Annotated in this window: 47 protein-coding genes and 1 pseudogene (1 of these 48 running past the window's edge); 17 read left to right on the forward strand and 31 right to left on the reverse strand. The window is 73.9% G+C overall.

Annotated elements, in window-relative coordinates:
• Positions 1-134: 134 nt before the first annotated feature.
• The 3 genes from AB0A94_RS15130 to AB0A94_RS15140 form a co-directional block, all read right to left on the reverse strand.
• Complete coding sequence (locus AB0A94_RS15130) at positions 135-758, reverse strand: hypothetical protein (RefSeq protein WP_361744286.1); 624 nt, start codon at positions 756-758, stop codon at positions 135-137.
• 313 nt (positions 759-1,071) lie between these two features.
• Positions 1,072-1,842: a hypothetical protein gene (locus AB0A94_RS15135; RefSeq protein ID WP_361744289.1), complete on the reverse strand. Its 771-nt coding sequence runs from the start codon at positions 1,840-1,842 to the stop codon at positions 1,072-1,074.
• On the reverse strand, positions 1,839-2,453 hold the full coding sequence (locus AB0A94_RS15140; protein ID WP_361744632.1) for an ABC transporter ATP-binding protein: 615 nt from the start codon (positions 2,451-2,453) through the stop codon (positions 1,839-1,841). The genes AB0A94_RS15135 and AB0A94_RS15140 overlap by 4 nt, the downstream gene beginning before the upstream one ends.
• Before the next feature lie 501 nt (positions 2,454-2,954).
• On the opposite strand from AB0A94_RS15140, the gene AB0A94_RS15145 reads away from it, so the two are divergent.
• Positions 2,955-4,148: a PP2C family protein-serine/threonine phosphatase gene (locus tag AB0A94_RS15145; RefSeq protein ID WP_361744291.1), complete on the forward strand. Its 1,194-nt coding sequence runs from the start codon at positions 2,955-2,957 to the stop codon at positions 4,146-4,148.
• Between the two features lie 165 nt (positions 4,149-4,313).
• Here the strand turns inward: AB0A94_RS15145 and AB0A94_RS15150 are convergent, their stop codons facing one another.
• Positions 4,314-5,258 (reverse strand): endonuclease/exonuclease/phosphatase family protein, encoded by a 945-nt coding sequence (locus AB0A94_RS15150; protein ID WP_361744294.1) that lies wholly within the window; start codon positions 5,256-5,258, stop codon positions 4,314-4,316.
• A 235-nt stretch (positions 5,259-5,493) separates the two neighbouring features.
• Complete coding sequence (locus AB0A94_RS15155; protein WP_361744297.1) at positions 5,494-7,386, reverse strand: LamG-like jellyroll fold domain-containing protein; 1,893 nt, start codon at positions 7,384-7,386, stop codon at positions 5,494-5,496.
• 229 nt (positions 7,387-7,615) lie between these two features.
• On the opposite strand from AB0A94_RS15155, the gene AB0A94_RS15160 reads away from it, so the two are divergent.
• Positions 7,616-8,293, forward strand: a complete 678-nt coding sequence (locus AB0A94_RS15160; RefSeq protein WP_361744300.1) for a metalloregulator ArsR/SmtB family transcription factor — start codon at positions 7,616-7,618, stop codon at positions 8,291-8,293.
• Positions 8,294-8,492: 199 nt separating this feature from the next.
• Positions 8,493-9,782 carry an MFS transporter gene (locus tag AB0A94_RS15165; protein WP_361744303.1) on the forward strand — a complete coding sequence of 430 codons (1,290 nt, stop codon included), beginning with the start codon at positions 8,493-8,495 and terminating at the stop codon, positions 9,780-9,782.
• A gap of 718 nt (positions 9,783-10,500) precedes the next feature.
• Here the strand turns inward: AB0A94_RS15165 and AB0A94_RS15170 are convergent.
• The 4 genes and pseudogenes from AB0A94_RS15170 to AB0A94_RS15185 form a co-directional block, all read right to left on the reverse strand.
• The gene (locus AB0A94_RS15170; RefSeq protein WP_361744306.1) at positions 10,501-12,936 is read right to left on the reverse strand and encodes a SpoIIE family protein phosphatase; all 2,436 of its coding nucleotides are present in this window, start codon (positions 12,934-12,936) and stop codon (positions 10,501-10,503) included.
• 206 nt (positions 12,937-13,142) lie between these two features.
• A pseudogene (locus tag AB0A94_RS15175) lies at positions 13,143-13,628 on the reverse strand (HAMP domain-containing protein); the annotation flags it as partial.
• A gap of 274 nt (positions 13,629-13,902) precedes the next feature.
• Positions 13,903-14,727 (reverse strand): hypothetical protein, encoded by an 825-nt coding sequence (locus AB0A94_RS15180; protein WP_361744309.1) that lies wholly within the window; start codon positions 14,725-14,727, stop codon positions 13,903-13,905.
• 99 nt (positions 14,728-14,826) lie between these two features.
• Positions 14,827-16,347 (reverse strand): alpha/beta hydrolase, encoded by a 1,521-nt coding sequence (locus tag AB0A94_RS15185; RefSeq protein ID WP_361744311.1) that lies wholly within the window; start codon positions 16,345-16,347, stop codon positions 14,827-14,829.
• Positions 16,348-16,470: 123 nt separating this feature from the next.
• On the opposite strand from AB0A94_RS15185, the gene AB0A94_RS15190 reads away from it, so the two are divergent.
• Both AB0A94_RS15190 and nadE read left to right on the forward strand, forming a co-directional pair.
• A complete protein-coding gene (locus AB0A94_RS15190; protein WP_361744634.1) occupies positions 16,471-17,415 on the forward strand; it encodes a MerR family transcriptional regulator in 945 nt (314 codons plus the stop codon).
• A 283-nt stretch (positions 17,416-17,698) separates the two neighbouring features.
• On the forward strand, positions 17,699-18,529 hold the full coding sequence (gene nadE, locus AB0A94_RS15195) for an ammonia-dependent NAD(+) synthetase (protein ID WP_361744314.1): 831 nt from the start codon (positions 17,699-17,701) through the stop codon (positions 18,527-18,529).
• 78 nt (positions 18,530-18,607) lie between these two features.
• On the opposite strand, the gene AB0A94_RS15200 is transcribed toward nadE, so the two are convergent.
• The gene (locus tag AB0A94_RS15200; RefSeq protein WP_361744317.1) at positions 18,608-19,480 is read right to left on the reverse strand and encodes an SGNH/GDSL hydrolase family protein; all 873 of its coding nucleotides are present in this window, start codon (positions 19,478-19,480) and stop codon (positions 18,608-18,610) included.
• A 250-nt stretch (positions 19,481-19,730) separates the two neighbouring features.
• Between AB0A94_RS15200 and AB0A94_RS15205 the strand changes: the two genes are divergently transcribed.
• Entirely contained in the window at positions 19,731-20,288 is a 558-nt protein-coding gene (locus AB0A94_RS15205; RefSeq protein WP_361744320.1) for a TetR family transcriptional regulator, read from the forward strand.
• A gap of 272 nt (positions 20,289-20,560) precedes the next feature.
• Positions 20,561-21,139 (forward strand): dihydrofolate reductase family protein, encoded by a 579-nt coding sequence (locus AB0A94_RS15210; protein ID WP_361744323.1) that lies wholly within the window; start codon positions 20,561-20,563, stop codon positions 21,137-21,139.
• On the opposite strand, the gene AB0A94_RS15215 is transcribed toward AB0A94_RS15210, so the two are convergent.
• Positions 21,121-21,831, reverse strand: coding sequence for a helix-turn-helix domain-containing protein (locus AB0A94_RS15215; protein WP_361744326.1), 711 nt, complete (start codon positions 21,829-21,831; stop codon positions 21,121-21,123). The two genes, AB0A94_RS15210 and AB0A94_RS15215, sit on opposite strands and share 19 nt — an antisense overlap.
• A 216-nt stretch (positions 21,832-22,047) precedes the next feature.
• Between AB0A94_RS15215 and AB0A94_RS15220 the strand changes: the two genes are divergently transcribed.
• Positions 22,048-23,238, forward strand: a complete 1,191-nt coding sequence (locus AB0A94_RS15220; RefSeq protein WP_361744329.1) for an FAD-dependent oxidoreductase — start codon at positions 22,048-22,050, stop codon at positions 23,236-23,238.
• A gap of 10 nt (positions 23,239-23,248) precedes the next feature.
• Positions 23,249-24,187: a sigma-70 family RNA polymerase sigma factor gene (locus AB0A94_RS15225; protein ID WP_361744332.1), complete on the forward strand. Its 939-nt coding sequence runs from the start codon at positions 23,249-23,251 to the stop codon at positions 24,185-24,187.
• A gap of 235 nt (positions 24,188-24,422) precedes the next feature.
• Here AB0A94_RS15225 and AB0A94_RS15230 read toward each other — a convergent pair whose 3' ends face one another.
• The 12 genes from AB0A94_RS15230 to AB0A94_RS15285 all read right to left on the reverse strand — a co-directional run bounded on the left by AB0A94_RS15230 (position 24,423) and on the right by AB0A94_RS15285 (position 38,240).
• Complete coding sequence (locus tag AB0A94_RS15230; protein WP_361744335.1) at positions 24,423-25,130, reverse strand: hypothetical protein; 708 nt, start codon at positions 25,128-25,130, stop codon at positions 24,423-24,425.
• Positions 25,130-25,654 carry a SigE family RNA polymerase sigma factor gene (locus AB0A94_RS15235; RefSeq protein WP_361744338.1) on the reverse strand — a complete coding sequence of 175 codons (525 nt, stop codon included), beginning with the start codon at positions 25,652-25,654 and terminating at the stop codon, positions 25,130-25,132. The genes AB0A94_RS15230 and AB0A94_RS15235 overlap by 1 nt, the downstream gene beginning before the upstream one ends.
• A gap of 139 nt (positions 25,655-25,793) precedes the next feature.
• Positions 25,794-26,366, reverse strand: a complete 573-nt coding sequence (locus tag AB0A94_RS15240; protein ID WP_361744341.1) for a hypothetical protein — start codon at positions 26,364-26,366, stop codon at positions 25,794-25,796.
• A gap of 123 nt (positions 26,367-26,489) precedes the next feature.
• Positions 26,490-27,104: an NUDIX hydrolase gene (locus AB0A94_RS15245; RefSeq protein ID WP_361744344.1), complete on the reverse strand. Its 615-nt coding sequence runs from the start codon at positions 27,102-27,104 to the stop codon at positions 26,490-26,492.
• A 204-nt stretch (positions 27,105-27,308) separates the two neighbouring features.
• Positions 27,309-27,854 carry a hypothetical protein gene (locus AB0A94_RS15250; RefSeq protein ID WP_361744347.1) on the reverse strand — a complete coding sequence of 182 codons (546 nt, stop codon included), beginning with the start codon at positions 27,852-27,854 and terminating at the stop codon, positions 27,309-27,311.
• A gap of 189 nt (positions 27,855-28,043) precedes the next feature.
• Positions 28,044-29,543 carry a HEAT repeat domain-containing protein gene (locus AB0A94_RS15255; protein ID WP_361744350.1) on the reverse strand — a complete coding sequence of 500 codons (1,500 nt, stop codon included), beginning with the start codon at positions 29,541-29,543 and terminating at the stop codon, positions 28,044-28,046.
• A gap of 253 nt (positions 29,544-29,796) precedes the next feature.
• Complete coding sequence (locus AB0A94_RS15260) at positions 29,797-33,081, reverse strand: GH92 family glycosyl hydrolase (protein WP_361744353.1); 3,285 nt, start codon at positions 33,079-33,081, stop codon at positions 29,797-29,799.
• Between the two features lie 316 nt (positions 33,082-33,397).
• Complete coding sequence (locus tag AB0A94_RS15265; RefSeq protein ID WP_361744356.1) at positions 33,398-34,666, reverse strand: ABC transporter permease; 1,269 nt, start codon at positions 34,664-34,666, stop codon at positions 33,398-33,400.
• Positions 34,663-35,370 (reverse strand): ABC transporter ATP-binding protein, encoded by a 708-nt coding sequence (locus AB0A94_RS15270; RefSeq protein WP_361744359.1) that lies wholly within the window; start codon positions 35,368-35,370, stop codon positions 34,663-34,665. Before AB0A94_RS15270 ends, AB0A94_RS15265 begins: the two co-directional genes overlap by 4 nt.
• Entirely contained in the window at positions 35,367-36,704 is a 1,338-nt protein-coding gene (locus tag AB0A94_RS15275) for a peptidoglycan-binding protein (RefSeq protein WP_361744361.1), read from the reverse strand. The genes AB0A94_RS15270 and AB0A94_RS15275 overlap by 4 nt, the downstream gene beginning before the upstream one ends.
• A 22-nt stretch (positions 36,705-36,726) precedes the next feature.
• Complete coding sequence (locus tag AB0A94_RS15280; protein WP_361744364.1) at positions 36,727-37,692, reverse strand: hypothetical protein; 966 nt, start codon at positions 37,690-37,692, stop codon at positions 36,727-36,729.
• 92 nt (positions 37,693-37,784) lie between these two features.
• Positions 37,785-38,240, reverse strand: coding sequence for a hypothetical protein (locus tag AB0A94_RS15285; RefSeq protein WP_361744367.1), 456 nt, complete (start codon positions 38,238-38,240; stop codon positions 37,785-37,787).
• Between the two features lie 271 nt (positions 38,241-38,511).
• Here AB0A94_RS15285 and AB0A94_RS15290 point away from each other — a divergent pair, with 271 nt between their 5' ends.
• Together AB0A94_RS15290 and AB0A94_RS15295 are read left to right on the forward strand one after the other, a co-directional pair.
• A complete protein-coding gene (locus AB0A94_RS15290) occupies positions 38,512-39,306 on the forward strand; it encodes a serine/threonine protein kinase (protein ID WP_361744370.1) in 795 nt (264 codons plus the stop codon).
• Positions 39,303-40,865 carry a serine/threonine-protein kinase gene (locus tag AB0A94_RS15295; protein WP_361744371.1) on the forward strand — a complete coding sequence of 521 codons (1,563 nt, stop codon included), beginning with the start codon at positions 39,303-39,305 and terminating at the stop codon, positions 40,863-40,865. The genes AB0A94_RS15290 and AB0A94_RS15295 overlap by 4 nt, the downstream gene beginning before the upstream one ends.
• Positions 40,866-40,910: 45 nt before the next feature.
• Here AB0A94_RS15295 and AB0A94_RS15300 read toward each other — a convergent pair whose 3' ends face one another.
• The gene (locus AB0A94_RS15300) at positions 40,911-42,095 is read right to left on the reverse strand and encodes a hypothetical protein (RefSeq protein WP_361744373.1); all 1,185 of its coding nucleotides are present in this window, start codon (positions 42,093-42,095) and stop codon (positions 40,911-40,913) included.
• A gap of 266 nt (positions 42,096-42,361) precedes the next feature.
• Between AB0A94_RS15300 and AB0A94_RS15305 the strand changes: the two genes are divergently transcribed.
• Together AB0A94_RS15305 and AB0A94_RS15310 are read left to right on the forward strand one after the other, a co-directional pair.
• Complete coding sequence (locus AB0A94_RS15305) at positions 42,362-42,796, forward strand: hypothetical protein (RefSeq protein WP_361744376.1); 435 nt, start codon at positions 42,362-42,364, stop codon at positions 42,794-42,796.
• The gene (locus AB0A94_RS15310) at positions 42,793-45,210 is read left to right on the forward strand and encodes a tetratricopeptide repeat protein (RefSeq protein ID WP_361744379.1); all 2,418 of its coding nucleotides are present in this window, start codon (positions 42,793-42,795) and stop codon (positions 45,208-45,210) included. The genes AB0A94_RS15305 and AB0A94_RS15310 overlap by 4 nt, the downstream gene beginning before the upstream one ends.
• Positions 45,211-45,439: 229 nt before the next feature.
• Here AB0A94_RS15310 and AB0A94_RS15315 read toward each other — a convergent pair whose 3' ends face one another.
• Entirely contained in the window at positions 45,440-46,792 is a 1,353-nt protein-coding gene (locus tag AB0A94_RS15315; protein WP_361744382.1) for a phosphatase PAP2 family protein, read from the reverse strand.
• Between the two features lie 1,028 nt (positions 46,793-47,820).
• Between AB0A94_RS15315 and AB0A94_RS15320 the strand changes: the two genes are divergently transcribed.
• The 3 genes from AB0A94_RS15320 to AB0A94_RS15330 all read left to right on the forward strand — a co-directional run bounded on the left by AB0A94_RS15320 (position 47,821) and on the right by AB0A94_RS15330 (position 50,439).
• A complete protein-coding gene (locus AB0A94_RS15320) occupies positions 47,821-48,159 on the forward strand; it encodes a hypothetical protein (RefSeq protein ID WP_361744385.1) in 339 nt (112 codons plus the stop codon).
• Positions 48,156-49,748 (forward strand): transporter, encoded by a 1,593-nt coding sequence (locus tag AB0A94_RS15325; RefSeq protein WP_361744388.1) that lies wholly within the window; start codon positions 48,156-48,158, stop codon positions 49,746-49,748. The genes AB0A94_RS15320 and AB0A94_RS15325 overlap by 4 nt, the downstream gene beginning before the upstream one ends.
• Positions 49,749-49,830: 82 nt before the next feature.
• Complete coding sequence (locus AB0A94_RS15330) at positions 49,831-50,439, forward strand: dihydrofolate reductase family protein (RefSeq protein ID WP_361744391.1); 609 nt, start codon at positions 49,831-49,833, stop codon at positions 50,437-50,439.
• Between the two features lie 12 nt (positions 50,440-50,451).
• Here AB0A94_RS15330 and AB0A94_RS15335 read toward each other — a convergent pair whose 3' ends face one another.
• Positions 50,452-51,699: a hypothetical protein gene (locus tag AB0A94_RS15335; protein ID WP_361744394.1), complete on the reverse strand. Its 1,248-nt coding sequence runs from the start codon at positions 51,697-51,699 to the stop codon at positions 50,452-50,454.
• Positions 51,700-52,324: 625 nt separating this feature from the next.
• Between AB0A94_RS15335 and AB0A94_RS15340 the strand changes: the two genes are divergently transcribed.
• Positions 52,325-53,005 (forward strand): phosphatase PAP2 family protein, encoded by a 681-nt coding sequence (locus AB0A94_RS15340; protein WP_361744397.1) that lies wholly within the window; start codon positions 52,325-52,327, stop codon positions 53,003-53,005.
• Positions 53,006-53,007: 2 nt separating this feature from the next.
• Here the strand turns inward: AB0A94_RS15340 and AB0A94_RS15345 are convergent, their stop codons facing one another.
• The 5 genes in view from AB0A94_RS15345 to AB0A94_RS15365 are tightly spaced (at most 7 nt apart) and all read right to left on the reverse strand, a layout consistent with a single transcriptional unit that may run on beyond the window.
• Positions 53,008-54,333: a glutamate-1-semialdehyde 2,1-aminomutase gene (locus AB0A94_RS15345; RefSeq protein WP_361744400.1), complete on the reverse strand. Its 1,326-nt coding sequence runs from the start codon at positions 54,331-54,333 to the stop codon at positions 53,008-53,010.
• A 7-nt stretch (positions 54,334-54,340) separates the two neighbouring features.
• Positions 54,341-54,892, reverse strand: a complete 552-nt coding sequence (gene rfbC / locus AB0A94_RS15350) for a dTDP-4-dehydrorhamnose 3,5-epimerase (protein ID WP_361744403.1) — start codon at positions 54,890-54,892, stop codon at positions 54,341-54,343.
• The gene (locus AB0A94_RS15355) at positions 54,889-56,097 is read right to left on the reverse strand and encodes a polysaccharide pyruvyl transferase family protein (RefSeq protein WP_361744406.1); all 1,209 of its coding nucleotides are present in this window, start codon (positions 56,095-56,097) and stop codon (positions 54,889-54,891) included. Before AB0A94_RS15355 ends, rfbC begins: the two co-directional genes overlap by 4 nt.
• The gene (locus tag AB0A94_RS15360) at positions 56,094-57,041 is read right to left on the reverse strand and encodes a glycosyltransferase family 2 protein (RefSeq protein ID WP_361744409.1); all 948 of its coding nucleotides are present in this window, start codon (positions 57,039-57,041) and stop codon (positions 56,094-56,096) included. Before AB0A94_RS15360 ends, AB0A94_RS15355 begins: the two co-directional genes overlap by 4 nt.
• Positions 57,038-57,326 carry the end of a hypothetical protein gene (locus tag AB0A94_RS15365; RefSeq protein ID WP_361744636.1) on the reverse strand. Its footprint extends 1,001 nt past the window's final position, so the window shows 289 of its 1,290 coding nt (coding positions 1,002-1,290); its start codon lies beyond the right edge, outside the window; the stop codon is at positions 57,038-57,040. Before AB0A94_RS15365 ends, AB0A94_RS15360 begins: the two co-directional genes overlap by 4 nt.

Below are 57,326 nucleotides of genomic sequence, written 5' to 3' on the forward strand. Positions count from 1 at the left end.
GGACTGCCCTTCATCCCACCGGGAGCGCCCGCATGAGCACTGTGTTGTTGTTGTCGACCGGCCCGGCACCGCACTCGCGGTGCCGGGCCGTCCGGCGTACCGGCGGGGCCCGGCCGTGGCGGCGGCCCGGCCGGTCAGCGCTCCAGGTCCCCGCGCATCTCGACGAAGAGCCTTCCCGCATCGGCGAGCGTGCTGTCCTCGAAGAGCGCGACGGCCGCCGTGCCCTCGTCGGCCCAGCCGCAGATGACGTTGCCGTCCTCGCTCAGCGAGGCGAGCAGGCACTCCACCGAGCCGCCGAGCGGTCCCGGCTCCACCGGCCGGGCTTCGGGTTGCCCCAGCTCCGGGTCCCACTGGACGTACTCGAGCATGCCGCGGAACAAGTGCTCACGACGCTCGTTGGTGTCCTCGGGCACCTGGTCGACGCCTTCGAACAGCACCGGTGCGCCCTGCCCGCCCGGGTCCCCGTAGTTGCCGGTGACCAGCGTCATGCCGTCCCGCATCTCGCCCGGGTCGACAGGGACGTCCGTCAGGGCTCCGTCCCCCGTCAGCTTGTCCAGGCCGCCCGCCGCGGGAGCGTCCACCAAGGTGCGCGGACCACTCCGTTCCGCCGGGGGCGTCGGCGACGCGGCCCCGGAGACCCGCTCGCTCGGGGAGGCGGAGGGAAGTCCCGCGTCCTCCCCCCGGCAGCCGCTGACCGTCAGCATCGCCAGCACCGCCACGGCCGTCAGGCCCGCTCTCGCCGCAGACGCACACTTCATGGAGTCCCCCCGTTGTCGCTTCGCCTCTGGTGTGTCCCGCCGTTCAGGGCGGCGGCAATGATCAGTGACGAAGCGTTCCGGCCGGATGGTTCCCGCCCCGGGCACGAGGATCCGCCGCACGGTGTGATGCCCGGCGAACCAGCCCGGCCTCCGTTCCTCCCGGCCTCCGTTCCTCCCGGCCGCGTCGACGCCGTGAACCCGTCCTCCGCCGCATCCGGCCCCACGGCACCGTCCCGCGCGCCCTCCGCCAGGGCGCCGGGCGCGCCCTCCCCTGGCTCCGTGCCTTTCGCCGCCTGCGCCTCCGCGGGAGTTCTCACCCGTCACGGTGGGGCGCGGGCGGCTGGTGGGTGCGGGTGCGGAGGGCGAAGGCGGCGAGCACAGTGGTGGTCATGACGGACAGCCAGACCGCGCTGTGGAGCAGAGGACTCAAGGTGACGTTCCGGGTGAAGCCCGCGGCGAGGCTCGTCTGGAGGGAGCCGTAGCTCGGCAGCAGCTCGACCAGGGCTTTGTCGGCGGTGGTGCTGGCGACGGGATTCTGCGGCGCGAGGTCGATGATGCTGGTCATGATGATCGTGACCAGTCCCTCGACCTCACCGTGCAGGAAGAGGGCCAGGCACATGCCCATGGCCCCGTAGACCAGGCAGGTCGCCAGGACCGCGATGCCGAGGAGGAAGGGCTGGAGGGGAGACCAGAACACCAGTATCCAGGCGGTGGCGTAGGTGCTGACCAGCACTGATGCGACCAGGAGCGTGGTGAGCTTGGCGCCGATGAGGGCGGTCCGGGGGTAGCCGGCCGCGGTGAGGCGACGGTCGAAGGACCTGGTGCGGCGGGCGGCGCTGAACATCAGGAACCCCACGAGGAGGGACACGGCGTTCAGGGAGCCGCTGATCATCGTGATCTCGTCCCCGCCGGCGCGCAGCCAGGTTCCGGTGGCGCGCAGCCGGAAGGGAAACGTCTTCGGCGTGGTGAGGGTCTTCGCCACGGTGATCCACATTGGGATGAAGGCGATCAGGAGCACGGCGGCCAGCCGGTTCTTCGCCATGGCCAGCAGGGCGTAGCGGCAGGCGACCAGGTAGGCGCTCACGCGGCGCCCGCCGTGGGTGAGGGCCCGAGGAGGCCGTCGTGCAGATGGTGCAGGACGTCCAGGCGTCCGGTGTCGTGGGCGAGGTGGGAGACGATGATCACCGTGCGTCCGCGGTCCTTCAGCTCTTGGGCGAGGTCCCAGAACCGCAGGTAGGTCTCCCAGTCGAAGCCTTGGTACGGCTCGTCGAGCAGTACGACGTCCGGGTCGTGCATCAGGGCCAGGACCAGGTTCAGCTTCTGCAGGGTGCCACCGCTGAGGACTTTCACCGGCGCGTCCAGATAGCCGGCCGCGGAGAGGTCGTCGATCAGCCGGAGCGCGCGGCCGGGACTCGGGAGGCGGTAGGCGACCTGGAAGAGACGCAAGTGCTGGCGCACGGTCAGTTCCTCGTCCAGGACCGGGTGCTGCGGGCAGTAGCCCCGTGTGCCCACCAGGTCCACGCGTCCGTCGTCGGGGCGCAGGTCGCCGCTGAGGATGCGCAGCAGGGTGGTCTTCCCGGCGCCGTTCTCCCCGACGATGCCCACCAGCTGCCCTGCCCGCGCCTCGAAGCCGACCCCGCGCAGGACCTGCCGGGACCCGAAGTTCTTGCGGACCGCCACGACGCGCAGCACCACCGCCGCCTGCCGCCTCACGTCCGGCCCCGGAGGGCCGGTCCCGCGCACCGTGGGCCCCGGCGGCAGCCGGGTCTCCGGTGCGGGGGCGGGGAGCCGGCGGGGAAACCGGGTCCGTCGGCCCACTGCGGCAAGGCCTCGTCGAGGCCGGTGGCTCGGGCGTACGCGCGTTCGGCGAACGGACACCGGAGGGGCGGCGTGCCCTCGTCCCGGTCGGCGGACAGCGGGCTCGGACTGGCCACGGGGGCTCCTCGGGAGCGGTGGAGTGCATGGGTTCCGACCAGCCAACGACGTACGAGCTGCCGGGACACGTCACGCACGCTCCGGCACCCCCTTCCGGAGCCGGCCGCCCCTTCCGGAGCCGGCTGTCCGCGGACGCCGCCCGACGGAACGGGGTCCTGCTCGCAGCGGCCCGGCACGCCGTCCTGACCAGGCAGGACGGGCGGTTTGAGTGAGATCGCGGAAACCCGGGGAAAAAGATGCGGCAGCCGATGGGAGGTTGCCGTGAAGGGTGGAGATGTGGAACTGGGCGAGTTGCTGGCCGCCGCGGAGGCGGCGCCGCCCGGGGAGTCCGTCGACGTGGTGGCGCACGACCTGCAGAAGCGGTTCGGTGCGGAGCGCGTGTCCTTCCTGTTCGTCGACCTCGTCGGCCAGCGGCTGGTACGGCTCACCGCGGCCGACGGCGAGGCCACGGACTCCGACGGGCCGATCGACCTGCAGGGCAGCGTCTACGACCGCGTACTGCAGAGCCAGCGCCAGCACGTGGAACCGGACGGCCAGGGCGGACGGCGCGTCATCACGCCGGTCACCAACCGCGGCGACTGCATCGGCGTGCTGGAGGTGACCCTGCAGTCCGCCGACGACACCGTGCTCCGGCAGGTCCGCGACGCGGCCCACGCGCTGGCCTACATCGTCGTCACGGACCGCCGCTTCACCGACCTCTACCACCTGGGCCGGCGCACCACCGAGACCAGTCTGGCCGCGGAGATCCAGCACCAGCTGCTCCCTTCGGCCTCCTGCTGCGAGGCGGCCCAGTTCACCCTCGCCGCCGGGCTGGTCCCGGCCGACGACATCGGCGGCGACACCTACGACTACACCCTCGACCGCGACACCCTGCACCTGTCCGTCACCGACGCCATGGGCCACGACACGAACTCGGCCCTGCTGGCCACCTTGCTGGTCGGCGCGCTGCGCCGGGCGCGCCGCAGCGGCTGTGACGCCCTCATGCAGGCCGACCACGCCCACCGGGCCCTGCTGAGCCACAGCCGCGGCCTGGCCACCGGACAGCTGCTGTGCGTCGACCTCGAAACAGGCCTCTGCGAACTGGTCAACGCAGGCCATCCCCGGCCGCTGCGGCTGCGCGACGGCACCGTCGAGGAGGTCGCACTCGCCGTCAACCTGCCGTTCGGTGTGGCGGCACCGACCCCCTACCGTCTGCAGGAACTGCAACTGCGGCCCGGTGACCGCCTGATCCTGCTCACCGACGGAATGCAGGAGCGCGGTGCCGCAGCCGTCGACCTGGCCGCGCTCGCCCAGGACACCCGCCCGCTGCACCCGAGGGAAGCCGTCCGAAGCCTGACCACCGCGGTGCTCGAGGCCTGCCACGGCAACCTCAGGGACGACGCCACGGTCCTGATACTGGACTGGCACGGCAAACGCCACAGACCGTCCGGAAACGGGCCGGGTCCACGAAGATGAGCCGCAGACCGTCCGAAACCGGGCCGGGTCCACGGCGGTGAGCAGCAGCGGCCGTTCGGAACCCGCCCCGGTGCCGACACCGACTCCGATGCCGTCCGGGGCCGGGACCGTCTCAGGCAGGCGGCCCGCGCCCGGTAGCGGGGCCCTCATGACGTCCCGCCGCGTTCAGCCGACGGTGAGCTCCATGACGACGGGACAGTGATCGGACGCCTTGGGCTTGTCCCTGCCGACGCCCGGGAAGCGCGGTCCGGTGTAACGGGCCGCTCGCAGCGGCATGCCCTTGCGGAGGATCTCGGGCTTCGCCCCCGCGGAGTTCTCGGCGAGAGACGCCGAGGGGAGCAGGTAGTCGAGTTGCCGGTACTCGTCGCCACCCTGGAAGAAGTGGGTCCACCGGTCCGCCTCGGGGAGGCGCGTCACCACGTTCTCCACCTGGTCCCATGCGACGAGGCCGTCGATGCCGGAGCCGCCGTCCGGCCCGAGGTAGTCGTTCAGGTCGCCGAGGACGACGAACGGATGGTCCCCGGGAGCGGCGGATCCGAAGCGTTCGGTGACGAGTTCCTTCACCTTCGTGGCCTGGCGAAGCCTCTTCCCCCGGGTTCCGGGACGCCCGCCCCTCATGGACTTGAAGTGGTTGACGAAGAGCGTCACGGTCGTGCTCTTCGTCTCGCCCTCCCCCACCTCGACGTCGACCTCGAGACAGTCCCGCGAGAACAGCGGAGCGACCGGACTCCCGGGATCCATCAGGTGCTGGTGCGAGCGGATGCGGGTGATGGGCAACCTGGACAGCACGGCGACGTCGATGAGGCGCGGATCGTTGCCGTCCACTCCCGCGACATAGGGGTACTCGACGCGTCCGCCGAGGGCCTGCGCCCGGAAGTGCTTCAGGGCGTCGACGTTCTCGACCTCCTGGAGAGCGAGCACATCCGCGCGGATCTCACGCACCGCCGCTCCCGTGATGGCCTTGTCGTCGACGCCCAGCTCCTCGAACCGGGTCTGCTCGACGACCCAGCCCCGGGTGTTCGCGGCAGCGGGGTCGACGCCTTCTTTGAACCGCCATCGGGCGAAGAGGTTCTCGACGTTGAAGGTCGCCAATCGCAATCTCGTGGACATGGGCCCTCCCACGACCGGAGCGCGGCCCCGGCACCGCCGGAACCAGTGTGGAGGGGCGTGCCCGTGCGGGGACGGAGTCGTCCGAGGCCTTGTGCCGCCCGCCGGTCCCGGTCCACGGGCAGGCCCGCGGGTCGTACGATCAGTGTCCGCCCCGTACGGGGGCGCGGCAACACGGGAACGTCCCGTCGGCTCAGGACGTCTCCGGCCCCCGCGGCCCCTCGTCACCGCCGCGCTCTCAGTCCAAGGGGGCGAGGAATTCCTCCACCGGCAGCGGCCGGCCGACGATCCGGGTGTCGCCCATCCAGCCGTGGAAGCCCTGTCCGAAGGCTCCGTCGAACTGGGTGGCGCCCAGCACGAAGGGCTTGCCGAGGGTGGCGATGCCGGTCGATGCCTGCGACGGGTTGCGGGCGATCTTCGAACCGTCCACATACATCACCGTGCGGCGGCCGTCGTTGACGACGGCGATGTGCATCCAGCGCCCGGTGGGCACGGCGTGGCTCCACGACGTGGGGTCGGCGTCCTGCTTGTGCGGGTAGACGACGAACTGCAGGAACCGCTCGGGCGACAGGTTGAGGCTGCAGGTCGGTTCCAGCGGCGACCAGCCCGTCGTCTTGCCCGCCTCCGAGTTGCGTCCCTCCCAGCTGAGGACGCCCATCCAGCTGTGGTCGCCCCGGAACGGCTCGGGCAGCCGGACGAAGGTCTCGATGGTGTAGCCGCGGAGGAACTTCTCGCTGTTCAGGGCCGCACGGGCCGCGGTGGTGAGGACGGCGCCGCGGTCGGGGTTCTTTCCGCCGTCGAAACGGAGGCTGGCGTGCGCGGGCTGTCCCTCGTGGTGGTCCGCCGACCAGGTGAGCGCGTCGGCGCCGCTGGAGTGCAGCCGTCGCACCGTCAGGTCGTTGCCGTTGCCGGTCATGTCCTTGACGACGACGCCGTCTGCGACGGTGGCGCCGGGTGTTCCGGCCGCGTCGGTCCCGGAGGAGTCGAAGCGCCAGTAGGCGAGGGTGCCGCGGGGCATCACGGCGCGGGCGGGCCGGGGTTCGGCGGGCGTGACGGGGGCGAAGCCGGCGAACCGTCTCTCGAAGTCGACGGTGAGGCAGAACCGGTCGGCGGGACCGGTCAGTTCGATCGTCTCGGCGGCCAGGGGGGAACGTTTCGCGGGGGCCCGGTCCAGGAACCAGGGCGAGAACGTCTCGACGTCGATGACTCCGCGCACCAGGTCGAAGCCGTAGGTGCGGATCATTCCCGCGCCGCCGTAGTACCGGTCCTGGTAGTTGGTGATGTGGACGTGGACGTCGTTGCCGGCGTCGTTGACCAGAACCGTGCGGCCGGGCGGCCAGTAGTGACCGCCCAACGCCAGGAAGATCTGGTCGTTGCCCTTGATCAGGCGTTCCCACAGGCGCTGTCCGTTGCCGGACAGCTGGGCCCCGCCCTCGTCGTCGGACCAGGCGATGTCGTGCGTGGTGAGCACGGCGGGCAGGGTGGGGTGGGCGTCGAGCACCCCCTGGGCCCAGGCCAGTCCCTTGTCGGAGACCCGCCAGTCCAGGGCGAGGACGAGCCACCGCCGGCCGCCCGCCCGCAGGACGTGGTAGCTGTTGTAGCCGTCGGGCGAGGCACCGCCGAACGTCGGCATGGACCGGTAGCGGTCGGGCCCGAACGCGGCGAGGTACGCGGAGTCGCCGCGCTGGTCGTCGGTGGACGACCTGATGTCGTGATTGCCCGCCAGGACGCTGTAGGGGACCCTGCCGTGCAGGACGCGGAAGGTGTCGGCGGCGAGGCCGATCTCGTCCTCGGTGCCGTGCTCGGTGACGTCGCCGAGGTGCGTCATGAACGCGATGTTGGCCGCCGACCGCTCGGCGGCGAGGTACCGGAACGTCGCCCGCAGCGGGGCGGGGTCGGCGCTGTCGGCGTCGAAGAGGTACTGGGTGTCGGGCAGCACCGCCAGCGCGAAACGCGGACTCCCGGCGTCGAACCGGCCACCGGACGCCCCGGCGTCGTCCTCGGAGGCCTCGGCCCGGGCGGTGTCCGGACCGGCGGCCACGGCACCGGCGGCCGGTACGACCACCGCGGCGCGCAGCAACGCGCGTCTGTGCAAGGGCCGGTGGTGACTCGTCTGTTCCTCGGTGCTCATCGGGGCTCCCCGGGCCGGTGGTGTGGGATCAGCCCGAATGCTGCTCACCCGCGCTGACCGCCCGATGGCGCGGAGCTGAACACCTGCTGCATGGACACCGCGGCGACGGCACCCTCGGCGGGCCACCGGCGACGGCGGCGCGGAGCGGGGTGACCAGGGGCCGCGCCGCGCGAGGTCAGGTCACCCCTCCTCCTGATCTACGATATTCCATGGATTTATGGAGGAAGTGATGACGGGAAACACCACGGCCGGTACGAAGGCACAGCTGTACGACGCGTTCGCGGCCAGCGGCAAGGCGCTGGCCAGCGGAAAGCGCCTGGAACTGCTCGACCTGCTCGCCCAGGGCGAGCGCACCGTCGACGCCCTGGCGAAGGCGGCAGGGCTCAACCTGACGACCGCGTCGGCACACCTGCAGACGCTGAAACAGGCCGGGTTCGTCGCCACCCGGCGTGAGGGCGTGCGCATCCACTACCGCCTCGCCGGCGACGACGTCGCCGAACTGTTCGCGCTGCTGCGCAAGGTCGCCGAGAGGCACCAGGCGGCCGTGCCCGCGGCCAGGGACGCCTACCTCGGTGAGGACGACGGAACGGAAGTCACCCGCGAGGCACTGAGGTCCCGTATCGAGGCGGGAGACGTCGTCGTGCTCGACGTGCGGCCGGCGGAGGAGTACCTCGCCGGCCACATCCCCGGCGCCGTCTCCATCCCGGTCGACGAACTGGCCGGCCGGATCGGCGAGTTGCCCGAGCACACCGAGATCGTCGTGTACTGCCGCGGGGAGTACTGCGTTCTGGCGCACGACGCGGTCCGGCTGCTGAACGACCGCGGCCGGCGCGCGATCCGGCTGAACGACGGCATGCTCGAGTGGCGTCTGTCGCGGATGCCCGTCGACGCCGAGGAGCCGGCGTGACCGGCCCGGCCGGTGCCCCCGCCGCACCCCGGACCGGCCGTCGACGCCCCGGTCCGCCCGGCCGTCGACGCCACCACCCCCGTCCGTCCGCGCCCACCCGCCGGGCCCGCACCTCCGACGCGCCGTTCCACCGACGCGCCGTTCCACCCCTGACACAGCCCACCCGGCCATCCGGCCGCCCCGAGCGAAAGAGCACACCGTGACGAGCACCGCCCCGGCCGAGACCGCCGACGGATCGCCCCGGCCCGAGGCCCAGCGCCGCACCCTGCGCGTTCTGGTCACCTCCCAGGTCCTCAGCGGCGCCGGGCTCGCCGCCGGCATCACCGTCGGGGCGCTGCTCGCGCAGGACATGCTCGGCTCGGCCGACCTCGCGGGCCTGCCCAGCGCCCTGTTCACCGCGGGATCCGCGCTCGCCGCGGTCGCCGTGGGCCAGCTGTCCCAGGCCCGCGGCCGCCGCCCCGGCCTCGCCGCCGGATACCTCACCGGTGCCGTCGGCAGTGCCGGCGTCATCGCCGCCGCCGTCGCCGACAGCCCCGTACTGCTCTTCATCGCCCTGTTCGTCTACGGCGCGGGCACCGCGACCAACCTCCAGGCCCGCTACGCCGGTGCCGACCTCGCCGCCCCCGCCCACCGCGCCCGCGCCGTCTCCACCGTCCTGGTCGCCACCACCCTCGGCGGCGTCGTCGGCCCCAATCTCGCCGCCCCCACGGGCACCTTCGCGGAGAGTGTCGGCGTCCCCGCCCTGGCCGGGCCGTTCCTTCTCTCCGGCGTCGCCTACGCGCTCGCCGCGGTCGTCCTGGCGATCTGGCTGCGCCCCGACCCACTGCTGCTCGCGCGCGGTCTCGACGTCCAGCAGCAGGTCCGACAGGAGGCGGCGGCAGACGCTGCGAACACCGCGGGGACCGCGGGCGACGTGCCCCCGGCCCCGGACCGGAAGCGCGGTCCCGGGCTGATACCGGGCACCCTCACCATGATCCTCACACAGCTCGTCATGGTCGCCGTCATGACGATGACGCCGGTCCACATGCACGACCACGGCCACGGCACCGCCGCCTCCGGACTCGTCATCGCCGTCCACGTCGGCGCCATGTACCTGCCCTCACCCCTGACGGGCTGGCTCGTCGACCGCCACGGTCGTACCGTCATCGCCGCCGCCTCCGGCCTCACCCTCCTGGCCGCCGGGATCCTCGCCGCCGTCGCGCCGGTCGACTCCGTCGGCCTGCTCGCCCTCGCCCTCGCCCTGCTCGGCCTGGGCTGGAACTTCGGCCTCGTGTCCGGCACCGCGATGATCACCGACGCCGTACCGCCGGCCCGCCGGGCCAGGACCCAGGGCATGGTCGACGTCTCCATCGCCATCGCGGGTGCCACCGGTGGCTTGGCCTCCGGCGTCGTGGTCGCCGCCGCCGGCTACCCCCTGCTGGCCCTGACGGGCGGCATCCTCTCCCTGGCCGTCCTCCCCGCCGTCGCCGCCACCGCGAGCACACGGTGAACCGCGGCCGCCCCGGCCGTCCGGCCCGGCCCCGGAACGACGGGAGGACGACGGGAGAACAACGGGAACCCCATGACCAGGAGGGACCACCTCGTCACCGACGTGAGCGACCTCCTCGTCAGGAGGGAATCCGATCTCGCCGACCACGCCTGCCGTCCGCACAGGCATAGGGCGGGCTCCGCAGTCACGGACACGGGAGGCCTCCTGACCGCAGCCGGCCTGGAAGCAGCCGAGAGCGGGACGGCCATGTGGGCGCGTCCCGGCGGACTGCCACCGCGCCCCTCCCCGGAGGGACGGGAGATACGGCAGGCCGTCACCCGCGGACAGTTCGTGGACCATGCGACGGTCCTGGCCGCCGACGGGGATCCGCCGGCCGCCACTGTCCGCCGCTCCTTCGAGCGCGGTGTCGGCGGACCGGACGGTGATGAACCCCGCCGGACGCTCAGGCCAGGTGGATCTCGACACCGGATTCACGCAGGGCCTGCAAGGTGGACGGTCCGTCGGGACGGGTCTGCGGGTCGTCGGCGACGAAACGATCCACGGCACCCAGGGGGGCGACCTGGCAGACTCCTCGCCGCCGGGCCGCTCCCGCCCCTGCCGTGCGGGGAGGGATCCGGCCTGCAGGGCAACGCCGGGATCGCCGAGCGGCCGGTGACCGGCGTGGACACGAAGAAGGAACTGGTCGGCGTCTTCGAGCACCGTGGCCTGCCGCGTCCGCTCAGACCGCCAGAGGTATCTCGGCCCAGATCGTCTTGCCCTGCGCGGCGTGGCGGGTGCCCCAGTGCCAGGCGAACTGGGCGACGAGGAGCAGTCCGCGTCCGCCCTCGTCGAAGGAGCGGGCGCGGCGCAGGTGCGGGGAGGTGCTGCTGGCGTCGGAGACCTCGCAGATGAGGCTGCCGTCATGGATCAGCCGCAGCTGGATGGGAGGCCGGCCGTAGCGGATGGCGTTGGTGACCAGCTCGCTGACCACCAGCTCGGTGACGAAGGCGGACTCGTCCAGTCCCCAGGCCGTCAGCTGGTCGGTGACATGTTTGCGTGCCTGGGCGACGACGACGGGTTCAGGGGGCAGACTCCAGGTGGCGACCTGGCCGGCGCCCAGGGCGTGGGTGCGGGCGACGAGCAGGGCGATGTCGTCATCGGGAAAGGCGGGCAGCAGCGTTGCGAGCACGTCGTCGCAGAGCGTGTCCAACGCCTGCGCGGGCCGGGTGAGGGTCCTGCGCAGCGTACGGAGCCTCTCGTCGATCTCATGGCCGCGGTCTTCGATGAGGCCGTCGGTGTACAGGGCGAGAAGGCTGCCCTCGGGCAGTTCGACCTCGCACGCCTCGAAGGGCAGGCCTCCCAGGCCGAGCGGTGGGCTCGCGGGGAGGTCCAGGAAGGTCGCCTCGCCGTCCGGGGTCACCACGACGGGCGGCGGGTGGCCGGCACGGGCCAGGGAGCAGCGGCGGGAGACGGGGTCGTAGACCGCGTAGAGACAGGTGGCGCCGATGTCTCCGGCGGTGTCGGCGTCGGCCGCGGCCTCGGAGGACAGCCGGATGACGACGTCGTCGAGGTGGGTGAGCAGCTCGTCGGGCGGCAGGTCGATGTCGGCCAGGGTCCGGACGGCCGTGCGCAGCCGCCCCATGGTGGCGGAGGCCTGGATCCCGTGGCCGACGACATCGCCGACCACCAAGGCGACCCGGGCGCCGGAGAGCGGGATGACGTCGAACCAGTCACCGCCCACGCCGGCCCGGCCTCCGGCGGGCAGGTAGCGGGAGGCGGCCTCGACCGCCGGCTGACGGGGCAGGGCCACGGGCAGCAGACTGCGCTGCAGGGTCATGGCCGTGACGCGCTCACGGGTGTAGCGACGGGCGTTGTCGATGCACACCGCGGCCCTGGCCGTGATCTCCTCGGCCAGCAGGACGTCGTCCTGTGCGAACGTCTCCGGATGCCGGGTGCGGCCCAGGAAGACCGAGCCGAGGGTGACACCACGAGCGCGCATCGGCACCACCATCACCGAGTGCGCCCCGGTCCGGAGGAGCCGGGTGGCCCGCTCGGGGTCCTGGGCCGTCCACCGGGCCATGGAGGAGTCGTCCACCTCGTACACCGCGGAACGGCCGGTGGCCAGACACTCGGCCGTGGGCGCGGACACCGGGTACTCCACCTTGCTCCCCAGCCGGAGCATGATGCCGAGGAGAGCATCGGTGTCTGCCTGCCGTGCGGTCCGGCGCATGGTGACCGGACCGCTCGGCGGGCCGTCGGGCGGCTCCTCGCCGCGGTGGATGAACTCCAGCAGATCGACGGATGCGTAGTCCGCGAGCCGGGGGACGACCACGTCGACCAGTTCCTGCGCGGTACGGGTGACGTCCAGAGTGCTGCCGATGCGGTTGCCGGCCTCGTCGACCAGCTGCAGCCGCTGGCGGGCCAGGTACTGCTCGGTGATGTCGAGAAGCGCGATGGACGATCCCTGCACCTGGCCGAGGTGGTTCTTCAGCGGGGAGAGGAACACGGACCAGACACGCCCCCGTGACTCGCTGGGTGCCCGGAGGTGCCGGACCACGTGCACGGGTTCCCCGGTGCGCACCACCTGGTCCTGGAGCTCCGTGAACTCGTCGTACGCCGGACTGGGCAGGAAGTCCCTGAGGCGGCGCCCGCGTATCTGCCCCTCGGGCAGGCCCACTATCCGGGCTATCACGTCGTTGGCTCCCACCGCCCGGTTGTCCCGGTCGTAGAACGCCACGGCGACCGGGAGCTGGGACAGGGTGAGTTCCCTCAGCAGGGCGCCCCCGTCCCCGGGCAGGCTCGAGCCGTCCGTGCCCGAGGCCGTGAGGACCCATTGGGTCCGCCCGTCCCGGTCCGGGCACGGACAGGCCCGGACCGCCACGTCCACCGTCCGGCCGTTTCGGTGCCGAGCCGGGAGGACGCCGCACCACGGCGCCTGTTCCGCCAGACGGCGCAGGGCCGACGGGGGAAGGTGCGAGACGAGCAGATCGGCCGCGGGGCGTGAGACGACCTCCCCGGGTAGGTAACCGAGCAGGTTCCGGGCTTCCTCGCTCCACCCCGTGATCACACCCCGCTCGTCGGCGATGGCGATGGCGATGGCGGTGGCCGAGGCCGTGGTGTACGGCTCGGGCGTGCCGTCGGGTCGGCTCCCAGCACCGTTGTCCTGTAGTGCCATTTTCACCTACTTCATCCCATTATGGGGATATTTTACCGTCCGGGCTCTCCGGTCGGCGGCGGCCCCGTGGTGACCCGCACCGGCTCCGTTCCCCCACCGTGGATCCCGGCCGTGGCCCCCGCGCCGGCCCGCCCGGTCCCGGCGGGACGCGTGCCGCCCGGATTCGCGGCGCAGCCGACCCCCTCCCGTGCCGGACGGGGTGCCCTGCGCGGCAGGAGGGCCTCGGTGAGGCCGATCGCACGCGTGTTGACGGCCTGCAGGCGTTCGAGGAGTTCGTCCCGGTCCCGCGTGGAGTCCCTGCGGGCGACGTCGAGCAGCGTCCGCGAGACGGCCGGCGGGGTGCGCAGTTCGTGGGAGGCGTTCGCGGCGAACCTCCGCTGCTCGGCGACGCGTGACTCGAGTGGTTCGAGCAGGGTGTCGAAGGTGTCGGCGAGTTCGCGGAACTCGTCCTGGCGGCCTTCCCCGCGGATCCGGTGGGACAGCGATCCGGTCCCGGCCGTCCGCGCCGCGGCCGTGATCCGGTCGAGCGGTGCGAGCATCCGGCCGGCGAGGACTCACCCCCCCCCGGCGAGGCCGAACACGAGCAGGAACACCCACACCACGCCCGGCAGGAGAGCACCGGCGGCGCTGAGGAACCCGGCATGGCCGAGGGTGGGTTTCAGCCGGGCGCTGGGCCCGGGGCGTCCACACACGCGTACTGCCGGGGCGGGCGGTCCGGGAGCCGGTGCCGATGCGGTGGCCGACGCCCGGCACCGTGGCGGTGATCCGTGGTTCGCCGAGCTGTTTGCGCGGTGCGGGACGGTGCCGCCGGGGACGCGTTGTGGTTCATGCCCCCATTGGCGGCGGAGGGCCGTTGCGATGGCGTATGCGATTTCCGGTACGCCCGAGATACGCGGGATCCCCGGCACCGAGGAGCCGGCGCGAACCGGCGGCCCGCACGGTCCTTGCCCGTCGGCGCCCCGTCCTTCAGCGGCGGACCGGCCGAAGGCGGTCGATGCGGTCGAGGTCGCCGGCGAGCAGGTCGCGGTGGCTGATGGCGAAGTCTCCGTTGGGCAGGGCCCGTTCTCCACCGTAGCGCCGGCCCATGACGGCGGTGGGGAGGAAGGCGCGCAGGCGATGACGCATGTCCCCGGGGTGGTCGACGGGGGTGCCCCAGCCGGCGGGGGCCTGATCGGTCGAGAACAGGACCCAGTGGTCCACGGGCACGGCGGCGTCGAGGTCCGGCGCCTTGCCGGTGTGGCTGTCCAGGGACGGCAGGACCAGCCGGTCGGGGTCGAGGGGCGAGTACCACACCAGCAGGGGCTTGGCGCGTTGCGCGTCGGCGTTGTCGAAGCAGCACACGGCGATGGTGTGGTCGGGGAAGTGGTCGGCGTAGAAGCGGAGGAGGTCCGCGTCCAGATCGGGGCGCCGGTGCGGCGGCACCTGCCGCAGCGCGGCGGGCACCGCGGTGGGGTCGGAGGCCAGGAGCACGGTGTAGACGTCGTGGTCGAAGACCTGGACGGGCTGCGGTGCCGCGCTCATCCACGCGATGCCGTCGGTCGCGGCGGTGGCGGATTCGACGGCGGCGACCATGCGGTGCAGGACGTCGCCGGTGCGACCGGCGGAGAGGAAGTGCCGGGGAGTGAGCCGCCCGGTGGGCAGGTGCAGCAGCATGGCGTTCGGGCCGTCCGCCAGGTTGACGGCGGTGTTCTGGTAGCCCAGGACGTGGATGAGGCCGTGTACGGGGTGGTGCTGTCGTCCGCAGTACACGATCGTGCCGGAGAACGCGGCCGCGCCGGTCGAGATGCACATGGCGGCACCGTACCGCCCCGGCCGGTGGGAAACGTCCGGGGCGGTACGGTCGGGGATCACCACGGCCGGCGGGGCGGGGCACGGTGCGCAGCCCGGGTGTCAGCCGGTCAGGTGGGTCACCACCGAGCGCATCGCGTGGAGCAGGGCCGGGCGGGTCTCCTCGGGCGGATCGAGGGTCTCGAAGCCGTGGTGGCCGTTCGGGACGTCGACCAGTTCCAGGTGCGCCGCACAGCCCTCGGCCGCGTTCACGAAGGCCTCCACGGTGGCGGCGATCCCGGGTGTCTCCAGCCCCACACGGAGGAGGACGAGGGGCAGGGCACCCGCGTGCGCGACCGCCCGGGCCGGATGGAACCGGCTGCCGGTCAGCCCCCAGCCGGGCAGCGGCGCCAGGATCGGATAGGAGGCGGCCAGGCAGCGCAGCCAGGCCGGGGGCCCGGTCAGCCAGTCCGCGGCGAGCAGACCGCCACCGGAGAAGAACCACAGGGCGATCCGGTCGGCGTCCACCCGGGGATCGGACCGCACCAGTTCCACCGCGGCGGTGACGTCGTCGGCGGCGCGCTCGTAGTCGGCGACGTCGTGCAGCCGGTGGTCGATGGTCACGCCGATCACGCCCTGGGCGGCCGCCAGGCGGGCGTGTCCCACCAGGGTCGGCCAGTCGCGCGGGGCCGGCCGGGCTCCGGCGGGCACCGGGCCGCCGTGCACGAGGACCACGGCCGGTAGCGGGCCCTCGGCGGAGGGAACGTACAGGTCGACCCGTCCCCTGCGGTCCCGGGACAGTTCGGGCACGTCCAGCGGGAACGGGCGCAGATGGGCGGGCGACGCGCCCGCGCCGGCCGGCCGCAGGTGGTGCCCCCCACCGGCCGCGGCCCGCAGCAGGACGTCCGCCAGGTCGGCCGGGCAGGACAGCATCGGCCAGTGCCCGGTGGGCAGTTCGAAGAAGGTGACCTGAGGGCCGGTCAGGGCGGCCAGTGCGGGGTCGCCGAAGTCGACGAGCCGTTGCACCAGGTCGATGCCGGCGCCGTTACGGGTGCACAGCACCCCGGTGGTGGGCACCGCGGCCACCGCTCCGGTCAGCCGCAGCGGCTGGAACAGGGTGCCGAGCGGCTGCGGCGCGGCGAGAGCGGTGAGCCGGTCCAGCGCCGCGGCGGAGAGCCCGGCGACGCTGCCCCAGCGCTGCCACTCGGCACGGGCCGGTGGCGCCAACTCGCCCGCTCGCTCACCGTGCTGTCCTCGCTCGGTCAGCCGCGCACGCAGGGTCAGGTCCGGTACGGCGGCCAGGGCCGGGACGCCGTTCTGCGGCATCCCGCCGTCCAGGGACACGACGCGGGCGACGCGCGACGGCCGCCGGTCGGCCGCGCCGAGCACCGGGTGGATGCCGTAGCCGTGACCGACGAGCACGATCTCCCGGCCGGACGCCGCGTCCACCGCGTCGATCGCCGCGATCACGTCCGCGATGTGTGTCTCCAGATCGACGGAGGCCGGTCCGGCGGGGCGGCCCGCATCGAGGCCGGTGAGGGGGACCGCGTGCACCGCGCTGCCCGCCGCGGCCAGCCGTTCGGCCGTCTCCTGCCACACATGGGCACCGGTGAACACGCCCGCCACCATGATGAACACGGTCACGATCCCTCCTCGGGTCCGTCGCATGACGTCGCGCCGATCGCGTACGCCGTGGTCCGCGGACCGGGGCGTACACCCGGCCCGCGTGCGCCGGTACCGTAGGAACTCCCCCGGAGGGAGGTTCAACTGTCCACGTCCCACGAGGCCTTCTGGAGCATCGGCGAGCTCGCCGAGCGCGCGGGCACCACCGTGAAGACGGTCCGTTTCTACTCCGACCTGGGCCTGTTGCCCGAGGCCTCCCGCAGCGGCGGCGGGCACCGCCGGTACGGTCCAGGCGCGCTGGAGCGGCTGCGTCTGATCCGCTCCCTGCGTACCCTCGACCTCCCGCTGCCCGAGGTGCGCCGGGTCCTCGAGGACGAGGACCCGGCGGGCCGTGCACTGGAGGACGCTGTCGCGGGCCGCCTGCGCGAGCTGGGTGATGAGCTGAGGACGTTGCGCTGGCGGGAGGCGGCGCTGCGGCTCGTGCGGGAGTGCCCGCCCGGGGAGCAGGCCGACCTGCTGAGGCTGATCGGCGTGATGGGCACCCCGCCGAGCGCGGCACCGCTGGTCCGGTTCTGGCGTGCCTGGCTGCCGCCGCGCATGCCGGCCCGGGCGACGGCGGCGTTTCTGGAGGTGGCTGTTCCACAGCCGCCCGACGAGCCGGCCCCGGCGCAGGTGCTCGCCTTCGCCCGGCTGCACGTGATGACGACGGCCCCCTGCCCGGGCGGCCGGCAGCCCCAGCCCGAGGTGCACCGGGTGGCCGGGGCCCGCGGGGCGGCCGTGCTGTACGCGGGCCTCGCCGAGGCGTACGAGCTTGCGGGCGCGCAGCTGCGCCGGGTACGGGATCCGTACCCGGGTGAGGCGCTGGACGCCTACGTGGCCGCGTACGCGGGCGCGTACGGCAGCCGGGACACCCGGGAGTTCCGCCGCCTGCTGGCCGCGCGACTGGCGGCCGGGCCACGTCTGGACCGGTACTGGGAGCTGACGGCCGTGGTGCTCACGCCGCCGGGCAGCCGACCGGAGCCGACCCCGGGCTCCGCGGACGACTGGCTGCGCGCGGCGCTGGAACGGGACAACGCCGCAGCGGCGTAGACCACGGGGAGGAGGGCGAAGGCCGCGACCGTCGTCTTCCACGGCGAGGACCGGTGCGGGTGCCCGCCGGACGAGCCGCCCGCATCGTCATCGACGGGCCGGAACCGGCAGGCCGTACGTCCTGGCGGACGACGACGTCAGGAGTGTGGACCTGCTCGTCCGGCTGTTCCCCCCTGCCTCCACCCCGAGTGTGGAGCACGTTCCCTCCCGTCCGGAATCCCCGGAGAGCTCCTGGGTAGCAGGGGAGGCGACAGCACATCGTGAGCCGGAACGAGGAGCAGACGTGAGCGAGTCGGTGTCCGTCGCCCTGCAGCGGGAGATCGCCCGGGAGTTGGGCGTCGCCGGGGCCTTCGAAGTCGAGCGGGAGATCGAGCGCCGGGTGGCCTTCCTCGCCGAGCGGCTGACTTCCACCGGTCGGCGTTCCCTCGTGCTAGGCATCAGCGGTGGCGTCGACTCCACCGCCGCGGGCCGGCTGTGCCAGCTCGCCGTCGAACGGGCGCGGGCCGGCGGACACGAAGCGCGGTTCCACGCGATGCGCCTGCCCTACGGGGTCCAGGCCGACGAGCACGACGCCCGGCTCGCGCTCTCCTTCATCCGGGCCGACCATGTGCTGACCGTGGACATCAAGCCAGCCGCCGATGCCGCGCTCGAGGCCGCGCTGGCCGCCGGGGTGGATTTCCGCGACGCCCACCACCAGGACTTCGTGCACGGCAACATCAAGGCGCGCCAGCGCATGATCGCCCAGTACGCGGTGGCCGGCGCCTGTGACGGCCTGGTCGTCGGCACGGACCACGCCGCCGAGGCGGTCTCCGGGTTCTTCACCAAGTTCGGCGACGGCGCCGCCGACCTGGTCCCGCTGGCCGGCCTGACCAAGCGCCGGGTGCGCGCCGTCGCGGAGGCCCTGGGCGCGCCGGCCGAGCTGGTGCGGAAGACTCCCACGGCCGATCTGGAGAGCCTCGACGAGGGCAAGGCCGACGAGGACGTGCTCGGGGTGACCTACGACGTCATCGACGACTTCCTGGAGGGCGGGCCGGTGGACGAGGCGGCCTTCGAAACGATCGTCCGCCGCTACCGCCTCACCGACCACAAGCGCCGACTGCCCGCCGCCCCCTGACGGGCGGTCGGAGCGGAGGACGGCGCTCCCGGACGGAGGCGTCGCGTTCGACCGCGTCGAGGGTGGAGCGCGTCGCCCTCAGCCCAGGCCGAGGACGCTCATGGTGTGCTCGGCCATGCGCCGCTCTCCGAGGGCGTTGGGGTGGACGGGCACGAGGCTGCCGCCGAAGAGGAGGGGCTCGATCCAGCGGGTGCCGCCGGGCTTGCACGCGTCGTGGCCCTCGGAGACGCGGGAGAAGTCCACATAGGTGGCGCCGGTCTCCGTGCTGGCGCGTTCGACGGCCGCGTTGAGGTGGGTCTGTATGCCCCGTACGTAGGGCACGTCACCGGAGGCGACCGGCAGCTTCACGAAGCAGGACGGGTCGGCCTCGGCCGGAGTGATCCACGGGTAACCCAGGACGGCCACGCGGGCGTTGGGGGCCTTGGCGCGTACGGTCCGCAGGGCGGTCTTCAGCGCGGGGTAGGTGTTCGCGTCGATCTGGTCGGTGAAGGAGGTGCCGTACGTGTCCTTGCAGGGGCTGCCCTTGCCGCCGCTGAGGACACCCGCGGTGCCGCAGGCCGTCAGGGCGTTGATGAAGGTGCCGTTGTCGTTGCCGCCGATCGTCAGCGTCACCAGGTCGGTGTCCGCGCTGAGCGCGTTCACCTGGGGTGCGACCCCGGGGTACTGCGGTTCGGTGAAGTCCTTCGTCTGGGCGGCGCCGCAGGTCACGTCCTTCAGGCGGGCGCCCGTCCGGGCGGCGATCACGTGGGGGTAGTTCGCGGTGGAGCGCAGGCACAGCAGGTTGGTGAGGTCCACGGGCAGCACGCCGGAGCCGGCGCTGTAGCTGTCGCCGAGGGCGACGTAGTCCAGCGGGGCGGAGGCGTGTGCGGCGCCGCCCGTGAGGCCGAGGGCGAGCGCGCTGACGAGCGCTGATGATGTGGCCATGACATTTCGCAGGACGTGTTTCGGCATGCGGTCCCTCTTCTCGGAGCGGGGTGGTCGGTGGGGCGTGCCGGTGGTGGGGGCGGAGCGGTGCGAGCGTGGGGGAGTGCCGGGCCGCGCGATTACCGAACGGTTCTACCGACAGGTAATGTGCAGGCCTCCCGACGGGGAGTCAACATTGTTGACCGGACTTCTCGGAATGCTCACGAAAGACCCCGGCCCGCCCCCGTGGACGCGCGAACCCGCAGTTGCGAAGCGTCGGGCCCCTATCCTGTCCCGCATGCTGCAGACCGGCTCCAGTGCCACGACCCGCGAGGCCATCCACTCGGCCGCTGCCCGGCTCTTCCGGAGCCAGGGCTTCTCCAGGACCACCGTCCGCCAGATCGCGGCGGCGGCCGACACGGATCCCGCACTGGTGATCCGTCATTTCAAGAGCAAAGAACTCCTGTTCCTGGAGACGATGCACCTGACGATCGACGACGAGCCGCTGCTCGACGTGCCACTGGAGCGGCTGGGGGACCGGCTCGCCGAACTCCTCGTCGAACTCGACGGTTCCGCGCGGGGCGTCTTCCTGGCCCTGGTGCACGGCAGCAACGGACCGCAGATCCGCGAACGTCTGCGCGACACGCACGAGTACCTCTTCGTCGCACCCCTGCGCCGTCGCCTGTCCGGCCCCGACGCCGACGTCCGCGCGCGCACGGCGGCCGCCTTGGCGGGGGGACTGCTGTACGCGCTGTGGGTGGTCGGGGACGAGGGGCTGCTCCGGATGGACCGCACGGAACTGGTGTCACGGTACGGCGCACTGCTTCAAGGGGTGCTGACTCCCCGGAACCACTGACGCCGGCGCGGTACCGGATCCCGCGGAGGCCGTGCCGGAGGACGCGCGTCGGACGGCCGGGGACGGTGGAGGCGGTGCCGGCCCGGCTGCCGCGCCGCAGCGGTGACCGGACGCTCTCAACGGGGTCGAGGTCCGGTGCGCAGCCCGGCCCCGGCCCGCGCGGCCCTCGGCCTCGCCCTCCTCGCACGGCTGTCGTTTCTGTCCAAGACGGCTGCCGCCGCTGTGTCCTAGCGTGAACCCGGCAGCTTGCCCGATCATGAGGAGACAGCACCATGCGTGATGTGGTCTACACCGGTTTCATGTCGCTCGACGGCGTCGTGGACTCGCCCGGCGGTGGACCGGGGGAGGGGCACCGCAGCGGCGGCTGGGTGGTCAAGGACCTCGAATTCGTCCCGGAGGCGTGGTCGTTGAAGGAGGAGGAACTCACCGACACGACGGCGCTGATGTTCGGCCGCCGCAGCTACGAGGCGTTCGCGCGGGTCTGGCCCGGCTCACCGGACCACGCCGCCTACAAGGAGTTGCCCAAGTACGTGGTGTCGACCACGCTGACCGACGACGCCCTCGTCGACGGGTGGGGGCCGACGACGATCCTGCGCTCGAGTGAGGACGTCGCCGCGCTCAAGGCGGGCGAGGGCGGCGCGATCTTCATCCACGGGAGCGCGGAGCTGGCCCGGCGGCTGTCGGACGCGGGCCTGATCGACCGGTACAACCTGCTCGTCTTCCCCGTCCTGCTCGGTGCCGGCAAGAGCCTGTTCGACCGGGCCGACCGGGACAAGCGGATGCTGACACTGCGGGAGTCGGAGAGCTACTCGAACGGGATCCTGAAGCTGGTCTACGACGTCAGGCGCTGATCCACCTCGAGGGCGATCGCGCCGCCGGCGCCCTCGCGCAGCTGCCCGGCGGTGCGTCCGACGTAGCAGCGCAGCGCCCTGGCCAGGTGCGGCTCGTCGAAGTAGTCGAGCCCGGCGACGACGTCGGCGGCCCGGCCGCCGGCCGACAGCAGCCGCGCCGCCGTGCGGGCCCGCTCGATCTGCCTGACGGCGCCCCGCGTCAGCCCGGTCGCGGCGCGGAACCGGCGTTCGACGGTGCGACCCGAGAGCGCCGGGCGGTGACCTCGCAGCACCTCGGCGACGAGCGGGTCGCGGACCACGATCCCGGCCCGGACGAGACGCCCGACCAGGGCCTCGACGTCGTCGGGGCCGGGCGTCTCGAAGCGTGAGCCGTCCAGCCGGAACGTCCGCCGCGTGGTGTCGGGGAGCCCGATGCCGCCGTCGACCAGCGCCGGCGTGGCCACGGCCCGCAACGAGGTGCCCACGGCGAACTCGACGCCCGTGAAGGCCGCGCCCTCCGGCACCGGCGCCGTGCCGGTGCGGGTCTCGGGACCGGTGATGCCCGCGTGCGCCCGGCCGTCCTGCCTCCAGAACACCAGGCCCAGCCGCACTCCTGCGACGGACGTCATCGCCGTGACCTGCTCGCTTGTGCATGTCCACACGGTGTCGACCCACGGCGAGTCGGACCGGCGCGTCTCGAACCGCAGTCCCACGCGCGCAGGATACGCCGCGCCGGACGGCCGCGCCGTGGCGGCCGGGCAGCGGGGTCCGCGGCCCGCCCCGGCGGCGGACCGGGAACACCGGCCGGCGACATGAGGCGCATCCGTCCGGCCGTCCTGAGCCCGGTGACCTGAATCACAGCCGGTTCCTGTCAGGGATCGGAGCGCGGTCTCGTTCAAGGGGCACGCGAACGAGACAGGAGCAACGCCATGAAGCACCGCATCGTCGTACTCGGCGCCGGATACGCCGGAGCCTTCGCCGCCGGGAACCTGGCCCGTCGGCTCTCGCCCGCCGACACCGAGATCACCGTCGTCAACGCCGAGCCCGACTTCGTCGAGCGGATGCGGCTCCACCAGCTCGCGAGCGGCCAGGACCTCACGTTCCGCAAGCTCGCCGACGTGTTCGCGGGCACCGGGGTGCGGCTGCGCCTGGCGCGCGTCACCGGCGTCGACCCCGAGCGCAGGACCGTCGCCGTGACCGGTGAGGGGAACGACGGCGAACTCGCGTACGACACCCTTCTCTACGCGCTCGGCAGCTCCGTCGCCCACCACGACGTCCCCGGCGTGGCCGAGTACGCCTTCGACGTGACCGGCCGGTCCTCGGCGCTGCGTCTGCGCGAGCGCCTGGCCGGCCTGGGCGAGGGCGGCACCGTGCTGGTCGTCGGTGAGGGGCTGACCGGCATCGAGACGGCCACTGAGATCGCCGAGTCCCGGCCCGACCTCTCGGTCGCACTCGCCGCCCGCGGCGAACCGGGCGCCTGGCTCTCCCCGAAGGCCCGCCGCCACCTGAGCCGGGCCTTCGACCGGCTCGGCGTCACCGTCCACGCGCACACCGGCATCGAAGCCGTCGAGCCGACCCGGGCGATCACCGCCGACGGTACGTCCGTCCCGGCCGACGTGACCGTGTGGTCGGCCGGGTTCGCCGTGCACCCCCTCGCGGCCTCCAGCGGCCTGGAGGTCGCCGGGACCGGCCAGATCGTCGTCGACCGCACCATGCGTTCGGTCTCGCACCCGGACGTCTACGCCGCCGGCGACTGCGCCTACGCGATCGGCGAGAACGGCCTGCCGCTGCCGATGTCCTGCGCCTCGGCCGGCATCACCAACATGCAGGCGACGGCCGCGATCATCGCACGCCTGACGGGCCGTGAGGTCCCGGTCGGCGGGCTGAAGTACTACGGCAACCACATCAGCCTCGGACGGCGGGACGCGATCTTCCAGATGGTGGACGGGGACGTCCGGTCGAAGTCCTGGTACCTGGGCGGCCGGACCGCCGCACGCATCAAGTCGGGCATACTCAGGACGGCCGGGTGGGGCATCGCCCACCCGACCTTCGGCGTGCCGAAGCGCCGGCACCGCCTGGCCACCGCGCCCGGCCGGGCCGGTGTGAGGGCCGTCGCATAGGGTGACGCGCATGGACAGCGCAGCCGTCGAACGGTTCGAGGCCGGCCGGGGCCGGCTGGCCGCGCTCGCGTACCGCCTGCTCGGCTCGGCCGCCGACGCCGAGGACGTCGTGCAGGACACCTTCCTGCGCTGGCAGGCCGCGGACCGCGAACGGATCGAGGTGCCGGAAGCGTGGCTGACCAAGGTCGCCACCCGTCTCTGCCTCGACCGGCTCCGCTCGGCGCAGGCGCGCCACGAGCGGGCTGCCGGCGCCTGGCTGCCCGAGCCGCTCCTCGAAGGCGACCCGATGCTCGGCCCGGCCGACACCTTCGAGCAGCGCGAATCGGTGTCCTTGGCCGTACTGACCCTCATGGAGCGCCTCTCACCGGTCGAGCGGGCCGTCTACGTCCTGCGTGAGGCCTTCTCGTACAGTCACGCCGAGATCGCCGGGATCCTCGACATCACCGAGTCCGCGAGCCAGCAGCACGTCCACCGCGCCCGGGTCCGGGTCGCCGCCGAGCGCCGCCGCGGCGGCGAGGCCGATCCCGCGTCCGCGCGCCGCGTCGTCGAGGAATTCCTCATAGCCGCCACGTCGGGGCGCACCGAACGGCTGGTGGCACTGCTCACCGACGACGTGACGGCGGTCTCGGACGGCGCCGGACTGAGCAGGCGGCTGCTGCGGTACACGACGCGTGAGCGGGTCGCCTCCTACGTGCGGGCCGGCTTCAAACCCACGCCGGCGAAGCGGCGGCTGGCCGGCGGTTCACCCGCGTTGCACCTGGCGTGGGTCAACGGCTCCCCGGCCGTCGTCGCCGTGATCGACGGCCGGGTCGTGGGCGCCGTGGCGTTCGAGGTCCGTGACGGCAAGGTCGCCTCCCTGCGCGGCATCGCCGCGGCGGGCCGGCTCTCGCGCCTCGACGAGGCCTGGCGGCGGCACGAACCCGACGCGCCGGTCATCAGCGCATGGTGACCGGCGCCACGGGAAGCCCGTGACCCGAGCCGGAGCGAGGACGGCACTCCGTCGGCACGTCGCCGCTGAGCGGGTGGAGGGGATCGCCGGCACGGCAGCGCGATCTGTCCGGGTGAGCACAGGGGCTCTCGGTGCGACGCACGCTTGGCAGTTGGCCCAGGCCACGCGCAGGGCGAGAGCGATGCGCCGTGGTCCCGGAGCGTCAACAAGATCGTCCTCGAGACGGTTCCCGGGGTCAGGGCCGGGAGGGGGCCATGGAGGCGATGTCCTTCCCGCGCGTGCTGTAGAGGGTGACGCCGTTGACGGTGAGGTCCTCGTGGAGGGGGACGTCGGCGTACCAGACGCCCCAGTCGGGCGTACCGGGCAGTCGTACCACCGATGCGGTGACCTTGCCGTCGCCGGTGTCGACGACGACGCGGCCGACGTCGACGGTGCCCGTGTACAACCCGGACAGGAAACAGCGGTCGCCCACGGTCTCCGTCATCAGGCCCACGGTGAGGCGGCGGTGGCCGACGTCGCGGTCGGCCACGCTCCGGAACTGGTGGTCCATCTCCGGTGTCGACCAGTGCTCGCCCTCCTCCGTCAGCCACAGCTCGACACCCGCACCGGCCTGGACGCGCTCACCCGGTGCCACCACCCGCACCGACCCGGCCACGTCCGGCGTGTCCGGCGGCGTCGGATGCGCCGCGACCTCGTTCCGCTGCAAAGGGCTGTGTTCCTGGAGGACGGCGCGGACCGTGACGGCGGCCAGCGGAGCCAGCAGCAGGCCGCAGCCGATCACCATCCCGGCGGTGCGTCGACGCCGTCGGGCACGGCCCGCCCGTTCGATGGCGGCCAGCGGAACGGGGGAGGGCATGAGGCCGTCGGCCACCTCACCGAACGCGTCACGCAGCCGTTCGCTTTCCTGCTGAGGCCGCGGGGAGGGCCGGGAAGTCGGGGACATCAGGGCTTCGCCTCCTGGTCGACAAGGTGGAAGGTGAGGAGGGGATGGGCGCGCAGCGCCTCCAGGCCGCGCCGGGCATGCGTCTTGACCGTGCCGACGGAGCAGTTCAGCGCCGCGGCGATCTCCTGTTCGCTCATGTCCTCCCAGTAACGCAGCACCATGACGGCACGCTGGCGGGCGGACAGGACCGAAAGGGCCTCGACGAGGACGGCGCTCTGCTCGACGGCCTCGGCGTGCCCGCCGTGCGTCCGGTGCACCGACTCGGGCAGAAACGGCATGAGCAAGTGGGCTATGCGTTTCTTGCGCACCCGGCTGATGTTGTTGTTGACCAGGGCCCGGCGTATGTAGACGTCGACCTCGTGGCGCGGGATCCTCCGCCATCGCGCGTACATCTTCGCCAGCGTGGTCTGGACGAGGTCCTCGGCCTCGTGGAAGTCGCCGGTGAGCATGTGAGCCGTACGCACCAGGCGGGGCCAGGCCACGGTGGCGAACTCGGCGAAGTCGGCGTGGCTCTCGTGCGTCACGACAACGGATTCCTTGGGGTCGGAAGTGGGGGGAGAGACGACAAGTACGGGGCCGGCGGGCGGACATGGGCGTGGGCCGGGCAAGACCGGCCCACGCCCATGGGTCACCTCCTGAGAGCCGCCAGGGCTGTCAGGGCGGCTACGGGCGGGCGGGGGTCAGGGAGGCGATTTCCTTCCCGTGCCTGTCGTAGAGGGTGACGCTGTCGATGGTGAGGTCCTCGTGGAGGGGGACGTCGGCGTACCAGACGCCCCAGCCGGGCGTACCGGCGAGCCGTACCACGGAAGCGGTGACCTCGCCGTCGCTCGTGTCGACGACGACCCGGACCGAGCTGTGCCCGGCCACGTAGACGCCGGAAAGGAAGTAGCGGTCTCCCACGGGTTCCGTCATCAGGCCGATGCTGCGGCCGCTCAGGTCGATGTTGCCGTCGACCACGCTCCGGAACTGGTGGTCCGTCTCCGGCGTCGACCAGTGCTTGCCCTCCTCCGTCAGCCACAGCTCGACACCCGCACCGGCCTGGACGCGCTCACCCGGTGCCACCACCCGCACCGGCCCGGCCGCGGCCGGAGCCGGCTCGCCGCTCTGGCGGTGGGCCTGCGCCGCGGCCGGCACCTGCGCCGGCGTGACGGCTTGCGCCACGCCCTGCACTCCTGCCAGCGCGACCGCGACCGCAACGGCGGTCACGCACTTGTTCATTACCGTCATCCGTGTCATGGATGCAGGACTCCTTGCGGATCGTTCCGATCGGACAGGGTGGAGGGCGCCTCTCCACCCCTTGTAACGCCGTCCGTTCCGCGTTCCGATGACACGGTCCGCCGCCCGATCCAGGACGGCGTCTCAGCCCGTACCGGAATCCTCGGCTGTGCCGTCGCGGGTGAGCTCCGCGAGGTGGGCGTCCAGCGGCTGAAGCCGCCCCGGCAGGGACTGGCGAAGGTCCCACCACCGGATGGCCGCGATCTCGTCGTCGGGCTGGAAGAGCCGTGCGGCGCCGGAGGACCGGCCGGTGAACAGGGCGCCGTATTCGGCACGTCGGTCGGGCGCCAGGGTGAAGCCCGCGAAGCCGACGAAACGAAGCCGTCCCCCGGGGACGTGGCCGGTCTCCTCCAGCAACTCGCGGGCGGCCGCGCGGCGAGGGGTCTCACCGGGGTCGATCCGTCCGCCCGGCAGTTCCCAGGCCCGCCGGGACCGGTCGAAGACCATCAGGACGCGGTCGCCCTGCCACAGGGCCACCAGCGCCAGGGGCAGGGGCGCGTCACCGGGCGGCTTGTCCTCCGCCGCCCGGACGAAGGAGACCAAGGCGTTGCCGCGGTCGTCGACGGCGAGCGGCAGGGAGCGAGAGGCGGCCATGGAGACATGGTGCCCGCGCTGCTCCGGTGACAGCACGACGCGTGCCCTCTCGTCCTCGAACGGTGTCCCGAGCGCGTTCGCCCGAGTGGCAGCCGGCTGCTCCATACGGCGGAATCCGCCCCTCCGGCGGTGCCGTCCGGCGAGGCCGCGCTGCCGCGGCGGGGCCACCGTCGAGATCGGCCGACGGGGATCCCGGGACCGCTTCGAGGAAGCCGCCGAGGCCCCCCGCGGGCGCCGTGCCTCCGGAGAGGCGGTCCCGCAGGTCACGCGGCGAGCGGCAGGCGCCGAGGAAGACGCGGCCACGAACGATCACTGTCCCCCGGCCCCGCGGTCAATGTCCGTGCGTCTTCCGGCGCGCCGCAGGATCGCGTGTACGTCCTCCTCGAACCGCAGGCGCCGGACGGGCGAGCGCCGGTACCCGACCGGGAACGAGAACGTGGACCGGGTCCCCGTGCGGTGTCCGACGTCGACCATCACCGCCGTGTCCAGCCCGGGCAGCCGTCCGGCCAGGAGCGGGAGGACCCAGCCCCACGTGCGCGAGTCGATCGCGTCCCCGTAGACCAGGGCGGCGCACCGGTTCGTCGCCAGTTCCTCCCGCAGGGCGCCGGCGAAGGAGCGGGCGGACCGCGGACCGTCCCAGTCGACGTGCTCGCCCAGTTCGCCGGAGTCCGTCCGCACCACGACGTCGTCGTCGCCGTCACGGAGTGTGATCCACTGCGGCCGGACGCCCCTGCGGCGGGTCCATGCCCTGGGGGCGATCCGCACGACGGTCTCGAGGACGCGGATGTAGTCCGCGCGCACGTGAGCCGGAAGGGAACCGAGTTCGGCCAGGATCGCCTCGCCCCGTACTGTCATGAACGCCCCGGACATGGTGTGGTCCCGACCGGCCGTGGGCCGATGCGGCCCGGCTCCGGCGGCGCACCGTGAGGAACGCGCCGGGCGTTGCGCGCGCGGTCGCGCGAAGCCGGGGAGCCGTAGGCCCGGTGGACATCATTCCACGCCGCTGCCCGGGGACCGGTCCCGCGGACCGTTCGGCCGGGACGGTCAGGGACGCGGGCGGCGGCCGGACGCGGAGCCCCGGGCGGGCCCGAGGGCGTCCAGCGCGTCGGCCGCGGCCTGCCGCAGCCGGGGTGACGCGTCCGAGGTCAGGGCGGTCAGCCGGGCGCTCACCCGGGCGCTGTCGGGCAGGGGTCCGGTACCGGTCCCCGCCCACCGGGTGAGGCCGAGGGCGGCGTGGTAGCGGACGGCTTCGTACGGGTCGTCCAGGCCTCGCACGAGGCGCCGCAGGTCGCCGGCCGTCCCGTCGGGGTCCAGCAGGGACAGTGCGGCGGCCCGGACTTCCCCGTGGGACGCCCGGTCGGCAAGGCGGCGCGCGGCGGGCAGGGCCTGGGCGAGCCCGGCGAGCGCGTTGCGCGTGCGCCATACGTCGTGTCCGTCCGCCAGGTGCGCGGCCAGGGCCCAGGCCACCGCATGCCGCTCCCACGGCCGCAGCCCGTCGTCGACGAGCGCGCCCAGGCCGTCGAGCGCACCGCCGCGCAGGCCGGCGTCCGCGTCGTCGAGGAGCGGGAGCAGCCGCCACACGGCGTCCCACGCTCCCGACTCACCGATGGCCGCGGCGGCGGCCGCCCGGGTGAGGCCGGGCAGCGCCCGGTCGTCCAGTGCCGCCCGCAGCCGCTCGGCGGCGGCCTCGGTGCGGATGCCCCCGAGGGCGCGCGCGGCGCGCGGCCCGGCCACGGGATCGCCCAGCCACCGCACCGCGGGACCGAGTGCCCGGGGGTCGCTCCACCTGCCGAGCGCGACGATCAGCCACGCCGCCGTCTCCGGGTCACGCTCGCCGTCGAGGGCCACGGCCAGCGCGTCGCCCACGGGGCCGGGGCCGGTGGCGAGCAGCCGTCTCACCACCGCGGTCCGCACCTGCGCGGAGGGATCGCGCAGCCCTGCGAGCAGCGAGTCGAGCAGCCGCCCGGTGCAGCGGGCCGGCAGCATCTCCAGGGCCCGGGCCCGGGCGGCTCCCGTTCCCTCCCGGGCGGTGCGCACCACCTCCGCCCGGACGGCGGGGACGTCCCGCAACCGGTGCACCAGGCTGTGGGCACGCCCCCACACGGCGGGGTCCGCGTCACCGAGCGACTCCACCAGCGCCACGGGGTCGCCGGGTGAGCCCAGGGCGGTCAGGGCGGTCAGGGCGTTGATCCGCAGGTGCCGCTCCGGGTCGCGCAGCAGCCGCGCGTACGCCTCCGTCGCCGGCCGGTCGTCCAGCCCGAGCCGCAGCGCGGCGAGCGAGGCGGCGCGCCGCACCTCCGGCCGCGGATCGCCCATCAGCCGCACCAGCACCCCGGGGCCGGCCTGCCGCTCCCCGAGCCGGCCCAGGCCGTGCGCGGCGGCCGCCCGCACCCGGGGGTCCGGGTCGCCGGCGGCCCCGACGAGGGCGGCGGCGTGTTCGGGGCGGCCGGTTCTTCCCAGCCCTTTGGCCGCGGCGGTGCGGCGGTCCGGGTCCGGGCTCCCCAACTCCCGCAGGAAATGGGCGATCTGATGTTCGGCAGACATGACACCCCGGTAAGTCGGACTCCCGAGCCGTCCGGAGGTTGTACGGCGGAGCTCCCTCCCCGGCCCGCACGCCCTGCCGGCGGGCCCGCCCGGGCGCCCGTCGGCCGAACCGTGGAACGAGGGAGCGCCCCGGGGCGGCGCCGGTGCGCGGCGGCCCGTACGCGGGTGGCGGCGTGACCGTCCTGGTGTTCCCGGCAGCCGCCACCGAGCGGCCTCCCGGTCGGGAGACGGGGGCCGGCGAACGGACGGAGTCCTACCCGAGGGTGATCGCGTAGACCTGCACCCGCGGATCGTTGCGCAGGCCGACGGAGCGCACCGTCTTCGACGCGTCGAGGTCCGCGGAGGAACCGAACAGCCGCACCGGCGGGCCGTCCACACCCTGCCCGCGCTTGATCCGGTGCGGCATCTCCAGTGCGACGGAGCCGCCCTGCGGTGCCGCCCCCGCCCAGTCGCCCACGGTGACCGGCAGTTCGGCGGTGGTTCCGTCGGTGTAGCGGACGGTGAGCACGGTCGTCACCGGGCCGTGGTGGGCCGCCGCGACCAGGCGCAGCCTGCCGTACGACCCGGCCGGGAGCAGCACGGCCTGACCGCGGGCCTCGACGAAGTTCGGGGCCGTCCCGGACGGATCGGGGGCGTCGTAGGTCACGCCGTCCCAGACGACCGGACCGGCCGCGGGCAGCAGGTCACCGTCGTAGCTCCAGCCCCCTCCGTCGAAGTCGCCCTCGCCGGAGGCGGCGACGGTCGCGGTACCGTCGTGGTTCACCTCCTTGCCGAGGTCCACGGCACACTGCCCCTCGGCGTCCGCCGCGCAGCGGGCCGCGGCGCGCACCTCGATGGTCGCCGTACGTTCCACGCTCTTCACACCCTTCGCCGTCGCCGTGATGCGCACGGAGTACGAACCCGGCGCGGTTCCGGCGGGCACGGTCACGTCCACCGCCGCGGTCCGCTGGACCGGAAGCCGGCGGGAGGTGAGCGAGAAGGGCTCGGAGGTCTTCACGGTCCAGCCGTCGGGAGTCTTCGCGTCGACGCCCACCCGCAGCGTGCCGGGGGACTGGCCCAGCACGTCCAGCCGCAGCCGGACGCTCTGTGCGCTGTCCGCCGTCGGCAGGACGTCGGAACCGGTGCGCAGGGACGCGTCCAGGTGCCGCCGGGAATCGGCCGGCGCGCGGTTCACGGACGGCGGCTCCGCGCCCTTGCCCGTACCCCACGCCGACGGCTCGTCGGCCATCTCGAAGGCGAGCTTCCCGCCCTTGGCGACCGCGTCCCAGTCCAGCCAGGTGGCACGCAGGTCCTTCCCGCCGAATTCCGCCCGCTTGACGTAGCGCCGGGTGTCGCTCGCCCCCGGTGCCCTGACGGTCAGGGTGCCGCCCTGCTCCTTCCCGTGGGCGCCGATGCGGATGACCGCCGACGGGAACTGCGGGCTGGAGACGGCGAGGAAGTCGCCGCCGTTCGTCGTCGGGTACAGGCCCAGGGAGGAGAAGACGTACCAGGCCGACATGGTGCCCAGGTCGTCATTGCCGGTCATGCCGTCGGGTCCGTCCGTGAAGAGCGTCATCGCGGCGCGGACCACGGTGGCGGTCTTGGCGGGTGCGCCGGCCCACAGGTACATGTACGGGGAGTGCAGGTCGGGCTCGTTGTTCGGGTTGTAGGTCGGCTTCCCGTAGTAGTCGTACGGTGCCGAGATCCAGTCCTCGCGAGCGGTTTTGGCGGGGTCCGCGAGGAGCTTGTCGTAGGCGAAGAAGGCGTCGAGCCGCTTCTCGGTCTCCCGCTTGCCGCCCATCAGCGACACGAGCCCGGCCGGGTCCTGGGGCACCAGCCACTGGTACTGGTGGGCGCCGCCCTCGTGGAACTGGTGGCCCGCCTCGACGGGGTCGTAGGGCGTCAGCCAGGTGCCGTCGGTCGTGCGCGGCCGGAACTGCTGGATGGAGGAGTCCCACAGGTTCCGGTACCACTGGCCGCGTGCCGCGAACATCCGGGCGTCCGCGGTGTGCCCCAGGCCCTTGGCCATGAGGGCCAGCGACGCGTCCGCCGCCGCGTACTCCAGGGTCGCCGAAGCGGGATGACGGCAGTCGTTGTCACCGCCCTTGTCCGGGCAGTCCTTCCCGGGTTCCAGACCGCTGGGGACGTAGCCGCGTTCCTGATGAGCGTCGATTCCGGCACGGCCGTTGTAGGGGGAGTCGTCCGGCGGCGTGCTCAGGGCGTTCTTCCTGAGGAGCGCGTACGCCTCCTCCTCGTGGCCCGCGAGCAGGCCCTTGGACCACGCCTCGACCAGGAAGGGCGTCACCGGGTCACCGGTCATGATGTTGGTCTCGCTGTTGGCGAGCGACCAGCGCGGCAGCCAGCCGCCGTCCCGTCCGATCGCGACGACCGACAGCGCGACATCACGGGCGACCTTCGGCTGCAGCATCTGGAGCAGCTGGTTCTGCGGCCGGTGGGTGTCCCACAGCGACAGGTTCTGGTACGGCGTGAACCCGGACGCGGTATGGGTCTTCCCGTCGAAGCCCGCGTAGCGGCCGTCGACGTCGCCCGCGAGATTCGGGTGCAGCTGCGCGTGGTAGAGGGCCGTGTAGAACGCGCGTCGACGCTCGGTGGACCCGCCGCCGACCGTGACGGAGGCGAGCTGCCGCTCCCACGTCTCGTGCAGTGCCGCGCGGGTGGCGTCGAAGTCGTACGAGTCGTCCGTCTCCGCCTTCAGGTTCTTCCGGGCGCCTTCGAGGCCCGTGTAGGAGAGGCCCACCTTGACGACGACATCACGGTCCGTGCCGGCGTCGAAGGTCACCCACGCACCGTTCCCGCCCTCGCCGGCCGCGTCCCGCTCACCGGGGGAGGGGGTGGAGCCCCGCCATGTGCCGTGCGAGGCGAACGGCCGGTCGAACGTCGCCGTGAAGTAGACGGTGTGCCGGTCCTTGCCCGCGCAGAAGTTGCCCGCCTCGACACGGCCCTCGACCGTCCGGTCGCCGACGACACGCACTTCCGAGCTGTACACCCGCTGGTTGGCCTTGCCCGTGTTGAACAGGACGTTGGCCCGGTCGGTCGAGGGGAAGGTGTAGCGCTGCCACCCCGTGCGGGGTGTGGCGGTCAGCTCGGCGTCGATGCCGTACGTCTTCAAACCGACGCGGTAGTAGCCGGGTTCGGCGTCCTCGTCGTCGTGCGAGTAGGCCGAGCGGTAGGCATCGGGGTCGACGCTGTCGACGGCTCCGGTCGTCGGCATGAGCGGCAGCTCGCCCATCACGGAGCAGCCCACACCGGAGAGGTGGGTCTGGCTGAATCCGTGGATCCTGTCCTGCTGGTAGTCGTAGCCCCCCTGGCCGCCGGTGTCCGGGCTGACCTGGACCATGCCGAAGGGGGCACTCGCACCGGGAAAGGTGTTGCCGAAGTTCTGCGTGCCGATGAACGGGTTGACCAGGGAGGTGAGTCGGGGAGCGGCCGCGGGGGCCTGGGCGGCGGCCGGTGCCGGGCCCAGGGCGCCGCCGGCGACGAGCAGTGCGGCGAGGACTGCCGATGCGCGGTGACGCAACCGGCGGAGGGGTCTGTGCATGGAAGTGGTCTCCTGTTCCTCACCCGTCATGTGCTGCGCGACATGAGGGGTGATCTCCGAGCGGCGGACGGAGCGGGCACGAGGGAGCGCCGGTCCGAGAGGGCCCGGCGCTCGTACGTCTCCTTGGGTTCATGCGGGAGAGGGCGGCAGTGTGCGGGGCATCGCGGTGAGTCTCCCTTTGCGGCGCGATCAGCGGCACTCGGCTGGACGGAAGCGGACTAGATCACGCACTTGACATCGTTGTCAAGACTTTTGGCGCCGGCACCTCACCTTGAGGCGAAGCGCCACTTGGGCGTTGCCGGCCCGGCCGGCACGCTCAGTGGCGGAACGCGTCGACCGGCTCGATGCGCGCCGCGCGGAGCGCCGGATAGGCGCCCGCGACGAGACCGGTCGCCAGCCCGATCACGGGAGCCAGGACGGCGACGGTCAACGGCAGCACCGGCGTCCACCGCTGGACGACGGCGACCGCCACCACCGCGACGACGCCGGCCGCGGCGCCGACCAGGCCGCCGACACCGCCGATCAGCGCGCTCTCGGTGAGGAACTGCGCCACCACGTGCCGCCGGCGCGCGCCCAGCGCCCGGCGCAGCCCGATCTCCCCGGTGCGCTCCAGGACGGCGATGAGCGTGGTGTTGGCGATACCGACCGTCCCGATGGCCAGGCTGACCCCCGACAGGAGGAGGAACAGACTGTCCAGGTCGGTGCTCACGTCGTTCCTCAGGGTGCGCGGATCGGGCGGCGCCACGGCCTGCAGTACGTCCGGCCGGTCCGGCCGCAGGGCGAGCGGGAGCTGCCCCGCGACGTCGGCGGCGGCCCCCAGCTCCGTGTCGACGATCATCCGGGCGGGCTGGTCCCGTTTGCCGGGCGGCCCCCACATCCGGTGCGCGGTGCCGCGCGGCACGATCACGGAGGACAGCACCTCCGCCTTGCGCTCGACGTCACCGACGATGCCGATGACGGTGAACGGCGTCCCGCCGATGAAGATCACCGGCCGCCGGTCGAGCCGGCTGACGCCCAGGCGCCGCGCGGCGCCGGAGCCGAGGACGGCCACCGGTTCGGCCCGGTCGTCCAGGACGGAGTCGAAGAGCCGCCCGCCCTGCAGGGTGGCGCGCAGCGCGGGAAGCGTCCCGGCGGAGGCGGCGATGACGGGCAGCCGCTGCGCGGACGCGCCGGGCAGCGGCACGCCGGTGATGTCCCCGACCCGCGCGGAGGCGAGGGCGTAGTACGTCCCGGCGCTGCGCACCCCCTCGATCCGGGCGGCCCTGGCGTCGGCGTCCGCCGGGAACGGCGAGCCGTCCGGGCTCCCGGCCGCGTCCTGGGCGCCGGCCGACGGACGCACCGTCACCTCGGTCGCGGTGAGCGCGGTGAACCGCTCCGAGATCTGCCCGGAGGCACTCGCGGTCATGCCCAGGACGGCCACCACGGTGCCGACGCCGAGCACGACGCCGACCATCGTGAGCATCGTGCGGACGGGCCGCTGCAGCACCCCCGCCAGTGCCTCGCCGAGCAGGTCCCGGACGGACAGGCGCGCCGTGGGGCCGGCCGCGGCGGCACGGCCGGGGGAGGGGGAGGGGGATCGCGTCATGTGGCCGGCATCCTCGTGGTGCGGTCCTCGGTGAGGACTCCGTCTCTCATCCGGACGACCCGGCCCGCGCCGGCGGCCACCGAGGCGTCGTGCGTGATCACGACGACGGTGACCCCCTCCCCGTGCAGTTCGGCGATGAGGTCGAGCACGGTGCGGGCGGTGGCGGAGTCCAGGTTGCCCGTGGGCTCGTCGCACAGCAGGAGCGACGGCCGTACGGCCAGGGCGCGGGCGATGGCCACGCGCTGGCGTTCTCCGCCGGAGAGGGTGGTGGGCTCGGCGTGCAGCCGGTGACCCATGCCGACCCGCTCCAGGGCCTGCGCCGCCAGCGCGGCGCGACGGCGGCGCGGAACGCCTCCGTACATCAGGCCCAGCATGACGTTCTCGGCCGCGGTGCGGTACGGCAGGAGGTGGAAGGCCTGGAAGACGAACCCGACGCGGCGGGCGCGCAGTTCGGTGCGCTCGGCGTCGGACAGCCCGGTCGTGTCGATCCCGTCGAGCCGGTACCGGCCCGAGGTGGGCCGGTCCAGCAGGCCGATGACGTTGAGCAGCGAGGACTTGCCGGAGCCGGACGCGCCGACGACGGCGACGTACTCCCCGCCGCGCACCGTGAGGTCGCAGGAGCGGACCGCGGTGACCGGCGGCTCCACCGGATAGACGAGTTCCAGTTCCGCGAGGTCGACGACGGGCGGCGCGGGGGAGGTCATGAGCCCTCACCCCGCGGCGCGCCCCGGCCGCCGGCGGACGTCAGCGACTCGTCCTCCGGCCGGGAGATCACCACCCGCTCGCCGTCCCGCAGCGACCCGCCGCGCTCCGGAGCCACGGCGACCATCCCGTCGGCCGACATCCCCGCCCGCACCGCGACGGTCCGCTCCTCGCCGGAGGGCAGCGACCGTACGACGTTGGTGGTGCCGTCCGGCGCGGCGAACAGGGCCGAGACCGGCACCACGAGCACCTCGCCGGAGCTGGCCGCGGTCTCGATCGTCAGCCGCACGTTCGTACCCGCCAGCCGGGCGTCCAGCGCGCCCTTCGGCCGCACGGTCAGCGGATGGCTCGACGCCCCCGTCTCCGGGTCCTGGACCAGCGCGCCCACGGCGGCGACCGTCCCCTCGGCGGACACCCCCGTGGTCTCCGAGAGGATGCGGACCGGCTGACCCTCGCGCACCAGGTCGCGCTGCCCGGGGTTGAGCCCCCCGGTGATCTCCAGGCGGCCCGACGACAGGGTCACCAGCGGCGCCTTGACCGGAGCCCCGACCGTCGCGCGGGTGGCGGCCACCCGCGCGGGGAACGCCGGCAGGAACACGAACTCGGCGGCGGGGAGCATCGGGCCGCTCCTGGCGCGCAGCGCGGCGAGGTCCTTCCGGACCCGTTCCAGCCGCTCGACGGCGCGCCCGACGCCCTGCCCCTGCCGGTCACCGCCCTCCCGGGCGGCGGCCAGCGCGTCCTCGGCCTCGGCGACCCGGTCCTGGGCGCCGGTCAGGGCCTGCTGGTCACCGGCGGTGGGCACGTCGTACCCGAGGGCCTCGTACAGGGAGCGCAGGGCGTTCTTGGTGCCCGTGCCGAACCGCCCGTCGGACTCGCCCGGGTCGTGCCCGAGCCGCTTCAACGCGGTCTGCAGCTGGGCCACGTCGTCGCCCTCGGCGCCCGGCCTGAGGTCGCGGTAGGCCGGCTTGCCGCCCGGCAGGGCGAACAGCGGGCGGCCCGAGACCTCCAGGATCACCTCGCCCGGGCGGATCTCCTGCCCCGCCCCGGCCCGGACGGCGGTGACCACGGCCTGCGCCTCCTCGGTCGAGGGCGTGACGTCGACCGTGCGCGAGGCGGTGACGTCGCCGCGCAGCAGGACGGTGGACCGCAGCACACGCCGCTCGACGGTCGTGGTCAGGGTGCTGGGCCCGGGACCCGCCGCGTCCGCGGCCACCTGCTGGGGCGAGCGGATCGCGGAACCCGCGACGAAGCCGCCGGCCAGCAGGGCCGCCGCGGCGACCGTGCCGCCCGTCAGGGTGCGGCGCCTGCCGCGCAGCGTGTTCTTCGGCACGCTCATCCACTCCCTTCGACAACCGGCGTCACTGGCCGAGGAGTTCGGCGACCCGCCGCATGACGGCCTCCTTGCCCCGGGCGTACTCCGCCAGTTCCTGGCTCTTGTCGTCCACGACGCCCTCCTGGTAGGCGCGTTCGACCGCGGCCAGGGTCTCGGCGAGGCGGGTCTGCCGTCCGCACCGCACCTCCGCGACCGCCACCGCCTTCTCCTCCGCCGAGGCGGTCGCGGTCTCCCAGCGGGGGTCCGCCCAGGCGTCCCGGGGACTGCCGTAGTCGAATCCCGCCCGCCCCATGCAGGCGCTCCACTCGGCCCGCACCCGGACCACCCTCGGGTCCTCGTCGATCTCCCTCTGGAGGTTGACGGCGAGGCCGTTGGGATAGTTCTCGTCCCAGCGCGGATCGCTGTGCTCGCGCAGGGCGCGGCGCGCCTCCTCCACGCACCCGCCGACGGGCACCTTCCGCCCGGCGACGGTGCCGGAGCCCCGGCCGGTGAGCACGGTGCGCAGCTGCGGCGACATACGGGAGCCGGTCCCGTCCTCGTCCGCCGTCGCGGCGCCGTCCGCGGACCCGCCGGCGGCGGCCGTGGACCCGCCGGCGGCGGCCGGCGCCGGATGGTAGCCGTGCCGGCGCGCGGCGGCCTCGTCGTAGCGGACGTAGGCGTCGGCGCCGTAGCGGAAGGTGTCCGGCACGTCCAGGTTCACCGGCGGCGGTTCCCACTCCAGGCCGAAGCGCCGCGCGCAGTCGGTGCGCAGCCGCTGCTCGGCCGCGAGCATCAACTGCGACTGACGCTCCGTCAGGATGTACTCGTTGAGCGGCTGCCGGATGTCGGCGGGGTCGTGCAGTTCGGTCACGGTGACGGGCGGGAGCCCGTCGTGCGGCGGCTCGTCCGCGCCTTGCGCGGAGCAGCCGAGCACGGTCAGCAGAGGGAGCAGACCGCACAGCGTCGCCCACGACGCGGCGGTCCTTCGTGTCGATCGCCCTGTGTCGCCCATCGGCCTGGTCCTCCTTCGAGTGAGGGCGCCGGACGTGCGGCGGGCGCTCGGGCCGCGGCGCGCGCGGTGCCCGGGGGCCCACCGCACCCCGCTCAGTTGCTGAAGTGGGCCCGGGCGTTGTTGCAGATGTACCAGGGCAGAACACCCCAGTCGGTGCTGCCCGTGTGGTTGTTGCAGGTACGCACGCCGAAGCCGTACGTGACGTTGTAACCCGAGGGGCGGGCACCGCCGACGGACGGGTTGTAGTAGATCGTGCGGGTCCGGTCCAGCGCGTTCACGAACAGGGACCCGTTGTTGTTGCCGATGACCTCGCCGGAGCCGGTGCCGCTGCCGAGGTACCGGTGGCCGTTGAGGTCCCAGACGTTGCCGCGGAAGTAGCTGATGGCCCCTCCGTCCTTGTTCCAGTTACCGCTCCAGCCGTAGCACATCACCTCGTCACTGGGACATCCCGCGCCGTCCGTCGCGCCGGCACTGCCGGACGACGCGAACACCGTCGCCACCGCCGCCGACGCGACAGCGAGCATCTGCAAAGACCGCCACTTCGCCACTGTTTCTCCTTCGGTCTGGTCGTGCGGACAGGGCAGAAGGTAGGAGCCGGGGCACCGCCGGCGGTCCTGACACCTGTCAGGAGGGTGCTTCGCCGGCCTGCCGGAAGAGCCCTTTCCGGCCACGGGCCCCATGGCGCGATCCGGTCGCGCGCGGCCACCGCACCGATGACTCACGGCGTCAAGCGGAGTCCCAAGCGTGTCCCCGGCAATCGCGCGGGCGACCGGCCTGGTTCGCACTACAATCCACGCGACCGACTTGGGGGAGTACCGGATGGAAACCGTCATCGTCCAGTTACCGGAGGCCACAGCGGTGGTCCCGGGGGAAACGGGCAGACCCGGACTGCTGCACCTCGGTCCCGGGGACGTCATCGAATTCGGCCGCGGCGTACCCGGAAACGGAACCACGGCGGTCAACCTGCCGGATCCCGGGATCTCGCGCCGCGCCGGGCAGTTGGAGGCCGCGGGGGACTACTGGCGGCTGTCCAACTTCAGCCGCAGCATGGCGTACGTCGTGGAGAACCTGGAGGGCGCGGGCGAGTACATCACCGTGGCACCCGGACGCCTCGGAGCGCCGGTGCCGTTCGAGTTCTCCCGGGTGGTGCTGCCGGCCCTGACCGGGAGCGCCGCCTTCAAGGTGTTCGCGCCGCAGCACGCCTACCTCGGGGAGCGGCCGGGTGACGGCGCCGGCGAACAGACCGTGCACCCCTTCGCCCTGGACCCCACGTCGAAGTACTTCCTCGTCCTCGTCGCCCTGTGCGAGCCACGGCTGCGGGACCCCTCCGACCCGGCGCTGCCCGGCGCCGGGGACATCGTGGAGCGGCTGCGCCCGCTGGACTCCTGCCGGAGCCTGACGCGCTCGGCGGTCAACTACCACATCGACTACCTCGCGTTCGCCAAACTGCGCCTGCCGCACGGCGACGAGACGACCGGCGACGGCCCGCGCACCGGCGCCAAGCGCGCCCAACTGGCCTTCATGGCACTGAGGTTCGGTCTGGTGCGCGAGGAGCACCTGGCACTGCTGCCGCCGCGCAGCCGCCGCACCGTACCGCAGGAGGCCGGCGCATGACGGCACACGAGGCACCCGACGACCTCGGCCCGGAACCGCCCAGGCTGCCGGAGGGATTCCGCATCGACGGGGAATGGGAGCTCGGCACGGTCATCGGCTCCGGGGGATGGGGCACCGTGTACGAGGCCCGCTCGCTCGCCGACGGCACGCCCGTGGCGGTGAAGGTGCTGCCGACCGGAGCCCTCGGGCCCGGCCCGCGCACCGCCTTCGGCGAACTCGTCGCCCGCGAAGTGCGGTTCAGCACCGGGGCGGACCACCCCCACCTCGTCCGCACCCGTGCCGTGCGCACCCTCGCGGTACCGGACCTGCCGGCCCTGGACGGGGCGACCGCCCTGGTCATGGACCGTGCCGAGGCCAGCGTGAAGGACGTCCTGGACGCCGCGGAGCCGGGCCGGGCGGTCGCCGACGCCGCCCGGATCCTCGGCGGCGTCGCCGCCGGCCTCGCCCACATGCACGGCGCCGGATGGGTGCACGGCGACCTCAAGCCGGCCAACGTCCTGCTGGGCGCGGGCGGGCAGGTGTGGCTGGCGGACTTCGGACTCGCGGTGGAGCTCGACGGGAGCCACGCCCATCTGCCCCCGCTCGGCACCCTGGACCACCTGCCCCCCGAGTGGTGGTCCCAGCGCACCGGAACGCTCGGCTCGGTGGTCCGGCCGACCGCCGACGTCTGGGCGTTCGGCGTCCTCGCGCACCAGGTGCTCACCGGCGGCCTGCACCCCTTCCCGGGCGCCACCGCCCGGGCCCGCTCCCTCGCGGCCCAGTCCTACGCGCGCGGCACCGCGCCGCTGCGGCTGGACGCCGGACTCGACGAGGGCTGGCGCGGCCTGATCGCCGACTGCCTCGCCCCCGACCACGCCTCCCGGCAGCCGCACACCGCGCAGCGGCTCGCCGCCCGGGTCGAGCGGCTGGTCCGGGACGCGCGCCCGCGTCGGCGGCGTACGGGACCGGCCCTGGCCGCCCTCCTGGGCCTGACCGCGGTGGCCGTCGCCGGCCTGCCGTTGCTCGCGGGAGACGACCGTGCGGGCGACGGCCGCGCGGGGGACGACCGCGCCGGCGGCGCCCCGGTCCGGGCCACCGGCACCCGGACCGGGGCGCCCGGCGCCCTGCGGCCGGACGCCGACGTGCCCGACGCCCTCCGGCCGGTCATCGACCGTGCCGCCCACCGCTGCACCGACGAGGAGGTCACACCGGCCCTGCTCGCCGCCATGCTGAAAGTGGAGAGCGACTTCGACGTGAACGCCGCCCGCCCCGCCACCGACGAGTACGGCATCGCCATGTGGACGCCGTCGGTGTTCCGCGCGTGGGCCGTCGACGGGGACGGCGACGGCGACAAGGACCACATGTCGGCGCCGGACGCGATCGCCACCATGAGCCTGTACGTGTGCTGGCTGGACCAGCGCTTCAAGCAGGAGGGGCTGCCGAAGGAGGACCTGCAGGCCCTGGTCGTCGCGGGCTACCGCACCAGCGACCGGACCGTCATCGAGGAACGCGGCGTCCCCGAACGGGTACGGCCGCACGTGGAGGAGGTGCTGCGCCACCTCGCCGCGTACGAGCGGTGAGCGGCCCCCGTCCCGCCCACCGCCCGTACCCGTCGTTCGCGGGGGCTACCGCCCGCCGCACTCCGGGACACCCGGCAGCTTGTTGTCCGGCGAACTGATGTAGATGTTGGAGATGTAGCCACCGTGCTGCGGCAGGTAGGCCCACCATTCGTTGGTGTACGGCGGCACGGTGACGACCTGGCCCCGGACCTGGCAGCCCACCAGCACCTCCACGCCCGCCGGCAGCTGCCGCAGCGGCGGCCTGCCGGTGGACGGGTCCTCGCGCACGTTGACGAACTCGCTCCACGTCCCGAACCACGTCCCGGACGGCCGCACCGCCCCCGGAACGTTCAGCGAGCGGGTCAGCCGGCCGATGTCGGTGTACGCCTTGCCGTACGAGGTGCCGAGCGGGTGCAGCGTGAGCACGGCCACGATGGACCGGTCACCGGCACCGACCGTGCCGGTGCTGTGCAGCGCGGGCCGGTCCAGGTCCACCGCGGCCGCGCCGGTCCCGGCGTTCTCGTCCGCCGTCACGCCCGCCGCGAGGGACGGTGTGCCGCAGGTGCCGTCGGGGAAGTCGCCCGACCAGCCCTGCTTCACCGCCCACGGCCGCTCGAACGCCCCGGCGATGCCGAAGTGCTGGTCGAAGCGGTCCGAGGCGCAGCGCGTGCTCTGACGCAGGTTGCCCATGACGAAGTCACGCACGGGGGCGGGCGCCCGGTCCAGGAGGTACCGGTAGATCGTCACGGTGTCCCGTGCCGAGAGCGCGGTGTAGCCCCAGAACTCCTCGTACCCGGCGGGCGGCGGCACGGTGTCGGTCAGCCCCAGCCTGGCCACCATGCGGTCGATGATCGCCGAGCGGCCGTAGTTCCTCCAGTAGTGGGTGGCCGCGGCGTCGTCGCTGCTGCGCAGCATCGGCTCCAGCCGCGCCCGGTCGGCTTCGGGGACGGTGTAGTCGGGCCCGCGGTTCCACAGGAAGTCCAGGGCCAGCAGCAGCTTGACGACCGACGCGGACCTGAACTGCGCGCCGGACGCAATCTGTTCGGTGTACGTCCCGGTCTGCCGGTCGAACACCGCGACACCGGCGGTGACACCCGCCGGCACCTGCGCGGCGGACGACACGGTGTCCCCGGCACCGGCACGCCGTTCCTCCCCGGCGGCCGCCGGGGCGACCGCACACCACGCCAGCAGCAGGACGGCCGCGGCCGCCGGTAACAGTCGCCCGGCTCCGGGCAGGGTCGTACCTCTCATCGTCACTCCGTCGTCGCAGGTTCCACCGATGATGACACCACCACGGTAGGCACCCGCGGGAGCCCGGTGACCCTGACACCTGTCAGGTCACGACGGCGCGGCCGCACGGGGAGGACGCTCCCGTCACGCCCGGCCGCAGGACGGGAGGAGGGGCACCGCGCAGCGTCACGCGCGGCCGGCCCGCGCTCTCCGGCAGCCCCGCGTCCATCATCGACTTCCCTGCGTTCGGCCATACTTGAACACCCGTTGCCGACGAGAGGACCCCCATGCTCCTGGAAGCGCTCAGCGCGTTGGCCGCCGCCGGGGGCGGCGCACTGGTCCAGGCGATGGCCACGGACGCGTGGCAGGAGTGCCGCGAGCGCACGGCCCGGCTGCTGGGCCGCGGCGATCCGCAGGAGGAGGCCCGGCAGGAAGCCCGCCTGGAACGCGCCCGTGAGGAACTGGCGGCGGCCGGCGACGACGTGGAGCAGGTCGCGGCCCGCCAGGCCGGGGCCTGGCGGACGCGGTTCGAGGATCTGCTGGAGGACGCCCCGGAGCAGGCGCAGCGGCTGCGCGACCTGGTGGCGTTCGTCCGGGAGCAGGCGCAGGCGGGCGGCGTGGCCGCCGGGCAGGTCACCGTGCACGCGACCGCGTCCGGCCAGGCGCAGCAGGCGGTGCAGGGCCAGGGCGAGCAGCACAACACCTTCCGGGCGCCCCGGTGACGGCAGGGACGGACCGGCCGCCGGCGGACCCGCCGGGCGCGACACCGGCCGTCGGGGCCCCCGGCGCCTCCGTGACGGTCGGCATGGACGCGAGCGCGACCGGCCGGGCACAGCAGGCCGTCGTCGGGCAGGGCGTCCAGCACAACCACTTCTACGGCGCCCCCGCCGCCGAGCGGCCGGGGATCGAGCTGAACACGCTGGTGCCGCCCCCGTCGGTCCTGGTCGGCCACACCGGGCTGCTCACGGATCTGGCCGCCGTCTGCGAGGCGGCCCTGACCGAGCGGCGCGCCCCGGCCGTCGCGCTGCTGCACGGCACGGGGGGCGTCGGCAAGTCCGCCCTTGCCCGCGCCCTCGCGGACCGGCTGGCCGGTGCCTTCCCGGACGCCCGGTTCGAGGTGGACCTGTTCGGGTTCACCCCCGGCAGCACGCCGCGCGAGCCGGGCGAGGTCCTGGCGGAACTGCTGCGGCTGGCCGGCTTCGACGGCTCCGACATCCCCACCGGCACGACGGGCAAGGCCCAGCTGTGGCGGGCCTGGCTGGCGGACAGAAGGGTGCTGCTGCTCCTCGACAACGCCCGCGAGGCCGCGCAGGTCGAGCCGCTGCTGCCCGGCCCGGCGAGCGCCGGCCGCTGTCTGGTGCTGGTCACGAGCCGGCACCGGCTCGCGGGGCTGGACGCGGTGGTCCGCGAGGAGGTGTCCCTGCTGCCGCCGGACGAGGCCGTGGAACTGCTGCTGCGGATCGCGGGCCGGTCACCGGCGGACGGGACCGGCGGGCCCGGCGAGCGGGAGGTGCTGCACGAACTCGCCCGGCTGTGCGGCCGGCTGCCGCTGGCCCTGCGCCCCGTCGGCGCCCTGCTGGCCGACATGGACCCGGTCGGCCTGCTCGCGGTCATGCGGTCCGCGACCCGGCCCCTGGAGCAGCTCGACGACGCCGACCGGGAGGCGGCCGCCGCGTTCACGGTCTCGTACGAGGCCCTGAGCGCGGACCTGCAGGCCATGCTGCGCACCTGCGTCTGGCACCCGGGGCCGGACTTCGACGCCGCCTCGATAGCGGCGCTGGCCGGGATGCCCGCGGAGCTCGCCACCGTGCGCCTGGTCCGGCTGCTGCAGCGCAGCATGCTGACCTCGCTGCCGCAGCGCCGGTACGTCTTCCACGACCTGTTCGTGGCGTACGCGCGGGGGCTCGTCGCCGTCCAGGACTCCCGTGAAACCGTCGAGCGGGGCCGGCGCAGCCTCTACCGGCACCTGGACGGCGTCACCGGCACCGCGCACGCCCTGCTGTACGGGGCGGCGGCCCCGGCCTCGGGCACCGGCCCCTTCGACAACCCGGACCACGCGCGGATGTGGAGCCACGCCGCCTTCGATGAGCTGTGCGGCGCGGCCCGGGCCGCGCTGGGCGAGGGATGGGAGACGGGAGGGAGCCTGGCCCGGCGGACCGCACGGCTGCTGTACGTGGACGGCCGTGAGGAGCAGGCGGCCGCGCTGTACGCGGACGTCCTGGCGGCCGCCGAGCGGGCCGGGGACGAGGCGGGGCAGGGCCGGGCCCGCACGGCCCTCGCCGACATCGCCCGGGACCGGCGCCGCCACGACGAGGCGGTCGCCGGGTTCGAGGAGGCGGCGCTGCTGCTCCGCCTGGCCGGGGACGAGGCGGGGGAGGCCGACGCGCTGCGGGGGCTGGGGGAGGTCGCCCGGGCGCGCGGCGACTACGCGGCCGCGACGGAACACTTCGAGGAGGCCCTGCGGTGCGCGCGGGCGGCGGACGACCCGGCGGGGCAGGGCTACGCGCTGACCGGCCTGGCCCATGTCGCGCGCGTCCGCGGTGAGCACGGCCGGGCGCGGGAGGGATTCCGGGCGGCGGTGGAGCTCCAGCGGCGGGCCGACGACGGCATCGGCCTCGCCTATGCGCTGCGCGGCCTCGGCCACGTCGCCCGGGCAGCGGGTGAACTCGGCGAGGCGACCGGGTACTTCCGGGAAGCGGTCGCCCTCCACCGGCGGGCCGGGAACCGCTTCGGGCAGGCCTTCGCGCTCAACGCCCTCGGCGGCATCGCGTACGAGCAGGGACGGAACGGGGAGGCCGCCGCGTACTTCGGGGACGCTCTCGTCCTGCACCGGGCGGTCAACAACCCCGCCGGGGAGGCGGAGTCCTCGGCCGGTCTGGCCCGGGTCGCCCTGGCCGGGGGCGACCCGGAGCGGGCCGCGGCGGGCATGAGGGACGCTCTGGCCCTGCTCACCGGGATCGGCGACCGCCCCCGCCAGGCCGCCGTGCACGGTGAACTGGCGGCCCTGGAGGCCGGAGCCGGCCGTATCGCCGCGGCCCGGGAGCACTACACGGCCGCCCACCGCCTGCAGACCGCTCTCGGCCTGACCGGCGCGGCGGCCCGGACCGAACAGGCCCTGCGCGACCTGCCCGCCTGACGTCCCGCGCCGCGCCCACCCGGCGGGACCGGTGCCGCGGAGGCCGCACGGCTCCCACGACCGGGACGGCGGGGCGCCCCCGCGCGAGGCGGCGGGATCCGCGCGCGCCCCGCGCCGGCGCTCCCCGTCGGAGCGCCGGCGGACCGGCGCGGCCGTGGCCGGGGACCGGCCCGGGCGCGCCACGGCGGCTTCGCGGCGGGGAGCGGCGGACGGGCCGGTGCGGTACGCCTCAGATCAGTTCGGGTTGCGGTTCCGGTCGCCGCGCCGGTGCGGTCCTCGGCTCCCACAGCGCGGTGGTCCGTACGTAGCCGTAGACCACCGAGGCCGTCGCCAGCACCAGCAGCGGTCCGGCCACCCAGGGATACTGGGCCATCGTCAGCGGCAGGAACCGGTAGGACAGCAGGAGCGCGGCGAAGACCGTCGCGCCGTAGACGGCCAGCCGGATCCCCGACCGGTCCCAGCCCCGGTCGAACGAGCGCAGTGCCGCCTCGATCGTGAGCGTGAACACCACGCCGGCGAGGAGGTCCGCGCCGTAGTGGTAGCCGAATCCCAGCGTCGCGGCGAGCGTGGCGACCAGCCAGAACGTTCCCGCGAACCGCAGGACGCGGGGTCCCTTCCGGGAGTGGATGAAGATCGCGGTGGCCCACGCCGTGTGCAGGCTGGGCATGCAGTTCCGCGGGGTGATCCCGTCGAACGGCATGGGGTGCGGGGTGTCGACCGGCGGCGGCGTCCGCGGCCACAGGTCGGCCACGGCCCAGGGCTCGCTGGGCGGCATGTCCGGCGCCCACAGGCTGACCGCCGCCCAGTGCTCGGTGCCCGTGCCGTAGGCGAAGAGCGGCCCGACCACCGGGAAGATCATGTAGAAGGCGGGCCCGACGAGGCCGATCACCAGGAACGTGCGCACCAGGTGGTGGCGCGGGAAGCGGCGCTCGGCCGCCACGTGACGCAGCTGGTACAGCGCGGCGACGACCGCGGCCACCGCGAGGTTGCCGTAGACGAAGTCGAGGAAGTTGAAGCCGACGGGGCCGGTGGCCGTCACGATCCGGCCCGCCAGCCACGACGGGTCGCCCAGCGCGTGATCGGCGGTGGCCACGTACTGGTCGAGCACCGTCAGGCGGGTCTTCGACGTGATGAACAGCCAGGTGTCACCGGTCTTGCGGCCGGCCACCAGCAGCAGGGCCAGTCCGACGCCTTTCAGGAGCAGGACCCGTTCCCGGCCGGTGCGGCGGGTGACGGCGACGACCGCACCGCCCAGGATCACCCACAGGGCGCCGTTGCCGAAGGGGTGGCCGCCGTTCGTCCCGGCGTCGGCCGCCCACCGGACCACCAGGAAGGCGACGTCGATGCCGATCGCCGTACCCACCGCGACGAACCGTTCCCGCCAGGTGAGCACCACCGTCATCAACGCCAGGGCGGCGTACAGCAGTCCGCCCGACTTGGGGGCGTACACCACCTCCCGCACCTGGTTGGTGATCGGCCCCGGCAGGCCGTAGTGACGCGCGGCGAACTCCAGCGCGACGAGGAATCCGAGGGTCACGGCACCCGCCGCGGTCCAGAGGGCCGTCCGCGGCCGACGCCACACGGAGAGCGCGGTTCCCCGGTTCGTTCGCGAAAAGTTCTGCGGTGGTATGTGTCTCACTTTTGGCTGCTTTGTTAGATGTCGGTCATGTCAGGGAGGGTTCCGCTCGTCACCTTGCGGCCAAAGCCGCCTTCCCCCTCCCAAGGGCGGCCCGTCGGAGCAAGACGGAAAGACCGCAGCCCGGGTTCCGGCGAGTCCGCCGTCGCCCGTGCGCCATCCGCCGGCTCCGGTGCGGGGCACCCTTCCGGCACTCCCACCCACGGGTCCGGCGGCAGTCCGGCCAGTGCTGCTCTCCGCGCCGTAGGCCGCTCGCACCACGGCGGGACGACGCCGTCGCGGGCGACTTCCGCGGAGACCCGCGTCGCGGCGGCGGAGGAGTCAAGGGGCTCGCTCGGCGGACATACGGGGATCGCCGGGCACCGGCCCGGGCACGGCCACGAGGCAGTCGGACAAGGAGCACCGGCCTCGTGACACCCTCGGCCGGGGCAGGCCCGGCCGAGGTGCGCGCGGGTGCGGCGCGGTCACCCCGGCAGCGTCCCCGCTGCGTCCCCCAAAGCCCCGAGACACCTCACGCCCCCTCGATCCGCCCCTGTACGCCACCTGTGCCCCCGTTGTGCCCCCAGGCCCTCGCGCCGAGCGAAGCACAACGAATCCATGCAGGTCAATAGCCCTGCGGGAGCCGTGCGGGTGCGCGAGCACCGTAACTTCCCGGGCCGCGGTGGGCGGAGGAACCGACATACCGGACGGCCGGTGCGAAGTGCCGTGCCCGACACCGCCCGCGGCCACACACCGCCCACACCGGGAAGCCGGCGGCGGCCCGGCATCATCGCACGGCCGGGCCGTGCGGCCGCTCGGGCTCTTGGTCATGCGGTGACCGTTCACCGTCCGCGCGGCTCCGGATTGGGCGGGAGAACAGATCTGCGCTCGGGGCGTGCGGGTTCGCGCAGGGGTCTGATTGACTCCGCGCCCACCCCCACACCCGTATACGCACCCCTTCCGGGGTGCCGGACCGACGTGAGCGGAGCCTCCCCATGTCCTTCGGACCGCAGCCCTGGCCCGGGCCGCCGCACCATGACGCGCCGGCGGACGACGCGCGGCCCGCGACGGAGCACGAGCGACGCGACGACGGGGAGGCGGCGCGACTGGCCGTCGGGCTGCGGCTCGGCGTCCGGATCGCCGCCGCCTGGCTGCTCTACGTGCTGCCCGCCGCCCTCGTACCGGCCGTGTACGGCGCGCGGATCGCCGGACCGGTGAGCCTCGGCGTGCTCCTGGCCGTGGCGCCCCTGGCCGTCGGTGTGCACGCGCTGGTGGTGTACGGGCGGCGGGTCGACCGGCTCGAGCGGCGGCCGGGCGCCCGGAGGTGGTCGTGACCACGCTGCTCGATCCCTCGTCCCGGTCCCTCGTCCTCGCCGTGTTCTCGGTGTTCGTCGTGATCTGCCTGATGCTGTGCATCGTCACCGGCGCCGACGAGGACGACCGGGCCCTCGTCCGGTCCGACAGCCGCCGGCTGCGCTCCTGGCAGCAGGGCATCGCGATGGGCGGCGACACCACCACGGTCGCGACGGTCACCGTGCTGGTGGGCATGGTCGCCACGACCGGCTTCGACGGGCTCGGCGTCATGCTGGGCAGCCTGATCGGGGTCGTGCTGCTCCTCGTGCTGATCGTCGAACCGCTGCGCGGGCACGCCTCGCTGACGGCCGCGGACCTGCTGGACGCGCGCGGCAGCGGCGGGACGGCGGTACGCGTCTCGTGGGGCGTGGTGACCCTGCTTGTCTGCTTCCCGCTGCTGGTCGTGCAGTTGGTGGTGGTCGGCAACGTCGCCGCGGCGCTGATCGGGCAGCCCGGCGCGCGCACCGGCTGCATCGTGGTGATCGGCTGCGTGATGACGGCGCTGGCCGTCAGCGGCGGGATCCGGGGCACGGGCGTGGTGATGATCGCGAAGTCGGTGATCACCCTGCCGGTGCTGGTGGTCACCGCCGGGCTGGTGCTCCACCGCTTCGGCTGGGACCCCGGACGGCTGCTCGACGCCGCCGCGCACGGCTCGCGGACGGGCGGGGCGTACCTGCGTCCGGGCGGCTACACCGGTGAGGGGTGGGTGGGGGCCGTGAACCGGATCGGGCAGACCTTCGGCATGACGATGGCCACGCTGGCGATGCCCGCCGTGCTGATGCGGGCCATCGCGACGAAGAGCCCCCGTGGTGCCCGGACCGTCGGCCGTTGGATGCTCGGCGAACTCACCCTGCTGTACGGCACGCTCGCCGTCGTCGGCGTCGGCGCGGCGGCCCTCGCCGGCGAGGCGCTGCGCGAGGCCGGTCCGGCGGCGCAGGTGTTCACGCCGCTGCTGCTCGGACGGGCGCTCGACGGCGGTGGCGTCCTGGTCGCGGCCCTGGCCTGCGTCCTCTTCCTCACCGCGCTCGCGGCCGTGGTGGACGTGACCCTCGCCGCCGGCATCGCCCTGGGACGGGACGTGCTGGGTGCGTCCGCCAAGCCCGCCAAGTCCGTCGGCAGGCGCCCGGCGGGCACGGCGGACGGTGCCGCGTCGCGGTGGTCGGCGGCGCTGACGGGGGCCCTCGCCGCGGTCGTGGCGGTCGTCGTCGCCGACTGGAACCTGGTGGTCGTCTCGACGCTCTGGCTCGCCGTCTGCGGCGCCGCCCTCGCGCCCGTCCTGCTGTACGCCCTGTACTGGCCCGGGTTCACCGCCCGCGGCGCGCTGTGGTGCCTGTGGGGGGCCACCGTGCTGAGCGTCGTGGCGCTCGCGCTGTCCCCGTACGCGTCCGGCACACCCGGGTCGATCTTCCCGGGGCACGACTTCAGGATCTGGGACGTGACGATCCCGGGCCTGGTGACGGTGCCGGCCGGATTCCTGCTGGGCTGGCTGGGCAGCGTCACGGACCCGCGCCGGGCGGCGGCGGACGGCGCACCGGATCCGGAGCGCCGCAGGGAACCGGACACCGTCTGAACCGTCCGCGTGCCGCCCACCGATGAGTTCCGGCGGGTGGCACGGTCGTATCCGGTACACGCACCCGGATGTGGAGGACACCATGCCACGGAAGATCACCGCCGGCCTGTTCATCTCGCTCGACGGCGTCGTCGAGGCGCCCGACCAGTGGCACTTCCCGTACTTCAACGACGAGATGGGAGCCGCCGTCGGCGCGGGCCTGGACACCACGGAGATCCTGCTCTTCGGCCGCAGGACGTACGACAGCTTCGCCGGCGCCTGGCCCGGGCGGGAGGCGGCGGGCGGCGAGGACGCGGGCTTCGCCAAGCAGCTCGGCGACCTGCGGAAGATCGTTTTCTCGCACAGCCGGCTCGACCTCGAGTGGCGCAACTCCGAGCAGGCGCGGGGTGACGTCGCCGAGGTCGCCGCCGCGCTGAAGGACGAGCCGGGCGGCGACATCGCGCTGAGCGGCTCGGTCTCCGTCGTCCGGCAGCTGCTGGCCGCCGGCCTCCTCGACGAACTGCGCCTGCTCGTCCACCCGATCGCCGTACGCAAGGGCATGCGCCTGTTCGACGAGGGCGAACCGCCGATCCCGCTGAGGCTGCTGAGCTCCGAGACGTTCACCACGGGCGTGCTGAACCTCGTGTACGGGCCCGACACCGCGCCGCCGACGGGCGGTTACGAGGAAGCCGTCGCCACGCTCGGGGAGTGAGGGCGCACGGCGTCACCAGTTCTTGTACTGGACGTCGCCGAGGCCGCAGAAGGCGCAGCCGGGGCTCAGGAAGTCCGGTGCGCGGCGGAACTCCTCGTCGGCCAGGTGCCACCGGAGCCAGGCGGTGATGACGTGCCGGCCGTTGCGGGTGGCGAGGATGTGGTCGGTGCCGTCGAGGACGTTGAACCACACCGGCACGCCGGTGTTGGTGTAGTCGCGTTCCATATTGGCGGTGGCGAAGTCCTCGTCACCGCCGATGTAGAGGGCTGGGTTGCGGAGGCTGTCGGGGCCGTGGCCGTCGAACGAGCCGCCGGCCACGTGGACGGTGGTCTCCAGCCGCGGTTCGTCGGCCACGTCGAACGTGCCGAGGGACCCGCGGGAGTGGCCGCCGAAGGCCACCTCGGAGGTGTCGAGGTCCCCGTACAGCGGGTTGCCCGGACTGGCGTTCAGGTCCTCCAGCCAGTCGAGGGCGTCGACCATGTAGGCGCCGCTGCTGGACGAGACCTCGCTGTAGACGACGAACCCGTGCGAGGCCCACTGGCGCAGCATGTCCTCGTAGTCGGCGGGGTCGGACCCCGCCCCCGGGCCCCAGACGAAGACCGGGTGGTCCACACCGTCGCGGCCCGCGTCGGTCGGGTACACCAGCCAGCCGTCGTCGCCGGGACCGGCGGATTCGTCGACGGTCACCGCGTACGGGCCGGGCTCGGTGACGTCGTCCACCGGGGGCAGTGACCCGGTCGGCGGGTCGGTCGGGCCGCCGTCGGCGGCCTCGATCAGCACGTCGTCGACGGTCAGCGTCTCCAGGGGGCCGCTCGCGTCAAGCGAGAACCGCAGCCGCAGGTCACCGCCCTCGACGGAGTCCGGCAGGGGGAACGACACCGGGCCCGTGGCGGTGCGCGCCGATTCCAGCGCGGTGAACGGGCCGCCGTCGACCGAGTAGGCCACGGTGAAGGTCTCACCGAGGTCCAGCCCCGATGCCGCCCGGGTGTAGGACAGGGTCAGGTCGCCGTACCCGGTCAGGTCGACGGACGCGGACACCATCGACGGGTCGGAGGACAGCGACCCGCTGAGCCGGGCACCGTACGTTCCGGTCCTGACGGAACCGGAGGCGGTGAAGGTGCCGAGCCCGTCGGAGAAGTCCTCGCCGTAGACCGGAGTGGCGGCGGAGGCGGGGGGTGCCGCGACGCCCGCGGTTCCCACGGCCGTGATGCCGACGGCCACGGCGCCGAGCAGGCGCAGACGCCCGCTGATACGAGACATGTCCGAGGTCCCTTCCGGGCACGCCGGCCGACCGCGTCGGCGTACCCTTGCCGGTTGCACGAGTCGTGTCTGCTTCCGGTCCCCGTGGATCGTTCCGGGACCGGCTCGCACCGAGTCAAGCGGGCGGCCGGGACAGGGGAATCGGCGAAATCACCGGCCGGGCCGCCCACCGCGTGGATGACGCCCGTGCGCTCGCCGGTCGTGCCGGGGGCCGTGACGCGCGGAGCGTTGACACGCGGACTTCCCGACGGCGGTGTGCCGCGGCCGCGTTGCTGGTTAGGGTGGCGGGCAGAGACTGATCCCGATGCCCTCGGCCAGGGGGATGGACGGGCCGGCGGGTTCAGGGCTGCACAGGCCGATGGCTCCCGCGCGGGCCAAGTCGGGCACGACGGGGGAGTGGCTCGGTGATGGGGAGTTGGCGCCGGCGGAAGCCGGAGGACACGCCGACCGGCGTCGGTGGCGCGGGATCGCTCCTGGCGGTCCCGGTCGTGTCGGCGGGCGGCAGCGGGCGGTTCCCGGGGGCGCGGCATCACGGCAGCCGCGGGTGACACGGCGTCGGCCCCGCGGTAAGGGGGAGGCGCGCCGCATCTGCCGGACGGTCCGCGACGGTACGGGGGGTCTCCGTGTGACCGGCCGGTCGGCGCCCGTGGCGCTGCCCCTGTCGCTGCGCGCGTGGCTCGGGCCGATCGCGGTCCTCGCCGCGCTGGTGGTCGTCGTGCTCGGGGCCCTGTACGCCGGCGACAGCGAGCCCGGCACGGCGGACGCGCGGATCCGGGCGGCGGTGGAAGGGGCGGGGCCGCAGTCGCGGAGCGTCGCCCTGGCCACGGACTTCTTGGGGGAGCCCGTGGGAGCGGCGACGCTGGTCGTGGGCACCGTGACGGGCTGCCTGCTGCTCCGGCGTCCCCGCGCGGCGGTGCTCGTCGTCGCCGGCACCGGCGCGAGCGTGGCGACGACGAAGCTGCTCAAGCCCCTCGTGGGACGCGCCATCCACGAGGGGAGCCTGTCCTACCCGAGCGGGCACACCGCCTTCCTCACCGCGTTCGCCCTCGTGGTGGCGCTGCTCGCGGCCGGCCGGCTCGGCCTCGGCAGGACGGCCGGCACGTCACTCGTGCTCGCCGCGGCGCTGGTCGCCGGCGCCGCGATGGGCTGGGCGCAGGTCGCCCTGAACGCGCACTACCCGACCGACACCCTCGGCGGCTGGTGCACCGCGCTGGCGGTGGTACCGGCGACCGCGTGGCTGGTCGACCGGACGGCCGACCGGCTGGGCGGACCCGTGGCCGACGCCGGCCGGCCGGAGCCCCGCTGACCTCACGCCGAGCGGCGGAACACCGGCTTCACCGGGCGTCCGCCCAGCCAGGGGGTGGGGTCACCGGCGTCCAGTGCCTTCCGGTACACCGCACACGCCTGGGCCACCACGTCGACGGTGTGGTCGATGTCGGCGTCGTCGAGCGCGCCGCTCACCACGAACGACGGGGCCAGCACCCCGCCCGCGAGGAGCCGGCGCAGGAACAGGGTGCGGTACTCCTGCGAGGGCCGCCCGTCCTCGTCGAGGGTGGCGAAGACCAGGTTGCTGGCCCGGCCCCGGACGACGACGTGGTCGCCGACGCCCATGCCGGCCGCGGCCTCGCGGACACCGGCGGCCAGCTTCTCGCCGAGGGCGTGCAGCCGCGCGGTGACGCCCTCCTCGACGTACGTGGCCTGCACGGCCATCGCGGCGGCCAGGGAGTGCGTTTCCGCACCGTGCGTGGTGGACAGCAGGAACACCCGGTCGCCGGAGTGGCGCAGCCCGCCCCGCTCCATCAGCTCGCGGCGTCCGGCCAGCGCGGAGACGGCGAACCCGTTGCCCAGCGCCTTGCCGAACGTGGAGAGGTCGGGGACGACGCCGTACAGGCCCTGGGCGCCCGCCTCGGACCAGCGGAAGCCGGTGATCATCTCGTCGAAGACCAGCACACAGCCGTGCCGGTCGGCCAGCTCGCGCAGGCCGGCGAGGTACCCGGGCGGCGGCTCGGTGTGGGTGGCGGGTTCGAGGATCAGGCAGGCGACCTCGCCCCGGTGACGGTTCAGCAGCTCCTCCGTGGCGGCCAGGTCCCCGTAGGGGAACGCCACGGTGAGGTCGGTGGTCGCCGCCGGGACACCCGCGGACATCGGTGTGGTGCCGATGAACCAGTCGTCCACGGAGAAGAACGGGTGGTCGGCGCAGAGGGCCACCCGCGGGCGCCCGGTGGCGGCGCGGGCGAGGCGCACCGCGGCGGTGGTGGCGTCGGAGCCGTTCTTCGCGAACTTCACCATCTCGGCGGTCGGCACCGTGGCCAGGAAGCGTTCCGCGGCGTCGGCCTCCACGACGGACGGCCGCACGAAGTTGCTGCCGCGGTCGAGTTCGCGTCGCACCGCCTCGGTCACGCGGGGGTGGGCGTGGCCGAGGCTGACCGACCGCAGGCCGGAGCCGTACTCGACGTAGCGGTTGCCGTCGACGTCCCACACGTGGGCGCCGCGGCCGTGGCTGATGACCGGGGCCAGGTTCTCGGGGTACTGGTCGTCGCCCTTGGCGTAGGTGTGCGCGCCGCCGGGGACCATGGCGTGCAGCCGCTCGTTGACCGCCCGCGACCGGGGCAGTTCGAACTCTTCGGTGTCCACGGCGACCTCAGCCCTCTCTGTGCTTCAGGACCTCGGCGAGGCTCGGCGCCTCCCGGTCCCGCTGGGACATGGACGTGACCGGCAGCGGCCACGGGATGGCGAGCTCCGGGTCGTCGAAGGCGATCGTCACGTCCTCGGCCGGATCGTGCGGGCGGTCGATCCGGTACGAGGTGTCGGCGGTGTCCGTCAGCGCCTGGAAGCCGTGCGCGCACCCCGCCGGGACGTACAGGGTCGCCTGCGTCTCGCCGGACAGCTCGAAGGAGGCCCGGCCCAGGTAGGTCGGCGAGTCCGGCCGCAGGTCCACGACGACGTCGAAGATCCTCCCGTACGAGCACCGCACGAGCTTGGCCTCGCCGGCGCCGGAGCGCAGGTGCAGTCCGCGCAGCACGCCCCGGACCGAGCGGGACAGGCTGTCCTGGACGAAGGCGTCCGGGTCGAGGCCCACCGAGCGGACCACGTCGGCGTCGAAGGTGCGGCAGAAGAAGCCGCGTTCGTCGGCGTACGGCGTCGGCTCGAACAGGTACGCGCCGGCGATCGCCGGGACTTCGGTCGCTTTCATGGAGCCTCCTGGCGGGTGTGGGTGTGACCGGTCGCCGGGAACAGGGCCTCGGTCAAGGCGGTGAACTGGTCCTCGAGACGCCGGGCGATGTCCTGGTTCCGCTCGATGAGGGTCTGCCGCAGTTCCGCCGATCGCTTCTCCAGCGCCCGGAACTGTTCGAGCAGCCGGCCGGCGTCGACCTCGCGGGCCGGGTGGCAGTAGGCGCCCAGCCCCATCCCGGCCATGAGCGCGTCGCTCTTCGCCGCGTAGCTGAGCGCCAGCGTGGGCGTGCCGGCCTTCAGCGCGCAGACCAGATTGTGGTAGCGGGTCGCCACCACGGCGTCGGCGGCCGCCGTCTCCTCCATCAGGTCGGCCAGCGAGGCCGCCCCGGCCGCGGTGACCAGCGGTGAGTCCACCGAGTCGAGGATCGCCTCGACCACCGGCGCGTCGCACGCGTCACCGGTGAGCAGCCGGACCCGCCTGCCGTCCTCGACCAGGGCGCGCACGAAGCGGGTCGTCCCGTCGAGGTAGCGCCGGTGGATCTCCTCGGCCCGGGCGCGGTCGTCGTCGCCGCCGTGGAAGTCCATGACGCCGACGCAGACCAGGCCCGGGGAGGTGTGCGCGGGCGGGGCCGGCAGGGCGAACGCGAGGTCCGGGTGGACCCCGTCGCGCGCGGTGTCCACGCCCATCGCCCGCATCGCGTCGCGGGACAGGGCGTCCCGGTACGACCGGTAGGCGGCCAGCCGCGCCGACCAGCGCACCAGGGCCCGGGTCGGCCGGCTGCCGATCGGGGCGGCGCCGACGCCGACCAGCGCGACCCGGGTGCGCAGCAGCCGGCCGCTCGCGCAGAGCAGGAACAGCGAGTACGGGAAGCCCCACGGCCGCAGCGGCAGCGTGGCCTCCAGGACGCCCATGCCCGGCACGATCACCACGTCGTGCCGGCGCACCCAGGCGGCGGTGCGGACGGCGTCGACGAGCTTGCCCAGCCCCTTCCCCACGACCGCGCCCGCCCGCGACGCGGTCCGGTACTCCCCGCGGTACCAGTGCAGCCGCGTCGCGGGGATCCCGTACCGGGCCGCGACGGCCTCGGGGCCGCCGCACAGCGCGTCCACGACCGCCTCCGGGTGCTCGGCGCGCAGGTACCCGAGGACGGCCTCGAGCGACCCGTCGTTGCCGAGGTTGCCGGAGCCGAGCAGCCCGAACACCCCGACGCGCACCGGAGTCACGCCCGCCTCCGCTCTCGCCCGGCGACGAGGGCGTCGACGGAGACACCGGACCGGGCCGGGTCGACCGGGGCGCGGTCCTCGACCCGCTCGCCGGCGCCCGGCCGGGCCCGGCTGGCCGCCCACGCGGCCAGGTGGCGGTAGCAGGCGCGCCGGTCGGCGGGGGACAGCGGCGCCCGGCGGATCGCCGAGACGAACCCCCAGACGTACTCGGCGAGCAGCCGGGGCGTCGGGTGCAGCGGGCCCGCCCGGCGCGGGTCCAGGTTGACGCACCGGGAGCGCTTGGACGGGTTCGCCCGCTCGGCGCGGGTGGGGTGGTCGCGGCGGAAGTACAGCAGCTCCGGCACCTGGTGGAAGGGCCCGTGGAGGCCGATCTCGGCGACGAACGTGCGGTCCGCGTGGTGGTAGCTGTCGTGCGGCTTCACCCTGCGCAGCACATCGGCCCGCATCACCCCGTAGAAGTCGTCGCCGCCGGGCTCGAACAGCATGCTGCGGAAGCGCACCGGCGCGTGCGGCGAGCCGGTGGCGAGCGTGTACTCGTAGGGGACCTTCACCTTCCCGTCCTCGTCGATGACCGCCTGGTCGGCGTGGGCGAGGACCACGTCGGGCCGCTCGTCCAGCGCCTGAACGCAGCGCCGCAGCAGGTCCCGGGCGTACAGGTCGTCGTGCGAGGCCCACTTGAACAGCTCGCCGCGGCACTCGGTGAACACGTAGTTGTGGTTCGGCGCGGCGCCGATGTTGCGGGGCAGCCGGATGTAGCGGATGCGTGAGTCCCGGGCCGCGTACTCGCGGCAGATGTCCTGGGTGCCGTCCGTCGAGGCGTTGTCGGAGACGACCAGCTCGAAGTCCTCGTAGGTCTGGCCGAGCAGGGCGTCGAACGACTCGGCCAGGTACTCCTCGCCGTTGTACACGGGCAGGCCGATGCTCAGCCGGGGCTGGGGGGTCATGGCGTCCTCACTTCACGGATGGTGTTCTGGTGGTGCTCGCGCAGGGCGGACCGCAGGTGCAGCCACCACACGGCCGAGGAGCAGACGGTCGCGGCGGCGACGCCCCAGGCCGAGCCGGCCGTGCCGGCCGCGGCCGCCCCGCCGAGCCCGCCGACGAGGTAACAGGCGGAGGCGAACAGCTGGGCGCGCAGGCTGCGCGGGGCCGCGCCGAGCGCGCGCAGCCCGGCCGCCGCGCCGGTGCCGAGGCCGGCGCCCGCGACGCCGAGCGTGACCGGCACGACGAGC

It is taken from the genome of Streptomyces sp. NPDC044984 (assembly GCF_040646935.1).
Taxonomy (GTDB): domain Bacteria; phylum Actinomycetota; class Actinomycetes; order Streptomycetales; family Streptomycetaceae; genus Streptomyces.

Excerpts from the sequence above, each read along its gene's own strand:
- AB0A94_RS15220 (WP_361744329.1), top strand. The coding sequence starts at position 22,048 with ATGAAGCACCGCATCGTCGTACTCGGCGCCGGATACGCCGGAGCCTTC.
- AB0A94_RS15245 (WP_361744344.1), bottom strand. The coding sequence starts at position 27,104 with ATGGAGCAGCCGGCTGCCACTCGGGCGAACGCGCTCGGGACACCGTTC.
- AB0A94_RS15240 (WP_361744341.1), bottom strand. The coding sequence starts at position 26,366 with ATGACACGGATGACGGTAATGAACAAGTGCGTGACCGCCGTTGCGGTC.
- AB0A94_RS15265 (WP_361744356.1), bottom strand. The coding sequence starts at position 34,666 with ATGACGCGATCCCCCTCCCCCTCCCCCGGCCGTGCCGCCGCGGCCGGC.
- AB0A94_RS15305 (WP_361744376.1), top strand. The coding sequence starts at position 42,362 with ATGCTCCTGGAAGCGCTCAGCGCGTTGGCCGCCGCCGGGGGCGGCGCA.
- AB0A94_RS15320 (WP_361744385.1), top strand. The coding sequence starts at position 47,821 with ATGTCCTTCGGACCGCAGCCCTGGCCCGGGCCGCCGCACCATGACGCG.
- AB0A94_RS15160 (WP_361744300.1), top strand. The coding sequence starts at position 7,616 with ATGACGGGAAACACCACGGCCGGTACGAAGGCACAGCTGTACGACGCG.
- AB0A94_RS15210 (WP_361744323.1), top strand. The coding sequence starts at position 20,561 with ATGCGTGATGTGGTCTACACCGGTTTCATGTCGCTCGACGGCGTCGTG.
- AB0A94_RS15250 (WP_361744347.1), bottom strand. The coding sequence starts at position 27,854 with ATGACAGTACGGGGCGAGGCGATCCTGGCCGAACTCGGTTCCCTTCCG.
- AB0A94_RS15270 (WP_361744359.1), bottom strand. The coding sequence starts at position 35,370 with ATGACCTCCCCCGCGCCGCCCGTCGTCGACCTCGCGGAACTGGAACTC.
- AB0A94_RS15280 (WP_361744364.1), bottom strand. The coding sequence starts at position 37,692 with ATGGGCGACACAGGGCGATCGACACGAAGGACCGCCGCGTCGTGGGCG.
- AB0A94_RS15170 (WP_361744306.1), bottom strand. The coding sequence starts at position 12,936 with ATGGCACTACAGGACAACGGTGCTGGGAGCCGACCCGACGGCACGCCC.
- AB0A94_RS15130 (WP_361744286.1), bottom strand. The coding sequence starts at position 758 with ATGAAGTGTGCGTCTGCGGCGAGAGCGGGCCTGACGGCCGTGGCGGTG.
- AB0A94_RS15300 (WP_361744373.1), bottom strand. The coding sequence starts at position 42,095 with ATGAGAGGTACGACCCTGCCCGGAGCCGGGCGACTGTTACCGGCGGCC.
- AB0A94_RS15360 (WP_361744409.1), bottom strand. The coding sequence starts at position 57,041 with ATGACCCCCCAGCCCCGGCTGAGCATCGGCCTGCCCGTGTACAACGGC.
- AB0A94_RS15180 (WP_361744309.1), bottom strand. The coding sequence starts at position 14,727 with ATGTGCATCTCGACCGGCGCGGCCGCGTTCTCCGGCACGATCGTGTAC.
- AB0A94_RS15205 (WP_361744320.1), top strand. The coding sequence starts at position 19,731 with ATGCTGCAGACCGGCTCCAGTGCCACGACCCGCGAGGCCATCCACTCG.
- AB0A94_RS15260 (WP_361744353.1), bottom strand. The coding sequence starts at position 33,081 with ATGCACAGACCCCTCCGCCGGTTGCGTCACCGCGCATCGGCAGTCCTC.
- AB0A94_RS15290 (WP_361744370.1), top strand. The coding sequence starts at position 38,512 with ATGGAAACCGTCATCGTCCAGTTACCGGAGGCCACAGCGGTGGTCCCG.
- AB0A94_RS15295 (WP_361744371.1), top strand. The coding sequence starts at position 39,303 with ATGACGGCACACGAGGCACCCGACGACCTCGGCCCGGAACCGCCCAGG.
- AB0A94_RS15155 (WP_361744297.1), bottom strand. The coding sequence starts at position 7,386 with ATGAGCACCGAGGAACAGACGAGTCACCACCGGCCCTTGCACAGACGC.
- AB0A94_RS15335 (WP_361744394.1), bottom strand. The coding sequence starts at position 51,699 with ATGTCTCGTATCAGCGGGCGTCTGCGCCTGCTCGGCGCCGTGGCCGTC.
- AB0A94_RS15225 (WP_361744332.1), top strand. The coding sequence starts at position 23,249 with ATGGACAGCGCAGCCGTCGAACGGTTCGAGGCCGGCCGGGGCCGGCTG.
- AB0A94_RS15150 (WP_361744294.1), bottom strand. The coding sequence starts at position 5,258 with ATGTCCACGAGATTGCGATTGGCGACCTTCAACGTCGAGAACCTCTTC.
- rfbC (WP_361744403.1), bottom strand. The coding sequence starts at position 54,892 with ATGAAAGCGACCGAAGTCCCGGCGATCGCCGGCGCGTACCTGTTCGAG.
- AB0A94_RS15255 (WP_361744350.1), bottom strand. The coding sequence starts at position 29,543 with ATGTCTGCCGAACATCAGATCGCCCATTTCCTGCGGGAGTTGGGGAGC.
- AB0A94_RS15230 (WP_361744335.1), bottom strand. The coding sequence starts at position 25,130 with ATGTCCCCGACTTCCCGGCCCTCCCCGCGGCCTCAGCAGGAAAGCGAA.
- AB0A94_RS15275 (WP_361744361.1), bottom strand. The coding sequence starts at position 36,704 with ATGAGCGTGCCGAAGAACACGCTGCGCGGCAGGCGCCGCACCCTGACG.
- AB0A94_RS15200 (WP_361744317.1), bottom strand. The coding sequence starts at position 19,480 with ATGCCGAAACACGTCCTGCGAAATGTCATGGCCACATCATCAGCGCTC.
- AB0A94_RS15330 (WP_361744391.1), top strand. The coding sequence starts at position 49,831 with ATGCCACGGAAGATCACCGCCGGCCTGTTCATCTCGCTCGACGGCGTC.